Below are 57,671 nucleotides of genomic sequence, written 5' to 3' on the forward strand. Positions count from 1 at the left end.
GGGGGGGGGGGGTTAGTTGGTTGGATGTGTCCTCAGAGTGTTTTATACCTGCATCTCCGGTTTGTTCTAACAACCATGAAGGAAGTGACGGAGGTGGAGGAGGAAGGGCGTTAGGCGGCTCCATAAGATCTCCTAAATAATTTTAATTTATGATTCTAGAAAGTGTTTTTGAAACTAATTTACCGGCGATGACCCCTAATTATTGAGTGAGTTACTTGAGGCTATCGCATTAGCTGTTAGGCTCAAAAAGTAATAATAAGTTTTTAAAACCCAAGAGATTTTAGATTAGATCTTCCTAATAAGTCAAACACTATGAACGAGTTGTGCTAGAGGGTAATATAGAAAAGGAGATTAAAAAAGATAGTTGTGAATTGGGAATAAAAAGAACATGGGGCAGACAGGATTCGAACCTGTGACCAACGGGTTATGAGTCCGTGGCTCTAACCGCTGAGCTACTGCCCCGTGATTAAGAGAACGGATAGTAGCATATAACCTTCTGACAAGCAAGCGATATCCATCATCTATTCTGAAGATTTTAGATAACGTACGGAGATTTGCTTCATACGCATATATAGAGATTCCCCACCATTTATCCTTCCGATGGATAGATATTGGCTGAGTTGGTCAAAAAATACAGGTCTACACGTTAATACGGTGACGGGCGTTTCCCCAGAATATACTTCAGCAAATAGTGCGGCAATCCCTGAAGAGATCAGAGCTTCTGTATAGGTAAAAAAGAATAAGCGACCTTCTTGATATATCTCATAGAGATATAAGTCGCTCTGACAGCCTAAGACAAGGTTTTCTCTTGTAATTTTACTTTTATCGAAAACTTTAGATTGAGAGCCAATGTCTAAAAGGGAGTTGTATAACGCATCTTTATGAAATTTTTCAGGAAATAGTATCTCTGAAATGCGATGCTGTTTCTTCAAACATCCAGAATGGTGTAATGGGCATACAGAGGGTTCCAAAATTATTCCTCAACAACACGATTAGGCTCTTGTCTCAAGTAGATTAGAGTTTGCGATAGGGTAAGAATTCTTTGATTTGCTGAGGCAATAACAAGATCGGGATCACTGAAATGTAGGCGGTCCTGATACTGTGTTTTAGGTACGTCGAATACATAAGGCAAAGGCGCATTCATCTCCAATTGCAATGTATGTAACGCACTTGTCATTTGAGGATTATTCTGTTGCGCTGCAATTGCAGAAATCTGCTTTTGCATGATCATCTGATTTTTAATTAATTGGTATTGATTAATTGCTTTTTGAATATTTGCCACTTTTTTATCAAAAGCTTCTTGATCCGCAACATAATTATCATCATCACCTAAACGCAGCCCATAGCAGGTTAGAATACTAATTTGGTTCCCTATGCAGGCACCAATGGTAATTCCAACAGCTTCTGGAATGGCATAAATCAGAGCAGAAATAGAGGCAATAATTGTAGCTAAAAGAATTTGACGTGTTCCATTTGGGTCAAGTTGTTGCAACCCATAATTCATCAAATTCCAAAGACTATTCGTATTCTTATACTTATTTTTTCTATCTAAAACATTGGCAGTGAAAATACCAAAAATCACTCCAATACCTAGCCCAATACCTAGCCATATGGTTAAAGTTACTGCCATAGTATGGTGACAAGCTAATATTAGAGCCCAGGCAAGGATATATAATAGAATATATTTCCAATTATCCCTTAAGAAAGAACTAATTTTTTCTCCTACAGAACGTACGTGGTCTAAACATGTTTTTGGAGAAGGGCGATAGGGTAAAATGTTTAAAGAAGAGAGAGGCGGGATGGAAGAGGATATAGTAATTCCATTAATCTTGCTGTCAGGTAGCTGAGGATTCTCTATAGGGATATCCGTTTCGCTATCGGATTCACTATGATTTTGCACGCTTACCACACTCTCCAAGCTACTAGGAGAAGGAGCTCTAAAAGTAACAGAAGATGTCATTCTATATTTATTAAAGATAATTAAGTCGCTACATAGTAAAGTAAATTGATTTTAGTTGTAAATATTGTAATAAATTTTTCCACATGATCTGAAGAGTTCAATAATTTTTTTATAATATTTCGACTATCCGTGAAAGGCGTTTGACTTTTTCTTCACACTGAATATAATTCTGCTGCATTTATGGATGGAGCGGAATGGGATAAGCTCTATTCTTTAAAAAGACCAAATCTGCCCGTCTGGCCAGTCTTTAATGTTAAGATGTCTGTGGCCGAGAGGATTTTGTTTAAGGATAATTAATACATGGCAAAAAAAGAAGACACTATCGTGCTTGAGGGTAGGGTGCAAGAACTCCTTCCCGGGATGCATTTCAAAATATTATTAGAGAATGGCATGCCGGTCACAGCTCATTTATGTGGTAAAATGCGTATGAGTAACATCCGTTTGCTTGTTGGAGATCGCGTTACCGTTGAAATGTCAGCTTACGATCTAACAAAAGCTAGAGTTGTATACAGGCATCGTTAACTGTTTTCTATTGATGTTTTAAAATAAGTGACATAGACTAGGCAATTCTCTGAGCCATTATGAAACAGTGAATATAGGCCCAGATAGCTCAGTGGTAGAGCACTTGCATGGTAAGCAAGCGGTCGTAGGTTCAATTCCTATTCTGGGCAGAAGCAATGGTTGGAGTAAAACTAATTTAATGAGGATTCTGAAATGTCAAAAGAAACTTTTCAACGTAATAAACCCCATATCAATATAGGGACCATTGGACACGTTGACCACGGTAAAACTACGCTAACAGCTGCGATTACACGTGCGCTGTCAGCAGAGGGGTTGGCTAATTTTTGCGATTACAGTTCTATTGACAATACTCCTGAAGAAAAAGCTAGAGGAATTACTATCAACGCATCTCACGTTGAATATGAAACTCCTAACCGTCACTATGCTCACGTAGACTGTCCAGGTCACGCTGACTACGTTAAAAACATGATTACAGGTGCTGCCCAGATGGACGGTGCAATTCTCGTTGTTTCAGCTACTGACGGTGCGATGCCTCAGACAAAAGAACACATTCTTTTGGCAAGACAGGTTGGTGTTCCTTACATCGTTGTTTTCCTTAATAAGATCGATATGATTTCTCAAGAAGATGCCGAGCTTGTAGATTTAGTTGAAATGGAATTAGCTGAACTTTTAGAAGAAAAAGGCTACAAAGGTTGCCCAATCATCCGTGGTTCTGCTTTGAAGGCTTTGGAAGGCGATGCGAGCTATGTCGAAAAAATTCGTGAATTAATGCAGGCAGTGGATGATAACATCCCTACACCGGAGCGTGAAATTGATAAACCTTTCTTAATGCCTATTGAAGACGTATTTTCTATTTCTGGTCGTGGTACTGTGGTAACAGGACGTATCGAGCGTGGAATTGTTAAAGTTGGTGATAAAGTACAGATCGTTGGTTTAAGAGATACTAGAGAGACTATTGTTACCGGTGTGGAAATGTTCAGAAAAGAACTTCCAGAAGGTCGAGCAGGAGAAAACGTTGGTCTTCTCCTCAGAGGTATCGGTAAGAATGACGTTGAACGTGGTATGGTGATTTGCCAACCTAACAGCGTAAAATCTCACACACAATTTAAAGGTGCTGTTTATATCCTACAAAAAGAAGAAGGTGGACGTCATAAACCTTTCTTCACTGGATACAGACCACAATTCTTCTTCCGTACAACAGACGTAACAGGTGTTGTAACTCTTCCAGAAGGTACAGAGATGGTCATGCCGGGTGATAACGTTGAATTTGATGTTCAATTAATTAGCCCAGTAGCTCTAGAAGAAGGTATGAGATTTGCTATTCGTGAAGGTGGTCGTACAATCGGCGCTGGAACGATCTCAAAAATTATTGCCTAATATAGGTAAATTTATAAGCATGATTGAGGTTTTTGGTCTCAATCATGCTTTTTTGGGTGTGTAGCTTAGCTGGTAGAGCAGTGGCCTCCAAAGCCGCCGGTCGGGGGTTCGACTCCCTTCGCACCCGTATAGACTTAATTTTTGATCTAGAAATTCGCTTATGAAACAACGCAATCACCAAGAGACACTCTCTAAAAAAATCTCTAAGGCTAAAAAGCAAGCAGGAGCTGGCTTTCTAGACGAAATTAAAAAAATTGAATGGGTCAGTAAGCGTGATCTGAAAAGATACGTGAAAATCGTGATAGCAAGTATTTTTGGTTTAGGCTTTTCTATATATTGTGTTGATCTGGTGTTTCGTAAGCTACTTACGTTGCTAAGTAGTATAACAGGCTTTTTGTTTGGTTAGTTGCATGTTTAAGTGGTATGTCGTTCAAGTTTTTACGGCTCAAGAAAAAAAAGTTAAAAAAGCTTTAGAAGATTTTAAAGAATCATCTGGAATGGCGGATTTTATACAAGAGATCGTCTTGCCTATAGAAAACGTTATGGAAGTAAAAAAAGGTGAACATAAAGTAGTCGAGAAATTCATCTGGCCGGGATACCTGTTAATTAAAATGCATTTGACGGATGAATCTTGGTTATATGTAAAAAATAATCCTGGCGTTGTTGAATTTTTAGGTGGAGGAGTTCCTCTAGCTTTATCCGAAGATGAAGTAAGAAACATTTTAAAGGATCTCGAAGAGAAGAAAGCAGGTGTTGTACAAAAACATAAATTTGATGTTGGCTCCAGAGTCAAAATTAATGATGGTGTTTTTGTGAACTTCATCGGTGTTGTTTCTGAAGTTTTTCATGATAAGGGGCGCTTGAGCGTCATGGTATCCATCTTTGGAAGAGAAACTCGTGTTGATGATTTAGAGTTTTGGCAAGTGGAAGAGGTTGCTCTGGAACAAGAAAGTGAATAAGAGTAAGAAAATCTGTGTATTCTTATTCTCTATCTTCTTATAATTTTAGTTTTTCGTTTCTTCCTCTTTATTCATAGAGGGGCGTCAAGATAGAGTAAGGTTTAGTATGTCGAATAAAAAGGTAATTAAGTTAATTAAACTGCAAATTCCTGGTGGTAAAGCCAATCCAGCTCCTCCAATAGGACCTGCTTTAGGTGCTGCTGGTGTCAATATTATGGGATTTTGCAAAGAGTTTAATGCTGCAACGCAAGATCGTCCTGGAGACCTGTTGCCTGTAGTAATTACTGTTTATTCAGATAAAACTTTTACATTCATAACCAAACAACCTCCCGTATCTTCTTTGATCAAAAAGGCATTGAATCTAGAGTCTGGATCTAAAATTCCTAACAGAAATAAAGTTGGAAAATTGACTCAGGCGCAGGTGATGGCTATTGCCGAACAAAAAATGAAGGATATGGACGTCGTTCTTATTGATTCTGCGAAACGCATGGTGGAAGGAACAGCCCGAAGTATGGGTATAGACGTCGAGTAAATTGTAATAGGGCTGCATAATTATGACAAAACATGGAAAACGTATACGAGGCATCTTAAAAAGCTATGATTTTTCAAAGTCATATTCTTTGCAAGAAGCTATAGACATTTTAAAACAATGCCCCACAGTGCGCTTTGATCAAACTGTCGACGTATCTATCAAACTGGGCATAGATCCAAAGAAAAGTGATCAACAAATTCGTGGATCAGTTTCTCTGCCTAATGGCACAGGAAAAACTTTAAAAATTCTTGTATTTGCTGCTGGAGAAAAAGCTAAGGAGGCATTAGATGCCGGAGCTGATTTCGTGGGTAGCGATGATCTTGTTGAAAGAATCAAAGGTGGTTGGGTCGATTTTGATGTCGCTGTTGCCACTCCAGATATGATGCGTGAAGTTGGAAAATTAGGTAAGGTTTTAGGACCTAGAAATCTTATGCCTACACCTAAAGCCGGCACAGTAACAATGGATGTTACTAAAGCTATTGCTGAATTGCGCAAGGGAAAAATTGAATTTAAAGCAGATCGCGCCGGAGTATGTAATGCTGGCGTAGGTAAGCTATCATTTGATGGGAATCTTCTTAAAGAAAATATCGAAGCTTTATGCTCTGCTTTAATCAAAGCTAAGCCGCCGGCAGCTAAGGGGCAATATCTAGTATCATTCACCGTTTCTTCAACTATGGGGCCCGGTATTTCTATAGATACTAGAGAGTTAATGGCGTCTTAATTCAAGAGGGAAAATGAAAGAAGAAAAGAAATTACTCCTTCAAGAGGTAGAAGAGAAAATCTCCGCATCCCAAGGTTTTATTTTATTAAGATATCTTGGATTTACGGCAGCATATTCTAGAGAGTTTCGCAATTCACTCTCCGGAGTTTCTGCAGAATTTGAAGTATTGAAAAAAAGAATTTTTTTCAAAGCCATGGAAAGTGCTGGTTTTGATATAGATTCTTCGGATACCGGAGGACATCTAGGCGTAGTATTTGCTTATGATGATGCTGTCTCTGCAGCAAAACAAGTATTAGATTTTAATAAACAACATAACGATTCACTAGTTTTTCTCGCCGGACGAATTGATAGCGCTAACTTGTCGGGTAAGGAAGTAGAGGCTGTTGCCAAATTACCTTCAATAAAAGAATTGAGACAACAAATTGTAGGGCTGTTAGCTGCTCCTATGTCTCAGGTTGTTGGAATTATGGGATCGGCCCTTTCTGGTGTTATCTCCTGTATCGACCAGAAAACACAAAAAAACTAAGAAGAATGTTAAAACTCTCAAATTAAGTAAGGGTGACAAAAGTGACGACACAAAGTTTGGAAACTTTAGTAGAGACATTAAGCAGCTTAACAGTATTAGAACTAGCCGCTTTAAAAAAATTGTTAGAAGATAAATGGGATGTCACTGCTGCTGCTCCTATGATGGCTGTTGCTGCTGGCGCTGCTGTTGGAGGTGGTGATGCCGCTCCTGCTGAGTCAACAGAATTTGCTGTGACTTTAGAAGATGTTCCTGCGGATAAAAAAATCGGCGTTTTAAAAGTTGTTCGAGAAGTTACTGGATTAGCTTTAAAAGAAGCTAAAGAAATGACAGAAGGCTTACCTAAAACTGTTAAAGAAAAAACTTCTAAGTCTGATGCTGAGGATACTGTTAAAAAATTACAAGAAGCTGGAGCAAAAGCTTCCTTTAAAGGCTTGTAATCTATAGGAAAGAAAAATCCTTATAGATTTTTCTTTTCTTTTTTTATCATGTATACAATCGTAATACTCCCTTAACAGGCATACGTAGGCTTGTTTAAGGGAAGTCTTTTGGCATCACAATAGTCTTAGGAGAGCTCGCATGTTCAAATGCCCGGAGCGGGTTAGCGTCAAAAAAAAGGAAGATATCTTAGATCTTCCAAATCTTATTGAAATTCAAATTAAGTCATACAAGCAATTTCTTCAGATTGGGAAGCTTGCGGAAGAGCGCGATAATGTCGGCTTGGAAGAAGTTTTCAGAGAGATTTTTCCAATTAAATCTTATAACGAAGCTACTATCTTAGAGTATTTATCTTATAACTTAGGTGTGCCGAAATACTCACCCGATGAGTGTATTCGTAGAGGAATCACCTATAGCGTAACTCTAAAAGTTCGTTTTCGTTTGACCGATGAAACAGGAATCAAAGAAGAAGAAGTCTATATGGGAACCATACCCATTATGACAGACAAAGGTACCTTCATTATCAATGGTGCTGAAAGAGTCGTTGTTTCTCAGGTGCATAGATCTCCAGGAATTAACTTTGAACAGGAAAAGCACTCTAAAGGAAATATTTTATTTTCTTTTAGAATTATTCCTTATCGAGGTAGCTGGTTAGAAGCTATTTTTGATATCAATGATTTAATTTATATCCATATTGATAGAAAGAAACGTCGTCGTAAGATTTTAGCTATGACGTTTATTCGTGCTTTGGGGTATTCATCTGATGCCGATATCATTGAAGAGTTTTTCCAAATAGAAGAGCGCTCTTTAAAGAGTGAAAAAGATTTCACTCTTTTGGTTGGTAAGATTTTAGCTGATAATGTTCTTGACGAGGCTTCTTCGTTGGTTTACGGAAAAGCTGGTGAAAAACTTAGTACAGCAATGTTAAAACGCATGCTGGACGCTGATATTTCAACTTTAAAAATAGCTGTAGAGGCAGATGAGAATCACCCTATCATCAAAATGTTGGCGAAAGATCCAACAGACTCTTATGAAGCTGCTTTAAAAGACTTTTATCGAAGATTGCGTCCAGGCGAGCCTGCAACATTAGCAAACGCTAGATCTACAATTATGCGTCTATTCTTCGATTCTAAGCGCTATAACTTAGGTAGAGTCGGTCGTTACAAGTTGAATAGAAAACTTGGATTCCCAATGGACGATGAGTCTCTATCACAGGTTACCCTGAGAAAAGAAGATGTTATCGGTGCTTTAAAGTATCTTATCCGTTTAAAAATGGGAGATGAAAAAGCTTCGATTGATGATATTGACCATTTAGCAAATCGTCGCGTACGTTCTGTAGGGGAATTAATTCAAAACCAATGCCGCTCGGGCTTGGCTAGAATGGAAAAAATTGTTCGTGAGAGAATGAATCTATTTGATTTCTCTTCCGATACATTAATTCCTGGAAAAATTATCTCGGCAAAAGGTCTCGCAAGTGTTTTAAAAGACTTTTTCGGTCGTTCTCAACTTTCTCAATTTATGGATCAAACTAATCCTGTGGCGGAATTAACGCACAAGCGGCGTTTATCAGCTTTGGGCCCTGGAGGTTTGAATAGGGAAAGAGCCGGATTTGAAGTTCGTGACGTACATGCGAGTCACTATGGACGTATTTGTCCAATTGAGACTCCAGAAGGACCAAATATTGGTTTAATTACCTCGCTTTCTTCTTTTGCGAAAATCAATGAATTTGGATTTATTGAGACTCCTTACCGTATTGTTAGAGATGGTATCGTTACCGATGAAATCGAATATATGACTGCTGACGTTGAAGAAGAATGTGTGATTGCTCAGGCTTCAGCAACTTTAGATGAATATAATATGTTTGTGGATCCTGTATGTTGGGCAAGGTGTCGTGGAGAGGCTTTTGAAGCTGATACAAGTACTGTTACACATATGGACGTTTCTCCAAAACAATTGGTATCAATTGTTACAGGCTTGATTCCATTTTTAGAACATGATGACGCTAACCGTGCTCTCATGGGATCAAACATGCAACGTCAGGCTGTACCCTTGTTAAAGACAGAATCTCCTATTGTTGGAACGGGATTGGAAGCTCGTGCTGCTAAAGATTCTGGGGCCATTGTTGTCGCTGAAGAAGACGGAATTGTTGAATATGTTGACGGTTATAAGATAGTTATTTCCGCTAAACATAACCCAACATTGAAACGTACTTATGATCTTAAAAAGTTCTTAAGATCAAATTCAGGTACGTGCATTAACCAACGACCTTTATGTAGTGTTGGAGATGTAGTAGTTAAAGGTGATGTTATTGCTGACGGCCCTGCTACAGATCAAGGAGAGCTTGCTTTAGGAAAGAATATCCTAGTTGCCTTCATGCCATGGTATGGATACAACTTTGAGGATGCGATTATTATTTCTGAAAAGCTCATTAAGCAAGATGCTTATACTTCGATTTATATTGAAGAATTCGAACTGACAGCTAGAGATACAAAATTAGGAAAAGAAGAGATTACTCGTGATATTCCTAATGTCTCTGAGGAAGTTTTAGCAAACTTAGGTGAAGACGGAATCATTCGGATTGGTGCTGAAGTAAAACCTGGCGATATTCTTGTCGGTAAAATCACGCCAAAATCAGAAACAGAACTCGCTCCAGAAGAGCGTCTTCTACGCGCTATTTTTGGTGAGAAGGCTGCTGATGTTAAAGATGCTTCCTTGACGGTGCCTCCTGGAACAGAAGGAGTCGTCATGGATGTTAAGGTCTTTAGTAGAAAAGACAGACTTTCTAAGAGTGATGACGAACTTGTGGAAGAAGCTGTTCATTTAAAAGACTTGCAGAAGGGTTATAAGAATCAAATTTCAGTGTTGAAGGTTGAATATCGTGAGAAACTCGGAGCATTATTGCTTAATGAGAAAGCTCCAGCTTCGATTATTCACCGACGTACAGCGGATATCTTGGTTCAAGAAGGTACAGTATTTGATCAAGAGACTATAGAACTTCTTGAACAAGAGACTTTAGTCGATCTTCTTATGCCTCCCTGTGAAATGTACGATGTCTTAAAAGGTCTGCTTTCTGATTATGAGACTTCTTTACAACGTCTGGAAGTCAATTATAAAACAGAAGTTGAGCATATCCGTGAAGGAGATGCTGATCTTGATCACGGTGTCATTCGTCAGGTTAAGGTTTATGTAGCTTCAAAAAGAAAACTCCAAGTTGGAGATAAAATGGCTGGACGTCACGGAAACAAAGGGGTTGTTTCTAAGATTGTTCCTGAAGCTGATATGCCATATTTAGCTAATGGCGAAACTGTACAGATGATCTTAAATCCTCTTGGGGTGCCTTCGAGGATGAACTTGGGCCAGGTGTTAGAAACACATCTTGGTTATGCTGCAAAAACTGCTGGCATTCATGTAAAAACTCCAGTGTTTGAAGGATTCCCAGAATCTCGTATCTGGGACATGATGATCGAGCAAGGATTACCTGCAGACGGTAAGTCTTACCTATACGATGGAAAGACGGGAGAGAGATTCGATAATACTGTAGTTATTGGCTACATTTATATGTTGAAACTCAGCCACTTGATTGCAGATAAAATTCACGCTAGATCTATTGGACCTTACTCTCTAGTAACTCAGCAGCCTCTTGGAGGTAAAGCTCAGATGGGAGGTCAAAGATTTGGGGAGATGGAAGTGTGGGCTTTAGAAGCTTATGGGGTAGCTCATATGCTCCAAGAGATTCTCACAGTAAAATCTGACGACGTTTCTGGACGAACAAGGATTTACGAATCTATTGTTAAAGGAGAAAATCTTCTTAAATCAGGTACACCTGAGTCGTTTAACGTTTTAATTAAAGAAATGCAAGGTTTAGGACTTGATGTCCGTCCTATGGTAGTAGATGCTTAACAAATCACTTATTGGAGAAAAACAATAATGTTCGGAGAAGGTTCTCGAGACAATGTCACTCTATCTAAAGAGGGGCTATTTGATAAATTAGAAATTGGAATTGCCTCAGATATTACTATTCGCGATAAGTGGTCTTGTGGGGAAATTAAGAAGCCTGAAACAATCAATTACCGTACGTTTAAACCTGAAAAAGGTGGGCTATTTTGCGAAAAGATTTTCGGTCCTACAAAGGATTGGGAATGTTGTTGTGGTAAATATAAGAAAATAAAACACAAAGGGATTGTTTGCGATCGCTGTGGGGTAGAGGTAACTCTTTCTAAAGTACGTCGCGAACGTATGGCTCATATAGAGCTAGCAGTACCTATTGTGCATATATGGTTTTTCAAGACTACACCTTCAAGAATAGGTAACGTCTTAGGAATGACCGCATCTGATCTTGAAAGGATTATTTATTACGAAGAATATGTAGTCATCGATCCAGGTAAGACAGATTTAAATAAGAAACAGCTTTTAAATGATGCTCAATATCGAGAAGTCATTGAGAAGTGGGGTAAAGATGCTTTCGTAGCTAAAATGGGTGGAGAAGCTATCTATGATTTATTAAAATCAGAAGATCTTCAAAGCTTGTTAAAAGAGCTTAAGGATCGTTTACGAAAAACAAAATCTCAGCAAGCTAGAATGAAACTTGCTAAACGATTAAAGATTATTGAAGGTTTTGTTTCCTCTTCCAATCATCCTGAATGGATGGTTTTAAAAAGCGTTCCCGTTGTTCCACCTGATCTTCGTCCGTTGGTTCCATTGGATGGTGGAAGATTTGCTACTTCTGATTTAAACGATTTGTATCGTCGTGTAATCAATCGTAACAATCGTCTGAAGGCTATTTTAAGATTGAAAACTCCAGAAGTGATTGTTCGTAATGAAAAACGTATGCTACAGGAAGCTGTGGATGCCTTATTTGATAATGGTCGTCACGGTCATCCTGTAATGGGTGCGGGAAATCGTCCTTTAAAATCTCTTTCTGAAATGTTGAAAGGGAAAAACGGACGTTTCCGACAAAACCTCTTAGGTAAGAGGGTCGACTATTCCGGACGTTCTGTTATTATCGTTGGTCCTGAATTGAAATTTAATCAATGTGGTCTGCCTAAAGAAATGGCTCTTGAATTGTTCGAGCCGTTTATTATTAAAAGACTCAAAGATCAAGGTAGTGTCTATACCATTCGTTCTGCTAAGAAGATGATTCAACGTGGAGCTCCTGAGGTTTGGGACGTTTTAGAAGAAATCATTAAAGGCCATCCTGTTCTACTTAACCGAGCGCCCACGCTTCACCGTTTAGGGATACAGGCTTTCGAACCTGTATTGATTGAAGGTAAAGCGATTCGTGTCCATCCGTTAGTATGTGCAGCTTTCAACGCTGACTTTGACGGAGACCAAATGGCTGTTCACGTGCCACTATCTATCGAAGCACAGCTAGAAGCTAAGGTTTTGATGATGGCTCCTGATAACATCTTCTTGCCATCTTCAGGAAAACCTGTTGCAACACCTTCTAAAGACATGACATTGGGTATTTATTATCTAATGGCTGATCCTACATATTTCCCAGAAGATCATGGTGGAAAAATCAAGATCTTTAGAGATGTTACTGAAGTATTGCGAGCATTATATACAGGTGGATTCCTCGATGAACGTATAGGTAATCGTTGTGATGAAACCGGACGCGGCATCCATATTCATGAAAAAATCAAGGTGCGTATCGATGGTCAGATCATTGAGACCACTCCTGGAAGGGTTCTATTTAATAGAATTGTCCCTAAGGAATTAGGATTCCAAAATTACAGTATGCCAAGTAAGCGTATCAGTGAATTGATTTTGCAATGTTATAAGAGAGTCGGTCTTGAAGCTACTGTACGTTTTTTAGATGACCTTAAAGATTTAGGCTTTATCCAAGCGACAAAAGCTGCGATTTCTATGGGATTGAAAGACGTTAGAATTCCTGAAATTAAGACAGAAATTCTTAAAGAAGCTTACGATAAAGTTGCGGTTGTTAAGAAGCAATATGACGATGGTATTATTACCGACGGAGAGCGCCATTCCAAAACTATTAGTATTTGGACAGAAGTTTCCGAGTTGTTGTCAGATGCTCTTTATGTTGAGATTAGCAAACAAGCGAAGAGTAAGCACAATCCTTTGTTCTTGATGATTGATTCCGGAGCTCGAGGTAATAAGTCTCAGTTAAAACAGTTAGGCGCTTTGCGTGGTTTGATGGCGAAGCCAAATGGAGCCATTATTGAATCTCCAATTACTTCAAACTTCCGTGAAGGATTAACAGTTCTTGAGTACTCAATTTCTTCTCACGGTGCTAGAAAAGGTTTAGCCGATACCGCCTTAAAAACAGCGGATTCTGGATATTTAACTCGAAGACTTGTTGACGTAGCCCAAGATGTAATTATTACAGAGAAAGATTGCGGGACATTGAATCATATTGAGATTTCTGCGATTCGCCAAGGTTCTGAAGAACTTTTACCTTTAAAAGATCGTATTTACGGTCGTACGGTTTCTGAAGATATCTACCAACCAGGGGACAAGAGCAAGCTTCTTGCTAAGAATGGAGACGTTGTTACATCTGCCCAGGCAGAACTTATTGATGATGCTGGAATTGAAAGTATCAAAATTCGTTCTACACTTACTTGTGAAAGTCGTCGAGGTGTTTGCGCTAAGTGTTACGGGTTAAATCTTGCCAATGGTCGCCTTATTGGTTTAGGGGAAGCAGTAGGTATTATCGCTGCCCAATCCATCGGAGAACCTGGAACACAGTTAACAATGAGAACATTCCACCTTGGGGGTATTGCTGCGACATCCTCCACTCCGGAAATTGTTACCGATTGTGATGGTATTTTGGTGTACATGGATCTTCGTGTCGTTGTGGGCCAAGATGGAAATAACCTTGTGTTGAATAAGAAGGGAGCCATTCACGTTGTCCGTGATGAGGGACGTAATCTAGAAGAATACAAGAAGCTTTTAAGTACTAAGTCTATAGAAAGTCTAGAGACTTATCCTGTAGAGCTTGGTGTGAAAATTTTAGTTGGCGATGGTGAGAAAGTATCTTCAGGTCAAAGAATTGCTGAAGTTGAACTGCACAATATTCCAATTATCTGTGATAAGCCTGGTTTTGTAAAATATGAAGACTTAGTAGAAGGTATTTCTACAGAGAAAGTCGTCAATAAAAACACAGGGTTAGTCGAGCTTATTGTTAAACAGCATCGTGGTGAATTACATCCTCAAATTGCTATTTACTCTGATGCCGGTTTAACAGAATTGGTTGGAACCTATGCGATTCCTTCTGGAGCTATTATTTCAGTGGAAGAAAACCAAAAAGTTGATCCAGGTATGTTGTTAGCGAGATTGCCTCGTGGAGCTATTAAGACTAAGGATATTACTGGTGGTTTACCACGGGTTGCTGAGTTGGTTGAAGCTAGAAAACCTGAAGATGCAGCAGATATTGCTAAGATTGATGGTGTTGTAGACTTTAAAGGAATTCAGAAAAATAAACGTATTCTTGTTGTTCGTGATGAAATCACAGGAATGGAAGAAGAACACCTCATCCCATTGACCAAACACTTGATTGTTCAGCGTGGAGATAACGTGATGAAAGGGCAGCAACTTACAGATGGTTTAGTTGTTCCTCATGAAATCTTAGAAATCTGTGGTGTTCGTGAATTACAGAAATATTTGGTGAACGAAGTTCAAGAAGTTTATCGTCTACAAGGTGTGGACATCAATGATAAGCATATTGAAATTATTGTGCGTCAGATGTTGCAGAAAGTTCGCATTACTGATCCAGGTGATACAACTTTACTCTTTGGTGAAGAAGTTAATAAGAAAGAGTTTTACGAAGAAAATAGACGTACGGAAGAAGATGGTGGTAAACCGGCTCAAGCTGTTCCTGTATTGTTAGGAATTACCAAAGCTTCGTTGGGTACAGAATCCTTTATTTCTGCAGCATCCTTCCAAGATACGACTCGGGTATTAACTGATGCGGCTTGTAGTAGTAAAACTGACTACCTCTTAGGATTTAAAGAAAATGTCATTATGGGACATATGATTCCTGGAGGTACAGGGTTTGATACGCATAAGCGGATTAAGCAATACTTAGAAAAAGAACAAGAGGATCTTGTTTTTGACTTTGTAAGCGAATCTGAATGCGCTTGTTAGCTAGGCTTTAGGCTTTAACGATCGGAATAGGAGGTTAAGTTTTGATCCATAACCTCCTTGATAGTAATGTTTTTTTTTGGTAGCCTCACCGAAAGACGAATAGTGATAACAGGGTGCTTATGTCTAGCCAATTCGAGCAACTAAAACTCTTGAGTGTTCTTGTTTGTGATACTGGTGATCCAGAGTTAGTTAAATCTTCAGGATCTCAAGACGCAACGACGAATCCATCTCTTATTCTCAAAGTTGCGCAAGAGCCGAAGTATCAAGAATTGCTAACCGAAGCAATTGCTTGGGGAATTCGACAAAACGGCGATGATATTCAAACTTTAACTTTTGTTTTAGACAAGATACAGGTCAATTTTGGTTTAGAAATTCTTAACTGTATTCCGGGTAGAGTTTCTTTGGAAATTGATGCGCGTCTTTCGTTTAATGCAGAAGCAATGATTCAAAGAGCCATTTTCTTAAGTGAGTTATTTGCTGCTGCCGGTGGCGATAAGAAACGTCTTCTAGTTAAAATTCCTGGCACTTGGGAAGGAATTCAAGCTGTAGAAGTTCTAGAAAAACAGGGTATTGCCTGTAATGTGACTCTTGTTTTTAATTTGATTCAGGCTATTGCTGCTGCAAAAGCAAAAGCAACATTAATTTCACCGTTCGTTGGTCGTATTTATGATTGGTGGATAGCTGCTTATGGAGATGAAGGGTATTCTATAGAGGCTGATCCAGGTGTGGCTTCTGTATCGAATATCTATACATATTATAAGAAGTTTGATATCCCTACACAAATCATGGCCGCTTCTTTCCGTTCTAAGGAACAGGTATTAGCTCTAGCAGGATGTGATTTGCTAACAGTTTCTCCAAAACTGTTAGATGAATTGAAAAAGGATCAATCACCGGTTACAAAAAAATTAGATGTTGCAGCTGCTAAGAAACTAGATGTTCAACCTGTTGAATTAACAGAAAGTGTATTTCGTTTCTTAATGAATGAAGACGCTATGGCTACTGAGAAACTTGCTGAGGGTATTCGTATATTTTCTGGTGATACTCAAATTCTTGAAGCAGCGGTTACAGAATTTATTAAGCAAATAGCTGCCCAAGATGCGTAAGAAAAACTGTCTTTGAGTTGAAGTAAATACTTTAAAGGCAAATTAAAGAAGATAAGATGAACCATAACTCGTTACTTGTTTTTTCCTGTCCGTGCTGCTGCGAAGGAGAAGTTTCTTTTTCTGTATTTAGCTTGGAGGAAGTCCTAGCTTGTAGTTGTTGTTCTTCTACATATACCTTCGACCCGTCAATGCGGAACTCTATTCGTCAATTCGCTGCACTATGTTTGAGGATTCATGAAGCCTCTTCTATATTAGGAAATGCCGCAGTTTCTGTATCTGTTCAAGATAGCGCTGTAGAGATCCCTTTCCAATTGCTCTTTTCAAGATTCCCTGTAGTTTTCAATTTAACTATTGAGGGAAAAAAGATAGCAATTCGCTTTATTTTCGATGCTCTTAAAAGAGAAGTCTTACATAAAGAGAACGCATCTTTGGTTTAAAGATTCCGAATATTATTCTATTTCTGCTTGAAGAGCTTTCAAGGCTTCTTCGAGGATTGCATCTCCAGAAGCTGCCTCTTTTGCTGAAAGCTTGAATGAAGAGACAGTTTTTAAGAAAATCAACGATACATTGGGATAATCATCCAAAGTGGCCGTGCTTGTAAAAATGTAGGCTTTATGGTTGATAACCGCAACGCCTTGTAGGCAAAAAACCTTACCCCAAGAAGAATTTTTTTCTGTTTTAATGATAGTAAATTCTCCGTTAGCAGATTGAATATGAGTGAATACAGAAGATTCTAATGTCATTTCATTAGCTTTATGATACGCAAGGATCTCTTCAATATATTCAGGTTGCTTTTTAGATGTAATTTCTTGAGAAATATTAATCGTAGGGGTTAGCGAGCCTACGCCTTGTCCAATAAATACTACATCTAGTTTTTCGGGGAGTTGTGTTTTATCATTTATGCATTGCCAGTTATTCGGAATGCGAATTGAATACTCATCGCCAGAATAAGAAACCCATGAAACTAAGTGTTTTGATTTTTCCGTCTGCGGTATTTTTCTATTTTTAGTCGCTCTTTTTGCAACATAGCGTGAAGCAATTTCATTAGGAACAATGGCTTGTGATCTTTTCAATGCTCTTCGTTGAGAAACGCTTGAGGGACGTCTGTGAGACTGTTTTGCGCTGTTTTGTGGTGTTCTTTGTGTTTCAGGATTTGCGCTTGCTATGAGCGGCAAACTAGTAAACAGAAAAGAAATAAGAGCATGAAGTTTCATGGAAATCTTTTATTTAATTTTATTTAAATGATCTAATGCTATAATCTGTTGGATTAGTTGAATTATAATCGAAATTTTTTTTAAGATAAACTCTGTTTTCTCATGGTAGCAATGATATGGCAGATCTCGGTGCAGAAGACAAATTAAAGCAAATCTGCGATGCTCTACGAATAGAAACTTTAAAGCCTGCTGAAGATGAAGCAGACGCCATTGTGCGTAATGCAAAGGAACAGGCGAAAAGGATAATTGACGAAGCTCAGGAACGGGCTGCTCAGATTATTGCTTCAGCTCAACAAGAAGCTGACAATAAGCTAAAACAGGGAGAGTCTGCTTTAGCTCAAGCAGGAAAACGTTCCTTAGAAAGTTTAAAACAAGCTGTAGAAAACAAAGTCTTTAAAGAATCCTTAGCGGAATGGCTAGACAATGCTTTAGCTGATCCTGAGGTGTCTGCTAAACTTGTTGCAGCGTTGATACAAGCTATAGAAGACCAAGGCATTTCCGGGGATCTTACGGCCTATATCGGTAAACACGTGGCAACAAGAGCTGTTAATGAACTCCTAGGAAAATCCGTATTAGCAAAACTCAAAGGTAAGGGAGTGGCTGTCGGTAAGTTTATCGGTGGTGTTCAATTAAAAGTTGAAGATAAGAACTGGGTTTTAGATCTTAGTTCAGATACCTTGCTTGATCTTTTAATGCGTTATTTGCAAAAAGATTTTCGTGAAATGATATTTCAGGGCTCCTAGGTTTTTTTCTCAAATACGGAGTCCTAACCAAATTTAGAGTTATTGCTATGACTCAATACTACTTTTTATCGTCATTTTTTCTTCCTCAGCTCCCTGAGTCTCAGCCGGTCTATTCTTTTGATATTCTTGATGATTTACTTCATCTAAATTTATCTGATCAAGATCTAGGGTATTACGTTATCTTAAAACGCTTTTTTGATTTTGAAAATTTTGCATTTTTCTGGTCTGGGAAGCCCCTGCCACATTCTTATGGTATCGTAACACAAGACAATGTTGAGAGTATGGTTAATCTTCAACAATGGTCAGATGATTGCGAGTTTGAGGATTTTTTTAAGGATTTTCTATTACAATATAAGACTCCTAAAGAGCGTGTGGACAACTTTTCCTCATTGGTTAGGGAATTTCTATCATATTATCAACATAGCTCTTCTGAGTTCCTTCGCACGTACTTTGCTTTCAAGCAAAATCTACGTATTATTTTGGCAGGTTTTCGCTCTCGAGTCATGAAACTAGATGTTTCCTATGTATTAAGAGATGAAGACAGCTCTGATCCTGTAGTGCTTCAAGTCTTGATGCAAAAAGATGCTCCTAATTACGAGCTTCCAGGAGAATTTTCAGATTTGAGCGATGTATTACAAGATTACGGACGTTTACCTCATACATTGAATCGTACACTATCTCTTTACGAATTTCATAAAATTGAGGAGATGTATCGTGATAAATATTTTGATGCAAATGCAGTTTTAGCAAGGGTTGCAGCATATTTATTTGCCATTCGCAATAGTATGGTAAATTTAGAGAAAGGCAGAAACATTATTAATTCTATGGAAAAGGCAATCACATGGTAGCAACTTCAGGACAAACAACTCAGGGATATGTTGTAGAGGCCTACGGCAATTTATTGCGTGTGCGTTTTGAGGGACACGTGCGTCAAGGAGAAGTTGCTTACGTTAGTGTTAACGATACGTGGTTAAAAGCTGAAGTTATTGAGGTTGTAGGTCAAGAGGTTAAAATTCAGGTTTTTGAAGATACTCAAGACGTTTGCCGAGGAGCTTTAGTAACTTTCTCAGGGCACTTGTTGGAAGCAGAATTAGGTCCGGGATTATTACAAGGAATCTTTGATGGATTGCAAAACCGTCTGCAGGTATTGGCAGAAAGTAGCTTCTTTTTGAAAAGAGGGGAGTATGTTAATGCCCTTTGTAAGCATACATTGTGGGAATATACGCCAAAAGCTGTTGTAGGGGATGTTCTTCTTCGTGGAGACGCTTTAGGTTTTGTGAAAGAAGGATACTTTAACCATAAAATTATGGTGCCGTTTTCTTGTTTTAAAGAGGTAACCATCACTTGGGTGATTTCAGAAGGTAGCTATAGCGTTGATACAGTAGTTGCTAAAGCCCGAGATGCCGATGGGAAAGAATACAGCTTTACTATGGTTCAGAGATGGCCAATTAAGCAGGCATTTATCCAAGGAGATAAGGTGCCCTGTCATGAGATTATGGACGTAGGTGTACGTATTTTAGATACGCAAATTCCTGTATTGAAGGGCGGAACATTTTGTACCCCCGGTCCATTTGGTGCGGGGAAAACAGTTTTGCAACACCATTTATCTAAATATGCTGCTGTAGATATTGTGATTCTTTGTGCGTGTGGAGAGCGTGCTGGTGAAGTTGTGGAAGTATTACAAGAATTTCCTCACCTTACCGATCCTCATACCGGAGAATCTTTAATGCATAGGACGTGTATTATTTGTAATACCTCTTCCATGCCTGTAGCAGCTAGAGAATCTTCAATCTATCTGGGAATTACTATTGCAGAATACTATAGACAGATGGGTCTACACGTGCTTTTACTTGCTGATTCGACGTCGCGATGGGCTCAAGCATTAAGAGAAATCTCAGGAAGATTGGAAGAAATTCCAGGAGAAGAAGCTTTCCCAGCTTATCTAGCGTCAAGAATAGCCGCTTTTTATGAGCGTGGTGGTGCTGTACGCATGAAAGATGGTTCGGAAGGTTCTTTGACAATATGTGGCGCTGTGTCTCCTGCAGGAGGGAATTTTGAAGAGCCTGTAACACAAGCTACTTTATCTGTAGTAGGAGCTTTTTGCGGTCTTTCAAAAGCTCGTGCCGATGCTCGACGTTATCCTTCTATTGATCCGATGATCTCATGGTCAAAATACTTAGATCAAGTTGGAGATATATTAGAGAATAAGATTCAAGGCTGGGGAGAAGCAGTCAAAAAAGCAAATTACTTTCTTCGCGAAGGATCCGAGATTGGCAAGCGTATGGAAGTCGTTGGAGAAGAAGGTATCCCCATGGATGATATGGAGATCTACCTGAAGGCAGAATTATATGATTTTTGTTACCTCCAACAGAATGCTTTTGATGCTGTAGATTGTTATTGTCCCTTTGATCGGCAAATTGAGTTATTTTCATTAATGAGTCGTATTTTTGACGCGAAATTTAGCTTTGATTGTCCCGATAATGCGAGGAGTTTTTTCCTCGAACTGCAGAGTAAAATCAAAACCTTAAATGGACAGAAGTTTCTTTCAGAAGAGTACAAGGAAGGGATGGAAGTAGTTCTTAGGTTATTAGAGACGAAGATGGTACAAACAGCGTAAGGTTATGCAGACAATATATACAAAAATTACCGACATCAAAGGAAACTTAATAACCGTAGAAGCTGAGGGAGCACGTTTAGGCGAGTTAGCGGAAATCGAAAGAGTAGATGGAAGATCTTCATATGCTTCCGTTTTGCGCTTTGATGCTAAGAAAGTGACTTTACAAGTTTTTGGTGGTACTTCCGGATTGTCGACAGGAGATAGAGTAATATTTTTAGGTCGTTCTATGGAGGTTACTTATGGGGAATCTCTAATAGGTAGACGCTTAAACGGTGTAGGTAAGCCGATTGATGGTGAGGGAGAATGTTTTGGTGATCCGATTGAAATCTCAACACCTACATTTAATCCTGTTTGTCGTGTTGTGCCTAGGGATATGGTGAAAACCAATATTCCTATGATTGACGTCTTCAATTGTTTGGTTAAATCACAAAAAATTCCTATTTTTTCCTCCTCTGGAGAGAATCACAACGCTTTATTGATGCGTATCGCTGCACAAACAGATGCTGATATTGTAATTATCGGTGGTATGGGATTAACGTTCGTTGATTACAGCTTTTTTGTTGATGAGTCTAAGAGATTAGGATTCGCAGATAAATGTGTGATGTTTATTCATAAAGCTGTAGACGCGCCTGTAGAGTGTGTTTTAATTCCTGATATGGCTTTAGCATGTGCTGAGAAATTTGCTGTGGATCATAACAAGAATGTATTGGTCTTACTTACAGATATGACGGCATTCGCAGATGCTTTAAAAGAAATTGCCATTACTATGGATCAAATTCCCGCAAACCGTGGATATCCAGGATCTTTATATTCAGATCTTGCATTGCGTTATGAGAAAGCTGTGGATATAGCAAACGGTGGGTCTATTACTTTAATTAGTGTGACTACAATGCCTGGGGATGACATTACCCATCCTGTTCCGGATAACACTGGATTTATCACAGAAGGACAGTTTTATCTGAAAAATAATCGTATTGATCCATTTGGTTCATTATCTCGTTTGAAACAATTGGTTATTGGTAAGGTAACTAGAGAAGATCATGGGGATCTTGCAAACTCCTTAATACGGCTATATGCCGATTCTAGAAAAGCTGCTGAAAGAATGTCTATGGGCTTTAAGTTGTCAAATTGGGATAAAAAGCTACTGGCATTTGCTGAGCTTTTCGAAACACGATTAATGAGTTTAGAAGTAAATATTCCTTTAGAAGAAGCTTTAGATATTGGTTGGAAAATTCTTGCTCAAAGTTTCCATTCCGAAGAAGTGGGAATAAAGGAACAATTGATCAACAAGTATTGGCCGAAGTCATGTCTTCACAGATAAAGCTAACAAAGAATGCCTATCGTTTAGAGAAGGTAAAACTCTCACGTTTGGAAACATATTTACCGACGTTAAAATTAAAAAAAGCGCTCTTACAAGTAGAAGTTGCCAATGCTGTTCGAGAGGCTAGTGAGAGTATACAAGCATATGAAGAAGCTAGGGAAAGTATTTATGCTTTCGCAGAGCTTTATAGTGTTCCTCTTTATGTTGATGCGATTACAAATAGCTTTAAGATAGAGAAAGTTGAGAAGGACTATGAAAATATTACAGGAGTAGAAGTCCCTGTAGTGAGAAATATTGTCCTATCGGAATCTTCTTATTCTGTTTTAGATACTCCTATTTGGATCGATACACTTGTAGCCTATTCTAGAGAGTTTGTAATTAATAAAGTGCGTTCTGAAGTTGCTACAGAAAAGCAAAGAATTCTAGAGGAAGAATTAAGAAATGTATCCATTCGTGTGAATCTCTTTGAAAAGAAGCTGATTCCAGAGACCACACGGATGATTAAAAAGATTGCGATTTTCTTAAGTGATCGCAGCATTACAGATGTTGGCCAAGTAAAAATGGCTAAGAAAAAGATACAGCAGCGTAAGGAGGAATCCGAATGCGCGTAAATGTTGATAAGTATCTCTTTGTTGGAAGAAATCGATCAGAATTTTTTACTGCTTGTAGAGAACTTGGAATAGTTGAGTTCATCTCTGATAAGAGATTTATTACTTCTGAAAAATTGCGTCGTTTTTCTGAATGTTTAAAAATTTTAAACTGCCTGAAAAGAGAATATTCTTCAGCTGACTTATCCTTGTCAAAATCTGAGGATCTAACTGTTGAACAGATACTAGAGGAAGTGTTTTCTCTTCATCAAGAAATTCTCTCTTTGACAGAAGCTACGAAAGCTTTAAGGAAAGAGATTCTTAGAGTTAAACCTTTAGGGGCATTTTCTTCTGATGATATTATCGAATTTACAAGGAAAACCGGATTAACAATCAGATTTTTCTATCGAAAACATGTAGATGGTCAAGATATAGAAGTAGAGCAGCCCAATGTCTTCTACTTATCTACAGCATATAATTTCGATTACTATGCTGTGATTGGTGTAGTTAGCTTATCAAAAGATCAATTCACAGAGATCGATGCCCCGCACTCTGTTAACGAATTGCAATCTAAAGAATCTGTTCTTTTAAGAGATATCCATCTTAAGAAATCTAGAATTTGTGAACTTTATGCTTATCGTCAAGATGTCCTTGAAGGGCTATGTGATTATGATAATGAACAGCGATTAAGACATGCTGAAGATAGTGTGGAAGAGCTCTTTGATGGTAAGATTTTTTCTATTTCAGGATGGGTAATCTCTGATCATATTCAAGAATTAGAGAAACTATGTGACCAGTTTGATATTTGCTTACATAAAGTAGCTCCGGATCCAGATGAGATTGTTCCTACATATTTAGAAAATAGTGGTCTCGGACGTATCGGAGAAGATTTGGTGAACATTTATGATACACCAGCATCTTCAGATAAAGATCCTTCATTATGGGTGTTTATCTCATTTTTCTTCTTCTTTTCTATGATCGTCAATGATGGTGGTTATGGACTTGTTTTCCTAGCAACTTCGCTTTTCATAACGTTTAAAGCGCGTCGTGCTCTTAAGGGTTCTAAGTCATTGGCACGTTTCTTGAAGATGTTCTCTATTTTAGGATTGGGATGTATTTTCTGGGGATTTGCTACAACATCATTTTTTGGGATTTCTATAAGTCCTTCGAATCCTTTGCGAGAATATTCTCTGACCCATATGTTGGCTTTGAAAAAAGCTGAGTACTATCTCGATAAGCATCCTAAGGGATATAAAGAGTTAGTCAATGAACATCCTTTATTGAAAGACAAACAAAGTCCGGAAGAGTTTCTTCTTGCTACGGAAAAATCTAGTGGAGAGACGGAAGCTCGTGCTGTTGTCTATGATAAGTTTACGGATAATATCCTAATGGAATTAGCGTTATTTGTTGGAGTGATTCACATGGCTCTAGGAATGTTACGTTATATCCGTCAGCGTTATTCGGGATTAGGATGGATTATTTTTATGTGCGGCGCCTATTTGTATCTGCCTTTGTATTTGCAATCCGTATCTTTGATTCATTACCTATTTCATGTTCCTTATGATCTTGGAGGAGTAATTGGTTATTACGGAGTATTTGTAGGTATAGGTCTCGCAGTTGCTGGTGCTATTTTACAACGTGGAGTTAGCGGTGTTGATGAGATTACTGCGATTATTCAGGTATTCTCAGATGTTCTGTCTTATTTGCGTATCTACGCATTAGGATTGGCAGGAGCCATGGTAGGAACAACAATTGTGCAGATTAGCAACCGTTTCCCTCCTGCTATAGCTTTCGTTATTATTTTATTCGGTCATTCGGTGAATATACTTCTTTCTATTATGGGGGGAGTGATTCATGGACTTAGATTAAACTTTATTGAATGGTATCACTACAGTTTTGATGGGGGAGGGAAACTCCTACATCCTTTAAAGAAAGTAGTATGCCATAAGGTTGTGGATTCCGAGGGATAGATTTAGGTAATAATTCTACGGTTTGATAGAATCCGTGATCTTTAGAAAAATTAAATTATAAACAAGATAACTAAAGAACTCATTCTTCGAGGTTTTCTTGAGATATTATTATGAGATATAGAGGTACATAATGATTGATTTGTCGGTTGTTGGTCCTGTTTTCGCCATGGGCTTAGCCATGATAGGCAGCGCCATTGGTTGTGGTATGGCAGGGGTGGCTTCACACGCTGTGATGTCCCGAATTGATGAGGGACATGGAAAGATTATAGGTTTATCAGCGATGCCATCATCACAATCTATTTACGGATTGATTTTCATGCTTTTACTCAGAGATGGGATTAAAGATGGTAAAGTTGGTGCTATAGGCGCTATTGCTATGGGGCTTTCTGTTGGTATAGCGTTATTAATATCTGCTGTAATGCAGGGGAAGTGTTGTGTAAGTGCTATTCAAGCGTATGCGCGTTCTTCAGCTATTTATGGTAAATCTTTTGCATCTATTGGGATAGTTGAATCGTTTGCACTCTTTGCTTTTGTTTTTGCGTTATTATTATTCTAAAATCTTATTGATCATAGTCCTATTTCCTCTGGTATCGGTACTATGTTTATCAGCGTGTTCGCAACCTTCATTATCTTCATTTACAGAGTTTGTAGATAATGATTATACGGCTGCGGCACATCTGGGTATAGAGCAAGCTTGTGTTCATGAGATATTTGGTCAGCAGGTTGTTGTTACTTGGAGTTTGCCTTATCGAATGAAAAATATGCTTCCCGCAACTTTACATCTTTGGGTGTACTATGGCGATGGGAAGATAGAAAAATTGACATATGAAGTGCGTCAACTTTCTGGTTATCGTATTTATTGTCTGAAAGGCAATGATTATGAAGAGCGCCAGGGTATTGTTTCTTATAAGGTTTCTTTATCTAGCGGAGACAGAGAAATAGTCAGTAGACGCCATCATCTTTGGATGGAAGTTATTTCTGTAGATGCTTCTTAGAGCTAGGTTTTTGCCATTACGACATCTAAAAATACTATAGAGATTTGGATATAGAATTATGGAAGAGGATGAATTTCCCAAGGCTTATGATCCTAAAGGATTAGAGGAAAAGCTTTATGCTTTTTGGGAAGAGTCGGGTATGTTCACGGCTCAATCAGCAAGTGATAAACCCCCTTATGCTATTATTATGCCCCCACCGAATGTTACGGGCATTTTGCACATGGGACACGCGCTTGTGAATACTCTTCAAGACGTTCTTATTCGTTATAAGCGTATGTCGGGATTCGAGGTATGTTGGGTTCCTGGTACAGATCATGCGGGCATTGCTACACAAACAGTCGTAGAAAGACATTTATATTCTTCCTTAGGTAAACGTCGTATAGATTTTTCTCGAGAGGAATTCCTAAAACATGTTTGGGAATGGAAAGAAAAGAGTGAGGGAGTAATTCTTTCTCAATTACGTCAGCTGGGATGTTCTTGTGATTGGTCTCGGTTACGTTTCACTATGGAACCGTTAGCAAATCGTGCTGTAAAAAAAGCTTTCAAGGTGCTCTTTGATAAAGGGCATATTTATAGAGGATACTATCTTGTTAACTGGGATCCTGTTTTACAAACAGCACTTGCTGATGATGAAGTAGAGTATGAGGAGAAAGACGGTTGGCTTTACTATATTCGTTATAAAGTAGTTGATAGTTCTGAAGAAATTATCGTAGCAACCACACGTCCAGAAACATTACTTGGGGATACTGCTATTGCTATTTCCCCTGATGACCAGCGTTATAGTCATTTATTAGGAGCTAAGGTTCACCTACCTTTTGTAGATCGTGAGATCCCTATAATTGGAGATATATCTGTAGATCCTTTATTTGGTACTGGAGCTGTAAAAATCACTCCTGCCCATGATCGAGATGATTATCGCACGGGAATCAATCACAATTTACCTATGGTAAATATTTTGACTCCTACTGGAGAGATAAATGAGAATGGGGGAATATTTGTAGGATTAAGTAAAGAAAAAGCTCGTGAAGATATTATCACAGCATTGGACGCCATGGGGCTATTTGTTAAAAAAGAGCCTTATAAACTGAGAGTCGGAGTGTCTTATCGTTCTGGAGCGGTTATCGAACCATATTTATCGAAACAATGGTTTGTTTCTGTAGATAGTTTTCGAGATTCTTTACGTGAGTTTGTTGCCAGTGATTCTATAAAGATTTTCCCTCCAGAATTTACACGCAATTACCTCTCTTGGGTGAATAATCTTCGTGATTGGTGTATTAGTCGGCAGTTGTGGTGGGGACATCGTATTCCTGTATGGTATCATAAGAACGATGAAGATCGTATACTCTGTTACGATGGTGAAGGGATCCCTGAAGAGGTTGCTCAAGATCCTGATTCTTGGTATCAAGATCCTGATGTATTAGATACTTGGTTTTCTTCTGGATTGTGGCCACTAACATGTTTAGGTTGGCCTGATGTAGAATCTGGAGATTTGGAGAAGTTTTATCCTACAGCGGTTCTCATTACTGGCCATGATATTCTGTTTTTCTGGGTGACACGTATGGTGTTGCTTTGCAGTGCTATGGTTGAAGAGAAGCCTTTCGATGATGTTTTCTTACACGGATTAATTTTTGGTAAGTCTTACAAGCGTTATAACGATCTTGGGGAATGGACATATATTTCTGGGGAAGAAAAACATGCTTATGACATGGGGAAATCTCTTCCTAAAGATGTTGTGGCAAAGTGGGAGAAGCTTTCTAAATCTAAAGGCAATGTTATTGATCCTTTAGAGATGATTGCTAAGTACGGAGCTGATGCTGTTCGTATGACATTATGTTCATGTGCGAATCGTGGTGAGCAAATAGATCTTGACTATCGTCTGTTTGAGGAATACAAAAATTTTGCGAATAAGATTTGGAATGGCGCGAGATTTATCTTTGGTCATATTTCTAATTTAACGAGTAAAGATCTTGCTAATGGTATAGATAAGACTCTTTTAGGATTAGAAGATTATTATATTCTTGATGGATTCAATCAGTTGTTGAAACAGTTAGATTCTGCATATCAAAGTTATGCTTTCGATAAGATAACAACAATGGCGTATGAATTTTTCAGGAATGATTTTTGTTCTACATATATAGAAATTATCAAGCCTATACTTTATGGAAAGCAAGGTAGAGAGGAAGATCGGCTTACAAAGCAAAAGCTATTAGCAGTTTTGCTAGTGAACATTTTAGGTGTTTTGCATCCTATAACTCCTTTTGTTACAGAAACACTATTTCTGAAGCTAAAGGAAAAGTTAGGCGAGGTTAATGAGCAATGCACAGATGCTATCACAGCGCATGCTTTAGATATGTTGCGAGCAGAGTCTTATGTAGTAGCTCCTTATCCTCAAGCGATAGATATTGCTATTCCTAAGGATCTTCATGAATCTTTCGCTCTTGCAGAAAGACTAGTTTATACTATTAGGAATATTCGTGGGGAGATGCAGCTAGACCCTAGAGCTTCTTTAGAAGTGTTTGTTATTTGCCCTGAGGGAATTTCCATAGAGGCTTATGTGCCGATGATGTCTGCTCTTGGTGGGATAGCTTCTCTTGAGTATCTATTAGAAGAGCCCAAGGATCGTGTCTATAGTTTAGGAGTTGTTGAGGGTATTCGTCTTGGGGTGTTTGTTCCTATAGAACAAATTATCAAAGAGAAAAATCGACTAGAAAAAGAGAAAACACGTTTAGAAAATGCTATCGAAAGTGTCTTACGCTTATTGGATAGTGAGAGTTTCCGAGCAAAGGCTAATCCGGATCTTGTGCGTTCTAAAGAAGAAGCTTTAAAAAATAATCGTATGGAATTACAAAGTATTCTTGATAAGCTAGCGTCGTTTTCTTAGAACTAGAGGACAAAGCACTTTTGCAGCGTTACGATATTATCAGAATGATCGGTAAAGGGGGTATGGGAGAGGTTTATTTAGCCTATGATCCCGTTTGCTCTCGTAAGGTTGCTCTTAAGAGGATCCGTGAGGATCTTTCTGATAATGAGTTGTTAAAAAAACGTTTCCTCAGAGAAGCTAAGATTGCTGCTGATCTTGTCCATCCGGGGGTTGTCCCCGTTTTTACGATTTGTAGTGATAGTGATCCTGTTTATTACACAATGCCTTACATAGAGGGATACACTCTTAAGAGTTTGCTAAAGAGTGTATGGCAATGCGATTCCCTTCCTAAGGATCTTGCTGAACAAACATCAGTAGGAACTTTTCTCTCAATTTTTCATAAGATTTGTTCTACTGTAGAGTATGTACATTCTCGAGGCATCCTTCATCGAGATCTTAAGCCTGATAATATTTTGCTTGGGCTTTTTAGTGAGGTAGTTATTTTAGATTGGGGAGCTGCATTATCTAAAGAAATGGAGGAAGACTTCCTTTTGGATATCGATATCCCCATTGAGGGATCGTTGTTTTCCAATATGACTATCCCTGGTAAGATCGTAGGGACTCCTGATTATATGGCTCCTGAACGTTTGCGAGGTACTCCAGCTTCAGAAAGTACAGATATTTATGCTCTAGGAGTAATTCTCTATCAAATGCTGACATTATCTTTTCCTTATCGCAAGAAAAAGGGAGAGAAGATCAGCCTTCGTCATCAAATTAATTTTCCTGAAGAAATCGCTCCCCATCGAGAGATTCCTCCTTTTCTTTCTCAAGTAGTCATGAGAGCTTTAGCAGCAGATCCTAAAGTGCGATATCGTTCTGTAAGTGCTTTGAAAGCAGATATAGAACAGCATTTACAAGGAAGTCCCGAATGGACTCCTAAGATTGTTTTGCATACTCAAGATGCAGAGTGTTGGAAGTTTCATGAACCTATTTTATTATCTAAGTATTTTCCAATGCTGAAGGTATCGCCAGCTTTATGGTATGGCCTAGCAATTTCCAAAATAGAAAGTTTTTCTGAAGTCCGTCTGGAGTATACATTATTACGGAAGGGATTAGAAGAAGGCTTCGGTATTTTACTTCCTCCTTCTGAAGATGTGGATCACGGCGATTTTTACCATGGTTATGGTTTTTGGCTACACATTAAGGAAAATGTATTATCTGTATCTTTGGTGAAAAATGGCTTAGAGATACAAAAAACCTCCCGACATATAGATGGAAATAAGGACAAGTTTTTCATAGCTTTTGAAAAGCAGAATCACCGTTTATCATTAATTATCGATAATATCGTGTGTATGATTCATATGGATTACCTTCCTGCGCGGGGAGGACGTATTGGAGTGATCATTCAAGATGTTGCTGATGTTTGTGGAAATATTGTTGTTTTAGAAAGTAGTGGATCTTTACAAGTCAGTTGTTTAGCAGTTCCCGATGCCTTTCTTAATGAAAAGTTATACGATCGTGCAATTACATTTTATCGTAGGATTGTTGAGTCTTTCCCAGGACGTAAGGAAGGGTATGAAGCACAATTTCGTATAGGAATTGCTTTATTGGAAAAAGCTTCTGAAAGCAACGATACTGAAGGATTCACTCAAGCTCTTGAAGAGTTTTCCACTTTACATAATAGTGTTGCAGCTCCTTTAGAATATCTTGGGAAAGCCCTAGTATATCAAAGATTAGGGGAGTATAACGAAGAGATTAAAAGTTTATTATTAGCTTTAAAGCGCTATTGTCAACGTCCAGAAATCTCTCGTGTTCGCGATCATGTTGTCTATCGGTTACATGAAGTTTTATATAGCAATCATCGCATCTCTTTAGTCTTTATGCTTCTTGCTCTTCATGTCGCTCCCGAATCTATAAATTCTTCTGAGGAAGAGCACTTCCTTCAGAATCTACATGGGAAAATTCAAGATACTCTATTTTGCAATCTAGACATTTCTCCTATAGATTTCCGTTCTTCTAAAATGGAATTGCTATTGAGCTATTGGTCAGGATTTACATCATTTCTTCCCGGGTTATTTCAAAGATCTTGGGATTTAAAAGATTATCGTGCCCTTGCAGATATTTTTTATACGGCTGCAGATTCAGGGAATAGAGAGTTTATTGAAATATACTCAGAAGTTTTACGTGAGAATATTCAGGAAACGACGTTCACTGGAGAAATCGTGGAAATTCTCCCTGATCAGCTTTTATATTTCCTTTCAGGATTACAGCTTATCTCTCTTCACGAGTCTACAGAAAAGGTTTTTGACCATATTGAGAATTTAGATCCTGTTTTGATTCTGTATTTATTTGATTTGTTTGCTAAAGACGCTTTGATTTGTGGTAGAGGTGAAGAGATTCTCAAGGCTATTGCCTTGGTAGAAAAGTATATTTCTCCTCAGCAGCGATATGAGTATCTCTTGCCCTATGAGGTGCTTGCTTATTTGTGGATGAAAGACGGAGATAAAGTTTATGATCTCTTATCTAATTATGACGAATCTTTATGGATAGACGATAATAGCCATGCTTTCGTTCTTTATGGTTATTGGTTGGCACTTGCTGAGGATAGTTCCTTAGCTTATCTACATCTTTCAGGATGTCGAGAAGATTCTGTATATCCACGAGCTTTAATTGGAGTATTTTGTAGCCCATTAGGTATTTGTGAAGAGCAGCTGAGTTATCAAGAACGTCGGCAGCTCCTTTTACAGAAATTTATCTTTTTCCATTGTTTAGGAAATAGTGAAGAACGTGATAATTGTCGTATTGCTTACGATCTTCTCTCTATAGAGCGTCCTTTATAATTCACGTATGTATGTTTTTAATACCGACTTTTTACAAGTCGCTATATCTTTAGGTCGTCCGGAAAAGAGCACCTTGCCTCCGTATTTTCCAGATCCTGGTCCAAGTTCTATAATATAATCGGCATGTTTTAATAAATTTATGTCGTGGTCAACATAGATAATAGAATGTCCTTGGGATATTAGCGTGCGAAATAGCTTTTGCAGTTGGCATTTCTTATTTATATCTAAGGAAGTAGCTATTTCATCTAGAAGAAATAGCGTAGGTTCTTTAGGAGGTAAGTGGAGGAACCGAGCAATTTTTACAGAGATTTTCTCACTTAGTGATAGCGAAGAGAGATTTTGTCCTAACGGAAGATAGCCAAGCCCGGAATGTAGAAGAGCTTGTAAAGGTGCTTGGATTTTTTGAAGAAAAGGAAAGATAGTTATAACCTCTTCAATAGGGGTTTGTAAGAGCTTCCCGAAGTGTTTCCCTTCATAAACAACTTCTTGAGATAGAGGTTGAATGCGATATCCTGAACATGTAGGACATGAGCGTTTTTCTAAAGCATAAAAAGCTCTATCTATTAGGTGATATCCTAAACCTAGGCAATCTGAACATTGTCCCTGTTTTGTATTTGTACTAAGCATACTTGCTGTAATATTCAAGGCTTTTGCTTGTGTGAGCGAGGCATAAAAGTTTCTTAGGGACGGAGCAATATCAAAATAGGTGCTGATATCTGATCGTTGTGAAGAAACTAGAGGATGAGAATCTAAGAATACTACATTTAAGAAATGCTCATTCCCAGTAGCTATAAGTTTTTGTGCTTGTTTATAAAAACCTTCCGTTAGTAATGAGGTTTTCCCAGATCCTGATACCCCAGCGATCGCAACGAGACTATGCAGAGGCGCTTGTACATGAAGATTAGAAATATTGTGAATCGAGAGATGTACGTCTAAATTTTCTTTAAAGAGAACTTCTTTATGATCAGAATCTTCTATAGATGAAGGTGGTTGGATTGTTAGATACCCTCCTTGAGGTCCTGATCCTGGCCCCAAATCTATGGTATGATCCGCGTAAAGTTTTAATAGATTATTACGGTCTGTAGCAATAACAGTGTTATTGTTAGTGACGAGTTCTTTGAGCAATTTGATTAATGTTGGAATGTCTTGAGGATGTAGGCCTGATAGGGGATCTTCAAGAAGATAAACGATATCTGTAAGATTTGTAGAGATTTTCTTTGCAAGATGTAGGCGGTAATGCTCGCCATCACTTAGAGTATCCTGTTGTTGCCCTAAAGTAATGTAGCTCAATCCTACCTTATCAATGAAAGTTAAGCGGTTTTGTAAGTCTTGAATGATAGGTTGTGCTTGATCATCATGAATAGTCATTAAAAGATCTTTGAGGAAGCTGGTGTCTTCCAGATAGATATCTATGAGAGAAGTTTTCCCTATACGCACCTGCTGCGCATAGGTATGGATTCCCCATCCTGAGCATGCTGAGCATGTGTCGGATACGATTAAAGGATGTAAAAGAGGACATGAGGGAACAAGATTAAATTGTTCCATGAGAATTCTTTCTAGTCCTCCATGTTTTTGAGTGCCCTGAAATAATTTTTCCTGGGTAGGGGTATCAAGATCTTTAATTTGCGTAGATGAGGAAATCTTCAATTCTTTAATAAGATCAACCACACGTTTGGGAGAGTTATCAGGGAAAAATAACCTAAAGAGCTCTGTGGGGGAGTAGTTAAGAATTTTATCTTTATGTTTCGTTAAAGAGAGTTTTAAGATATTTCCTGACCCACAACATTGCTGACATTGTCCTTCAACATGTTCTCGGGATAAGAGTTTGCGTGTGATATTTGGATAACTGTTTCCTAAGGAATCCTGCCAACCTAGAGTGTAGGATAGAGAGTATTTTATTTTCCCACGATCGTGAATATGTAATCGTATTGTTGGCGATAATGAGAAAGCTAAAGTTAGTGACGATAACAAAGAGGATTCATGATTCCTGGAAATTTTCGTATGTTGGATAACGATTGCCGGATTTTCTAAAATTTCTGGAAGACGTTCTTCAAGATCATAAATTTCATTATTAGCAAATAGCTTTAAATACCCCTCTTTTTTCTTCATTTCCAAGGCAATACCTAGGTCTTCTTCAGGAGATATGGGTGCCGTTATTGTTGCGTAAGAATTTTCATACTTTTGGAAAAGTCTATCTACAATTGTTTGAGGAGTGATTTTTTCAAGGAGCTCACCCGTTAATGGGCAATGAGGCTTTCCTAGAAGAGCAAAGAGTTTCTCAAGACCATTGGTAATGTCCAAAGATGACGCTAATGAATGTCTTGAGTTTTTTCGTATTCCCGTTTTTTTTATTGCAACAACTGGCGATAACCCTCGAACGCTTTCTACTTGTGGTAGAGGGGTTTTCTTAATAAGAGCTTGACGAACGTAATAAGGAAATAACTCGGCATAAGCAATATTTCCTGCAGCATAAAGAATATCAAAGACCAAAGAATGTTTCCCCGAGGCTGAAGGCCCTGAAATTGCTGTCAGAGCATTGCGAGTAAGAGTCATATCAATGTGTTTGAGATTATGATGGTAGGCGTCTTGAATAGAAATATCTTTGAGAAGATGTCTATTTTGAGATTTTTCAGTTAGTTTGGGAAGAGCCTTGGTCTTTTTAAAATATGGTTCCAGAGCTTTTGCTGTAGGTGTATTCAGGGAAATCAGTTCTTCAGGGGTGCATGAGGCTAAAAGATACCCACCGAGATTTCCTCCTTCAGGACCAAGTTCAATAACATAATCAGCAATCTTCACAATATGCATATTGTGTTCTATGATTACTACAGTATGTCCTTGTTGAGTAAGAGACTGGAGAACATGGATAAGAGCATGAATGTCGTGAGTATGCAATCCTGTTGTCGGCTCATCAAGAATATAAAGTGTGGATTTTTTAGAAGGAGCGAGTAGCTCATAGGTAAGTTTTAATCTTTGGATTTCTCCTCCTGATAGGCTTGATAAGGATCTCCCTAAAGGGAGATGATCAAGACCTAAAGAGCATAATGCATGAATTTTTTCATGAATATGAGGAGTAGACATGAAAAATTTCTCAGCTTCATATGCTGTCATTTCTAAGATGTCAGCGATATTCTTTCCTTGATAGTTTACTTCTAAGATTTGAGATTGAAATCGTTTTCCGTGACAGAGTGGACAGGGAACCTGGGTATGATCATCAAGGATTATAGAGCCTAGACCTTGACATTCTGTGCAAGCTCCTAAAGAAAGATTAAAACTAAAATGGCCTTTTGTTAATCCCAAGCGTTTACTTTTAGGTTGTTGGGAAAATAACTCCCGAAGCTCATCAAAAGCTTTAATATACGTTAGTGGAATAGAACGTTGCGAACGACCTGGAAGATCACGAGTAATATGTACAACACGTTCTATGACACCCCCTTCTATATGTAAGTGGGAGTCTATATCTCCTTGAATAAAGCGTTCTATAGCGGGAACTAATGTATCATTAATTAAAGAAGATTTCCCTGATCCTGAAACTCCCGTCACTGCGGTTATTCTCTCTAGAGGTAGAGAAATAGTGACGTTTTTTAAATTATTTGTCGTGGCATCAGAAAGTGTAAGCGTCGCCTTTGCTTTAGGGAGTCTTTGGGGAATGTCTATAGTGAGTTCATGACGCAGATAGTTTGCTGTTAATGAATCTCCAGTTTTTAAAAAATCTTTAGGTGATCCATTAAATAATACTTCACCTCCGAAGATCCCTGCTCGTGGTCCGATATCGATAATACGATCAGCAAAAGATATCATCTGCTCATCATGCTCAACAAGAAGAATGGTATTTCCCTGATCGCGTAATTTTTGAATTACTTGAATCAGTTTATGAGTGTCGCGAGGATGTAGGCCTATCGATGGTTCATCAAGAATATAGGTGATTCCTGATAGCTCAGCTCCTAAATGCTTAGCCAAAGCAGTGCGTTCTTGCTCTCCTCCTGATAATGTTGCTAATGTTCTTTCTGGAGTGAGGTAGGAAAGTCCTAGGTTAATCAATGTGGAAAGACGGTTGTTTAGACCATCTAGTACTTCGCGAACAGAATTTGATGTAGTCGTTATAGAAGATGTGAAAGAAAAAAACTCATCAAGGGGCATTTTCTGAAATTCTAGGAAAGTCTTTCCTTGCCATAGGGCTGCAGAGGCATATTCTCCGATTCCAGTTCCTTGACATGTAGGACAGGGTGTTGCTGTTGTCCCTTCGGGAATATATTTTGAGGGTTTTGCTCCATAACGGACTTTCTCTCCAATATCATTAAGGACGCCTCTCCAAAGTTTATGAGATAAAGATTTTTTTCCTAATGTAGGATCAAAAAGACGTACAGGAAGAATAAGATGTTTTTGACCATAGAGGAAAGCGTTCTGGATAGAGTCAGGAAGATCTTTCCATGGAGTGTCTAAACTAAAATCCAAAGTGTCTGCGAGAGATTGATAAAGAGCATGATAGAAATAAGTAGAACAATTTCCTGCTAACTTACAGCAATTTTCCCGAATAGATAAGTCATTTTGAATGAGAGAAGGATCTTTAATAGTGATATAGATTCCTGATCCCTGGCACTTAGTACAACGGTCTTCAAGATTATGAGGAGAAAATAACTGTGGTGTTAATGGTGTATATGTCTGTTGGGTTTCAGGAATATGTATCTGAGTCGAAAAGGTTTCTTCATATGTCTCGGTATGTACAGAACAATGCCCTTGCCCTAGATCAAGAGCAGAAAATAAACTGACTTTCATCCTTGCATTGTTACTTTCATTTTTAATGAAAGAATCAATAACAATAGCTATAGGGGTATCTTCAGTAAGAGGAGAAGAAAGAAAGGGATAAATAGAAGAAATGACATTATTTATACGGATTTTTGTATATCCCTGTCGCACACATTCTTGAATAGATTTTATGCTTCTATCTATCAGAGGAGTGAGAATTGTTATCTGTGTTCCATCAGGGATAGCGGCAAGTGTAGCAAGAATCTTTTCCTTACTTTGTAAATGCAGGATTTGTTTTGTGCGAGGATCCCTAGCCTCTCCATCCAGGGAGAATAATAAAGCCAGATGTTGGGAAAGTTCTGTGGTGCTCCCAACAGTCGCGTGCACATGATAGGCGAAATGATTTTGTTTAACGGCAATAGTCGGAGATAACCCCTGGATTTTTTCCACGGTAGGATCAGGTAGAGAAGATAAGGTTGTAGCAAAGAATGAGGGCAAAGTAGCTATATACCGTTTTCTTCCTGCCGCATAAATGGTATCAAAGGCTAATGAAGATTTCCCAGATCCTGATACCCCGGTAAGTAAGACAATCTCTCCGGGGAGAAATTCTATGGAGATGTTTTTCAGATTTCTAACTGTAATACCAGAAATACGAACAGGCAGGCTGGGCATAGATCTCACAATAATTTAGGAAATAAGGAGAGATGTTCTACACGAATAATTATAACTACGTAGGAAACTAGTTTGATTCACTTTTAACTTTATAGAAAGAAAAAAAAGCAAACTACTCATTTCCGAGGATTAAGCAATAAGTATAAGCTATGTTTTCCATAAAATAGTATAATGTTAGGTATTTCAACATACAAATTAAGATCGAATCATGTATCTTATCATGTGTAGCGAAGTATGTCAGATATGGCGAAGTCTTTTAAATTATTTTTGTATTAAGAGATCAATGTTAGCTATAGGGTAAATAAGTTTTTGATTGGTTTGAGAAATTAGGGAAGTATGATCGCAAGAACGAAAATCATTTGTACTATAGGTCCAGCAACAAACACTCCAGAAATGCTTGAAAAGCTTTTAGATGCGGGTATGAATGTTGCCAGATTGAATTTTAGTCATGGTACTCATGAAAGTCATGGAGAGACAATTCGTCTTCTTAAGGAATTGCGGGAGAAGAAAGGTGCTCCGTTAGCGATTATGTTAGATACCAAAGGTCCAGAAATTCGTTTAGGGCAGATTTCTACACCAATCAAGGTCTCTCGAGGTCAGAAAATTACCTTAACAGGAAAAGAGGTTGAAGGATCTGCCGAAGGTGGAATTACTCTACATCCTCAATGTGTTTTTCCTTATGTGCGTGAAGGCGCTGATGTCTTGATAGATGATGGGTATATTCAAGCTGTTGTGACGTCTGTTAGTGATGATCATTTAGAATTAGAATTTATCAATTCTGGAGAATTGAAATCGCATAAATCTTTGAGTATAAGAGAAATTGATTTAGCCCTTCCTTTTATGACGGATAAGGATATCAATGATCTTAAATTTGGGGTTGCCCAAGGTGTTGATGTTATTGCGGCTTCTTTTGTTCGTTATGCTGAGGATATCGAAAGCATGCGCAAGTGCTTAGGAGATGCTGGACGTCCAGATATGCCAATTATTGCTAAGATAGAAAATCGTTTAGGAGTAGAGAATTTCTCGCAAATTGCTAAAGTTTCGGACGGGATTATGATTGCTCGTGGAGATTTAGGAATCGAGCTTTCTGTTGTTGAAGTCCCTAGTCTACAGAAGTTCATGGCGAAAGTATCTCGTGAAACGGGACGTTTTTGCATTACTGCTACGCAAATGTTAGAATCTATGATTCGCAATGTTTTACCTACACGTGCTGAAGTTTCTGATATTGCCAATGCTATTTATGATGGCACTTCTGCAGTAATGTTATCAGGAGAAACAGCTTCAGGAAGTTATCCTGTGGCAGCTGTAAAAATTATGCGTTCTGTAATTCAAGAGACAGAAAAAAATCTCAATTATATTTCCTTCTTAGAGCTTAATGATAGTGAATGCGCAGTTAAAGTATCTCCTTATCTTCAATCTATAGGTTTATCAGGAATTCAAATTGCTGAGAAGGCCGATGCTAAGGCTATTATCGTTTATACAGAATCGGGAGGATCTCCGATTTTCCTTTCTAAATATCGTCCACGTTTCCCGATTATTGCTGTCACTCCAAATCTATCTGTGTATTATAGACTTGCTTTAGAGTGGGGAGTGTATCCTATGCTTACACAAGAGTCCGATCGTACAGTATGGAGACATCAGGCCTGTGTATATGGAATCGAACAAGGAATTTTATCAAATTATGATAAGATTTTAGTTTTGAGTCGTGGTGCTCAGATGAAGGATACCAATAACCTTACATTGACAACGGTAAATGATATCATCACAGCATCAGCTAAATAAGTTGATGCTCTAATTTTATGCAGTAGTCACGAAACGATTTCTTGCTTTAAAACATCCGGCAGAAAGTGAAGCTGTAACAAGTGCTATTACTAGTAGGATCGGTGTGAGAATATACTTGCTGATTCCCCATAGAGTATCAGGAACGTGAATAGTGCCTGCACATATTAATGAGAAAACGACAATCGCTGCTATTGCTAATATTGCAAATGCTAATGCTGAAATTAATGCAAGAATACGCTTGTTTTTCTGAGAGTCTTGACAAAAGCACACACAGTTAAGAGTACATTCAAATGTAGATCCTAAACATCCTGTTAAGCACATAAAATTCTTCTAATTTAAAAATTATAAAGAGCATTTTCTCTTAAATTAAGAAAAAAATCAAAAAAATTCTTTTCTGTTCTATTCAGATTTTTTTGAGAATTTACTTAATGCTGTAATTAAAGATGCTTGAGGATGGGATAATTTTTTCTCTAGTGCTTTTCTTGTGAACAGAACTGAAGAGCCTGTTGTTTTGAAATGTTTATGTAATGCTGTTGGAAGTCCCGCGAGATCAAAAACAGCAGGGAAACTATTAGGCAAAGCCTGTAGAGCTTCAGGAGATGAGAATTCTTTTATGGTGTATTGGTGAGGATAATCTGCACATATCTTTTCATTGGATGGATTTTCTAAAGCTAAGGTTAATCGAGCTCCTGAATAAAGATCAGCGAGATCAGTAAGAAATATCTTATAGTTTTTAAGTTCTGCATAATTAGCAATAACGAGAATATCGCTATAAGCATGTTTCTTTTTCAGATTGCTGAAGAGCTTTCGTTTCCATCTTTTATGCATCCACATCCATTGTTCCGGTTCATGGGCGATACCTTTTTCTAAGAATCCCATGAGATTGTTCATAAGTGAAGAGGTTGCTTCTTTAATGGGTAAAGACTTATCGGCGTAAAATTTCTTACTAGGAACAATTTTGTATCCATTTTTGTTGCGAAATACCGATACGGCCATTACGGGTTTTCCTGTTTTATAGGCAAGTAGTGCTGGAGATGTTGTTGTAAAAGCCTCATTTCCAAATAACGGATAGGCGTACGAGGATATGAGTAATGCTTGATCTCCGACTATACCAATAACATGCCCCTGTTGTAGGGCTTGAAGTGCAGAATGTATCCCTTGTTTTGGGGAAACAATTTTCCCTTTAAAAGTCTCTCTTAGAGAAAAAATTTTTTTATTTAATCGAGTATTTTTTATCGGTTTTGCAAAGGCTAGACCAGGATAATCTCGGGTAATATAAAGAAAAGGAAGTTCCCAATTTGCCTGATGACCACAAAATAAAATAATTCCCTCGTTTTCACTTAATTTAGAAAATGTATCTTCTAATTCTTTTTGTGTAAGGACTTCGTTACTAGAGAACCCCTCAGGATGAGTTTCTGCGGTTGCTATGGAAATCAAACTATCTAGATTTCCGATCAGCCCTTCTACTGCTAAGAGTTCTAAAACAGTGATCATGACATGTTGTATAGAATGCTTAGCAATGCGTTTTCTTTCTTTAAAAGTCTTATTAGGAAAAGCAAGAGCCAAATTTGTAAGTGCTGTTTTCCTGTAATCAGAGATTGTATAGAAGATGATAGTTCCTAAAGCTCTCCCAAAACGACAAAGGAGAGAATGGGGAATATATTTAAAAATCCCGATAAACGTTATTCCTAAATAATAAACAAAGAAATCTATAACAGTTTGTTTTGCGCGACGTATGTTCTTTAACATAATTTAGGATCCCTAATCTATACATTATAATAGGAGATTGGGAACAAATGGGTACTATTTTTCTTTGTTTGTGATAGATTGCACTCTTTCGTAGTTGAATGAGTTATTATCATCGACACTGTAGTAGCTTCGATAATTCTTCCGACTGTTTTTATAATTTTTATATTATTAATCACACACACTTCTATTTGTGAATATCTAATACATAGATCTAATGCTCTACCATTCTTTTTTATGTAGCTTGGAGGTTTCTGTAGGTTTTGAACGAATAATCACTTTGTTGTGAGAAATCTCTGCAGAAAGATTTAGGGGAGATCCATCTTTCCCAAATAGAGAAAGTTTCCTTAAATATTCACGAAATCGATGACGTATTCCAGTTTCATCAATTAAAGCGAAGTCATGGAGAATTCCATGTTCTTGAGCCATGATAGCTTGAACAAAGGTATCTTCAAGAGTCTTTTCATCTATAAATTCTACAGCCCAATTTACAGAATTATTCCCGTGTGGCGGAGCCATGACAATAGCTAAAGCGATATTATTTTTAACAACATCTAAGAAAAGCTTACTGACATCTTTCGCATATAGAGGAATATCTATTTGGTAGATACCTTGATTAAGAATAATAGGATGGGAAGGTTCTAAAGTATAAGCCTGAGGATTGAAGGTGTTACTATATTTTACAGGGAAGAAAAGTAAAACAGGAAGATTGAGATTTAAAGGAATAAATTCCTGTTTTAAAAAGAGTAAGCGTAAGAAATCTGCTTGAGGGTCGTTTAGATTTTCATAGGTATTCGTGTTGCCAAAAGGTATAAGAATTTTTTTCCATTCTTCAGGAATAGGGAAGATAATCTCATCGTGATTCCCTTGAGCTATACGATTTCTTTCTAACTCCTCGAAAGACACCTTATTCAAATTAAAGGTAAGCTCTAATCCCTGTTCCTTAAGGGCATTTACATATTCTTTAGGACCACTAACTTTTTGGATAAGATATTTAGGCCAAACATCTAAATATTCGTAGCCTTTAGGAGGACTTCCCACAGGAGTTGTGATTGTTACTGTGATGTCTTCAGTAACATATTGCGTCAAACGAATAAAAATATCATCAGCGGAAACGCTTTGAATATCTCTACGGATATTTGTTTCACCGTCAAGACTAACAAGATTGTACTTATCAATAGCAGCTATCCAACTTTCCGTATGTCCTGTAGCACTAATAACGACTTCTAGATTTGTAGGACGAAGATCGTGGACAGTATTTTTATTCCCTGTGATGGTTAACGAAACTTTTTTATCTAATAGGCCATTGCTTTGTAATCCTAAGACTGTTTGATCAGTATCAAGATCGATAATGCGTACGGGAACATTATTCAAGGTGCGGGTAATAGTTACCGTCTGTCCGACGAGGACCCAAATGATGATGGCAAACCCTAGAGATACTACTTTTCTCAGCCAATTGCGCATGAAAAAACGAGAAAGAAAATCGATCATTTTTTCCAAATCCATGAGCTAAAGGGTTTGCGTTTTTGTTCTTTCAGAGTGAGGATACTTCTCAATACTGCTTTGAATCTGTCCATCTTCACCCCGCGAGTCAAAATCCCATCGCGAGATAACGATACATAGCCATTTTCTTCAGATACAATGATGATCAATGCATCAGTACGTTGGCTTGCTCCTAAAGCTGCACGGTGACGTGTTCCCATGGAACGTGATAATTGTGTAGTATCATGAGCTAAGGGGAGAACAACTCGGGCATAGGCTATGGTTTCTGCTCTAAGAACTACGGCCCCATCGTGAAGGGGAGAAGAAGGTTCAAAAATTGTTTCCAAAAGTTCTTCTGAAAAATCTGCATTAATTTTTACTGAAGAGAAGCTTAAAAATTCATCAAAGGAATCTTTATTTTCAAGAACGACAAGAGCTCCAACCTGTCTCTCTGACATCTGATAGATGCATGAGGTAAGGTGTTCAATAAATTGGTCCTGTAAATCAATAACAAACTTTCTTCCATGAAATCGCACACGCGATAGGGCTAGCCGTATCTCTGGTTGGAAAATAATGAAAACAACGATAGCAGCTACATTAACGACGTGTAACATCAGTCGTCGGATTATAGGAAAGTGTAGCTTATCTGCTAAGACAAATAGAAACAGGAAGGCAAGCAAGCCGAAGACAACGTCCATGGCTCGAGTTCCCCAAAAGAACTTCAGAAGATAATTTAATACTACCCAAATCAGAATAATTTCTAACAAGGGCGTTGTATAGTAAGTAATATCTATGGGCATAGCTTTACTAGTTTCCTAGAATAGAATACTCGAAGAGATTCTCACCTTAAAGGCAAGCGACTGCTTTCTAAAAGAAGGTAATATAATACTGTAGCATATAGAGAAAAAGGTTAACAGCAAAGTATTTTATAGTTGCAATAGTTTGTTATATACTTCACATTACAGCTTTTTTATTTGTTCTCGGATTTCTGGCGGACACATGGACACGGTGATTTTATCTAGAATACAGTTTGGTTTATTTATTGCGTTTCACTACTTGTTTGTTCCTTTGAGTATGGGCCTCAGTATGATGCTTGTTTTAATGGAGGGCTTATATCTAGTTACGAAGAAGAATATTTATAAACAGATGACTTGGTTTTGGATTGGTGTTTTTGCTTTAACATTTGTTGTTGGCGTTGTCACTGGAATCATGCAAATTTTTTCTTTTGGATCAAATTGGTCAAGATTTTCTGAATATACTGGAAATGTCTTTGGGACACTTTTGGGAAGTGAAGGTGTTTTTGCCTTTTTCTTAGAATCAGGATTTTTAGGTGTTTTATTATTTGGACGTCATAAAGTTTCTAAGAAAATGCACTTCTTCTCTACTTGTATGGTAGCTTTAGGAGCACATATGAGCGCTTTCTGGATTGTGTGTGCGAATTCTTGGATGCAAACGCCTTCAGGTTATGAAATGGCTATGCACAATGGACATCTTGTTCCTACAATGACTTCATTTTGGCAAGTGGTTTTCTCTCCTTCAAGTATAGATCGTTATATTCACGTTGTATTAGGGACTTGGTTATCAGGTATTTTCCTGGTAATTAGTGTTAGCGCATATTATTTGCGTAAGCAACGCCATGTAGAATTTGCCCGTCAGGGATTAAAATTAGGCGCAATTACTGGGATTATCGTACTTATTTTGCAATTATGGTCTGCAGATGTTACAGCACGTGGTGTTGCTAAAAATCAGCCTGCGAAATTAGCTGCCTTTGAAGGTCTATTTAAAACTGAAGAATATAGCCCAATTTATTTATTTGGTTATGTCGATGTGAAGAATCAAAAAGTTATAGGTCTGCCTATTCCTGGAGGTCTTTCATTCTTAGTCCATAGAAATACTAAAACTCCTGTTGCAGGTTTAGATCAAACGCCACAAGATGAGTGGCCTAATGTGCAGCTAGTTTTCCAATTTTATCACCTAATGGTTATGCTTTGGGGATTAATGGTTCTTCTCGCAATCATTACCTGGTGTGCTTATAAGAAAAGACGCTGGGCATTAAAACCCTTCATCTTATCCATACTTTCATTCTCTATTCTCTGTCCGGAAGTGTGTAATGAAGTGGGTTGGTTTGCTGCAGAAATGGGAAGACAGCCTTGGGTAGTTTATGGTTTATTAAAAACTAGCGATGCTGTTTCTCCTATAATACGTGGAGGTCAGGTTGTTCAGACTCTTATTTTATTTAGTTTAGTGTTTGTTTGTCTCTTATCTTTATTCCTCTTTCTTTTATGGAAGAAAATACAACGAGGACCCGATCAAAACGATCTTAATGAGGTGGAAGTATGATCATGGATTTTTCTTTAGCTTCACTATTGCCGATAGCTTGGTATGTTATATTAGTAGTTGCAGTGTTTGCCTACTCTTTAGGAGATGGTTTTGATTTAGGTTTAAGTGCAATTTACTTCATGTCTCGCGCTGATGAGGAACGGCGTACGTTACTTAATTCTATAGGGCCTGTTTGGGATGGTAATGAAGTGTGGCTCATTATTATTTTTGGGGGACTTTTTGCAGGATTTCCACCGGCCTATGGCGCATTATTATCGATTTTTTATATGCCAATATGGACATTAGTTTTGCTCTATATCTTCCGAGGATGTTCTTTAGAATTTCGTAGTAAAGCAGAATCCACAAAGTGGAAAGCATTCTGGGATATTGTTTTTTGTATATCAGGAATCGCTATTAGCTTTTTCTTAGGGGTTTTAGTGGGAAATATGATTTTAGGATTGCCTATAGCGCCTACAACCCCATATTCTTCTTTATCTTGGGTGCTATTTTTCCGTCCTTACACATTACTCTGCGGTGCTCTTGTTGTTAGTGCTTTCGCAATTCATGGAGCTACTTTTGTTTTAATGAAGACTACTGGAGAGTTGCAACAGCGGATCATTAAGCGTTTCTCTTATGTTTTATCCGCATTTTTAGTTGTTTATCTTCTCTTGATCGGTGCTACTCTTGCTGTGATACCGCAGACAAAGGGATACTCTTTTCAGGTAGGAAGTTTTAATGGAGTTCCTACATACCCTATATTGATATTGTTGCTCGCTATGACTTTAGGAAGTTGTCTAGCAACTAAGACTTGCATATCTAGGAAACGCTACGGCTGTGCCTTTCTCTATTCTTCGTTGAATTTACTTCTATTAATACTATCGACGGTAACTTTAGTTTTTCCAAATATTCTATTTTCTACTGTAGATCCTGAGCATAGCTATACTATTTACAATACAGCAGCAAGTACAAAAACATTACAGAGTCTTTTGGTCATCGTACTTGTAGGTTTGCCGTTCATTATAGCCTATGGAGTGTATATCTATCGTGTTTTCAGAGGTAAAACCGATTTCCCTTCTGTGTATTAGAGAGTTTTAGGGATGACTTGTTTTTACTCATTACAAAAACTCTAAAATTTTTATAACATGCTTCCTATTTTTTGTTTTTAGGTTGCATTTATGTGGAAGTACTGGGTTTTCTTATTTATATTTTCTCCGCTGAGTTTATGTTTCGGAGAGTATAAGCCTTATGAGGAACTGTGGCTATCTTCTGAAAATAGTATTTCTGGTTCCTCTACAATTGTCGAAACTTCTGGAAAACTTCTTGTTGTTTGGCAAGAGAGCAACAAACTCGTAGGAAGGTATTGCGATCAGGGATTATGGTCGGAATCTAGAGAGATTTTCCCTCAGGAATCTGGGAGTTTTTCTAACCCCGTATTGGTGAGAATTAGCTCTCAGGAAATATGGTTGTTCTATAGAAAACAACTTTTTGGAGAGAGCGTGAGTCGTCCTTATCTAGCTTTCTCTTTCAATGCGGGGAAAAATTGGTCCGAACATAGACTCTTACCTCCTGGGTTAGAGGGGACAACAAGAAATCCTCCTTATGTGGATAGAATAAGAAATCAAATATATATTCCCTCGTACAGTATCTATGGGATGCTAACAGATCAGGAGCTTGTAGGAGCTTCTTGGGTAGAAATTTATAATTTCTGTTCTCAATCTTGGGAAGGGCGTTTTGGCCCTATTTTAGGAAAGACAAGAAATCAAGTTCCTATAGAACCTGCTATTGTATCTTTAACATCAAACAAACTGGCGCTTTTTTGTAGAAATGCTTCTGTAGAAGAAAATTATATCTGCATGTCAACATCAACAAATCGTGGAACTTCTTGGTCAAAATTAAAGAACCTTCCTTGGCGAAGTTATAATAGTAGTATTGCTGTTCAATCGGGGAGAAGTGGGAGATTATTTCTTTTTGCTAATAGTGCCCCTAATGGAGAGGGACTAACATGCTTTCCTTCATATAACGAAGGATTAACTTGGAATCATCCTAAGCTTATTGATGCGGATTACAGCGTAGATCCTTGTGCATATTTAGATAAACAAGGGTATATGCATATTGTCTATACTGGTAAGGATATTTCGGGTAATCAGCGTATTAAATACTATAGAGTTGAAGAAGAAGCTCTACTTTTAAATTATCCTGCATATTGGATCACTGACAGTTTAAAGGAGAGCGTAAGAGAGTAGTTTAAGAAATAACTTCTTTAATATTGATTACGTAATAAGCTGGAAAAGCAAAATGATTATTTGGACGAGGTAAACATTCCACAGAAACTCTCTTTCCTAACCATTTCTCTAGGTCTATTTTTGTTGCATAGACAAAGGCTATAGTATTTTCCTTATCTTTAAGTAAGTAATCACCAGGATTGTTTTTTACAACATGGGGATAAACTTCCAGTTCTCCAACAAAAGTTTGTTTCTTCTTTTTTTCTTCTTCATAGAAAGCATCTTGAGTAAGCTTTTTAGCATTTTCTTGTGGCTGCATGCTTGCCCAAATTTTAAATAAGGAACATTCAAGACTTTCTCTTCCTTGAGTTTTTGGAGAGGTCTTAATTACTGTTTGCTTGCGGATATGACGAGATAATAAAGATCCGGTAGTTGCAGGCTTTTCCGTACTGTAAAAAGTATCAGAAGAACTGGATGCTTGTTGTTTCCCGATTGCCTTATCTTGACTTGCTAGAGATTTTGAAAGATAGGTATCTTGGATCTCCTCTAAAGCTTTTTGTATTAATGGCTGCAAACCGGGGACATCATTGAATTCTTCAGATTGTACAAGATTGATTTTTTTATAAATTGCTTCTAAGTCAACGGAATCTAGAGTTTTTTTCAACTCATCTTGAGCGAATTTCACAGCAGAATCTAGTAAGTCTAAAGCGATTTTCTTTTGACCTTCTCTATGTTTATAAAGATCTATAGAACCTTTTTGAGAAACAAAATTTTTAGCAACATAGAAAGCGCACTGACTAGGTAGGGCAATCTCTAACCACTTTCCTTGTGGCTGACTCGACGTTGCTTGAATTTCTGTGCCTCGAGATAAACGTACAAGTACGGGAGCGGATGTTGAGGGTTCTAAGCGTACATTTACTTGCTCACCTTCAATCACATTATCTAAAACAAATGTACGGAATACGTAACCTTTGAGTCCTTCAGGAGCAGCAACGATATAATAGTCTTTGCTCTCGCCAATAACGGCAATATAGTCGCCTTTAGAAAGTTCTTTGATAATGGAGCTGTCTACATGTGGAGCTAAACGCAAGCGTACACGGTTTCCTTTAATCTCTCCTGTAAATGGAGAAAAGGAAGACTTGTCCATTTGCGCAACAGGTGTTTTTGATACGGAAGGAGCAGCATGTAAACTTGCTGAACTTATTCCTGACCCGATGGTAAACAAAAGCATAGAAATCGATAGCGTTCGCATGCTTTACTCCTACAATGTGTTCACATTAGAAATCGATACAAGGATGTGACCTAGTCCTCTAGGGGAAGCGACCCCTAGAAAAAAGAATTATATCGACTGCAGTGAAAAAGTCAATTATCTTACCAATCGAGTAAACTTGACTAAGTCTTAAGTATAGAGAACTGCTTTTACATGTTCACAATTTAACTTGCCGCAAGTACATCCGATAGGTGTCCCTAGATATACACTAAACTGCTCACTTGGGTTTAACGGATCGGTAACAAGATACAATTTATTTCCACTTGGACTAATGTCCCACGTGCGGAAAGATAAATCTTCTTCGCACACAGTGGCGTCTTCTTCTTCACTAATTACTCTGCCGATTTGACAATGCATGCAGTTGCAATGAGGTTCTGCTTTGGGTAGAAGATTGGGATTATTCCCTGCCAGAGTGCGAATTACCATAACCATTTTTTCTAAAATATCTGCAGGTGCATCGGGATGGTCTTTATGTTCCGGGGTGTGTTGTAGAATCATTTCCATGGGGCTGGTTCCAGAAAATAGCGGAGACATCAGACTTTTTTGTGAGAACATTTGTACGTCTGTATCTTTAGATAATTGCTGAAGTACATTCATTAACATACCTAGCTTATCATCTTCACGACCAGATTCATCTCGAATTATTTGAGAAGCTTCTAAATGGAGAAGGTGCTCTTGGAAAGCAATATCAATAATTGACTGATCTAAATTAGGGATAGAGATGATCTTCCCGTCAATTAAATGTAGCTTGAGGGTAGCCTGCCCTTTAACTTCTCCTTCTTGCGATTCAATAAAGGCTATTTGATTCCATCGTGCAGAAATATAGGGAGGAATGCAAATCAATTGGTCATTAATTTTCACTTTCATGGCGACCTCCAGTGGTAAACTCTACTGTCATTGCTTAACGTCATTGTAGAGGAGCGCTGTTTTTTTGACAATCGAATTAGCAGTTGATGTTGTCGATTGCTAAATTCAACCTAACTTCTTGAAGATGTTAAGCAGTTTTTCTTTTTAGAAGAATAAGAATAGAGTTTTTTTTACTTAGAATTATATAAAAGGGTCAAGAAGTTTCTAATAAAATTTTGTCAATATAAGCGCAGATTTTCTCAGTATTTGTTTTAAGTATTTTCGTCATTTTATTAGGAAGGATATTTGCAGATATAAAATGTCTTTTGGGGTTGGAGCCCTGTTTCATTAGGAGTTAGCTGAATGAAGAAAACAATGGTCATTGATACGAGTGTGTTTATTTATGATCCAGAGGCCCTATCATCTTTTGAGGACACACGAATTATCATTCCTTTTACTGTAATTGAGGAGTTGGAATCATTTGCTAAAGATCGTGATGAATCAGCAAAAAATGCTTCGCGAGCTTTGAGTAATATCCGTTTATTACTTGAACGTTTTGGTAGTCATGCTGATGGTATATCTCTTCCTAATGGAGGTGAATTACGTATAGAAGTATCTTCTGTTGCTAACCTAGCTAATGATGAAAAACGCCGAAAACTTCTTACGCTCGAGTTGCTTCAAGTGATAGCACAACGAGAGCCTATGATTTTTGTAACAAAGAGTCTAGGACGTAGAGTCCGTGCTGAAGCCTTAGGGATAGAAGCTCGGGATTATGAAAATAAAAGATTCTCTTTTAGATCTTTATATCGTGGTTATCGTGAACTAAGTGTGTCTGCATCTGATGTGGAAAGCTTTTATACAAATGGATATTTAGATATTCGTTTAGACATAGCTCCATCACCTAATGAATATTTTTTTATTTCAGGAGGAGAGAATTATTTTGCTCTCGGCCGTTATCACGCAGGTGAAGGAAGAATCGTTTCTTTAAAATCTCTTCCAGATAAAATTTGGGGAATAAAACCTTTAAATACCGAACAAAAGTGTGCTTTAGATCTTCTTTTGCGCGATGATATAAAATTAGTTACGCTCATGGGACAAGCAGGATCAGGGAAAACTATTTTAGCTTTAGCAGCAGCTATGCATCAGGTATTTGATAAGGGGAATTATAATAAGTTATTAGTGAGTCGTCCTATCATTCCGATGGGGAAAGATATTGGATTTCTTCCTGGGGTTAAGGAAGAAAAGCTTTTACATTGGATGCAGCCTATCTACGATAATATGGAATTCCTTTTTAATATTAATGGTATGGGAGATTTTTCAGAGGTCTTACAATCTTTGATGGAAGCTAAAAAATTAGAGATGGAAGCTCTGACATATATTCGTGGAAGGTCTTTGCCAAAAGTGTTTATGATCATTGATGAAGCACAGAACCTTACTCCTCATGAGATTAAAACGATTATTTCTCGTGCAGGGAAAGGAACAAAAATTGTTCTAACAGGCGATCCTACACAAATCGATAGTCCATACTTTGATGAAAATTCCAATGGGCTTACCTATTTAGTAGGTAAGTTTCATCATTTGCCTCTTTATGGCCATATGTTTATGACGCGTACGGAACGTTCTGAACTTGCAGCCGCCGCAGCAACTATTTTATAGTTTAGCGATTTAGCCTAGGAAATCTCGGAGTTCTTCTTCAGCAGATTTTTGAGGGGGCAGGGGTTGTTTCTTAGGATCAATATCGGCAGACGTCGGTGCGACATAACCACAGACTTTTTTAAAGTAATTGGTTATCACTCGAATAACTTTGAGAACTACTTGGCAAATAGCTAGAAGACCTTTGATTCCGAAAATTTCTAACCAGGCATCCTCGCGGATCGTAGGCAACGCTTCATTAATTTCGAGACAAGGGGAAATGGTACATATTTTACTATAACCTCCTGTTGGAAGAAGCAAAGCAGTTTCAATATTGGAAATCCCTAATAGAGCACGTAACCCTGTAAAAGTACTAAAAATTGGTAAATAGCTCAGGAAGGATTCACAGCATGAACGGTGCAACGGATTCTGAACAACATGTTGCTTATTTTTTTCAAAATAATGATCCAATTGACCAGTTGACGTGTGCTGGTGATTTACTATTAAAACTGTGTTTTGTGTAATTCTCATGCTTTGCTCAAGCTTGCTATTGTGGGATTTAGAGAGAAACTATAATGCAAAAATAGGTTTTCGAATAGATACTGATTGAAATCTTCGTACATTTCAAGAAATTATTTACTAATTTGATGAAGAGTGGCTTAAGTATCGAAGTGTTGCTTGAGAAAAATTAAAAATATGGAGGTGGAGAGACTCGAACTCTCGTCCTTAGTAAACTCCCTGCTAACCTCTACATGCTTAGTCCCTAGTAGTATTACATTGAATTTCCTCAGCTAAGAACATCTATGGAAACCAACGACTCTCAATAATCTCGAATAGACCCTCTTGAGAATTAGAGAAGGTAAATTCCAACCAGATAGATGACGGTACTTCACAAACCTCTGGTGGAGTTTATGAGCACCGGGTTATCTAGAGGTTATCTAAATAACAACTTTTGCTAATTAAGCAGCTAATCTTTCCTGGGTGAGGTCAGAGAAACTGATAATTTCGCATTCAGCCTTAGGTTCGGCATTTATTGTTTTGTCGGCTTTTTAGGAGGCCAGCCAACGCCCTCCGCATGCAATTAACACTTCATTTCCAAGTCGAAACCTATACACCCCCAGAGCATATTTTAAATTTTTCTTCGCTTTTGTGCAACTCAAGTATCCCTCTATTTTAAATGTTGTCAAGAGAAGGAGAATTTTTCTTAAATTACGAGGGTAAGGTGGACGAAAACCAGAGAAATCTTTATTTTGGGAGTGATTTTACATCTACACGCACTTAACGGCTAAAGCATGAATACGGAAGGCGAAGGGAGCAAGGAAAGTCTTGCTAACAGAGAAGAGAAGATATTGGATTTTTGGAAAACAAACCATATTTTTCAAAAATCGTTAAAAAACAGAGAGGGCAAAACTCTGTATTCTTTTTATGACGGCCCACCGTTTGCTACGGGTCTACCTCATTATGGTCACCTTCTCGCGGGGACAATCAAGGATGTTGTCGGACGTTTCGCTACTATGGACGGATATTATGTTCCTAGACGTTTTGGATGGGATTGTCACGGTGTTCCTGTAGAATATGAGGTAGAAAAATCTCTAGATCTTACCACTCCAGGAGCTATTGAGGACTTTGGGATTGCTAAGTTTAATGAGGAATGTCGAAAGATTGTTTTCCGTTATGTCGATGAGTGGGAACACTACGTGAATCGTTTGGGACGTTGGGTAGACTTTTCTGCTACGTGGAAGACAATGGATGCTTCATTTATGGAAAGTGTCTGGTGGGTATTCCGTTCTCTCTATGATCAGGACCTAGTTTATGAAGGTGTGAAGGTGGTTCCTTTCTCCACGAAATTAGGCACACCTTTATCCAACTTTGAAGCAGGTCAAAATTATAAAGAAGTAGACGATCCTTCCGTAGTTATTAAGTTTGCTTTGCAAGAAGATCCCGCGTCTTTACTAGTATGGACCACAACACCATGGACATTAGTATCCAATATGGCTGCTGCTGTGGGTCCTGAAATTACTTATGTACGTGTTGCGGATAAGGTTTCCAGAGAGGAATGGATCCTAGGTCAGGGATGCTTATCCCGGTGGTTTTCAGACCCAGATTCATATGAAATTTTAGAAAGTTTTCCGGGTACAGCTTTAATAGGGAAAAGCTATGAACCACCCTTTAGCTTTTTTGAACATAAACGTGCAGAAGGAGCTTACAGAATTCTTTCTGGTTCATTTGTAGAGGAAAGCGAAGGTACCGGGGTTGTACACATGGCTCCTGCATTTGGTGAAGCGGACTTCTTTGTATGTAAAGAACACCACGTACCTATAGTGTGTCCTGTGGATAATCACGGCTGCTTTACGGAAGAGATTCCCGAATATCAAGGCCAATATATTAAGAGCTGCGATAAAGGAATTATCAAATCTTTAAAAAATCTAGGAAAGATTTTTTATCATGGGACTGTAATGCACCGTTATCCTTTCTGTTGGAGAACAGACACCCCGTTAATTTACAAAACAGTGAACTCTTGGTTTGTTTCTGTTGAGAAGATCAAGGACAAGATGTTGCGAGCTAACCAGAAAATACACTGGGTTCCAGAGCATATCAAAGAAGGGCGTTTTGGTAAGTGGTTAGAGGGTGCTAGAGATTGGGCAATTAGTAGGAATCGTTATTGGGGAACTCCTATTCCTATTTGGAAAAGTAAAGATGGAGAAGTCTTAGTTATAGGCTCTGTAAAAGAACTTGAAGAGCTTACTGGAGAGAAGATTTCTGATTTACATTGTCATTTTATTGATCAATTAAAAGTTGAAAAAGACGGGAAGACTTTTCAGAGAGTTCCCTATGTATTTGATTGTTGGTTTGATTCAGGCGCTATGCCTTATGCACAAAATCACTATCCTTTTGAAAATCAGAAGGAAACAGAAGCTGGATTTCCTGCAGATTTTATAGCAGAAGGTTTAGATCAGACACGAGGATGGTTCTATACCCTTACGGTGATTTCTTCAGCCTTATTTGATCAGCCAGCGTTTAAAAATGCGATAGTTAACGGTATTGTTTTAGCCGAAGATGGCAATAAGATGTCTAAAAGGCTAAATAACTATCCTAGTCCTATGGGGATTATGAATACCTACGGAGCTGATGCTCTAAGATTGTATTTGTTAGACAGTGTGGTTGTTAAAGCTGAGGATTTACGGTTTTCTGATAAGGGTGTTGAATCTATCCTTAAACAAATTCTCCTGCCCTTAACAAATGTGTTATCTTTTTTCAAAACTTATACAGATCTGTATGGTTTCGATGCTAATAGTTACGATAAGGAAGAGATAACTTATAGCGAGATTGATAGATGGATTCTTTCCAATCTCTATACTGTTGTTGGCAAGGTTCGTGAGAGTATGAGCTCTTATAATTTAAATACTGCTGTCAATCCTTTCGTTACTTTTATTGATGATTTAACAAATTGGTATATTCGTCGTTGCCGTAGACGTTTCTGGGAATCTGAGGACACTCCAGATAGAAGAGCAGCTTTTGCTACACTTTATGAAGTGCTTACTGTTTTCTGTAGAGTAATCGCTCCTTTTATCCCATTTATATCTGAAGATATTTACCAACAGATCAAAACAGAGCATTCTCAAGAGTCTGTACATCTTTGTGATTTTCCTCACATAGATCTTGCTAAAGTATTTCCAGATTTGGAACAACGCATGAGCGACGCTCGAGAGATTGTAGGTCTAGGGCACTCTCTACGTAAGGAGCATAAGTTAAAAGTACGTCAACCTTTAGCGAATTTTTATATAGTAGGTCCTAAAGATCGTTTAGATGAGTTGACTTCTTTTGAGCAACTCATTGCAGAAGAACTCAATGTAAAAAATATCGTATTTTATAAAGAGACACCAAGCTTTGTAAAAACGACTGTGAAACCCAACTTTCGCTCTTTAGGCAAGAGGGTGGGTGAGAAGATAAAAGATGTGCAAAGAGCGCTGAGTAATCTTTCTCAAGAGCAGATACAGCAGTTGCTAAAACAACAATTTCTTCTTCTGAACTTAGGTTCGGAAGAGATTACTTTGGGTATAGATGATGTATTAATTTCTTGGGAGACAGAGTCTGGATATGTTGCTCGAAGTTCTTCGTTATTTACTGTGGTTCTTGATTGCCAGTTAACTGAGGATTTGGTTGTTGAGGCGATTTCTAGGGAATTAGTGAATAAAATTAATACGATGCGTCGTAATCATAAGTTGCATGTTTCTGATCGTATTCTTTTGCAAATAAATACTTCAGAAGATGTCAAAAAGGCATTTCTCCATTACGAAGATTATATTTGCGAAGAGACATTGACTATTCAATTTGAGTTTAAAGATGCTGTTGAGGGTGAAGAATGGGATATCAATGGACATCCTACATTTATCTCTCTTACAGTAGCTTCCGGAGTAAAATAACACTCTAAGATTTCTTCAAAGAAGATTCTCTATAAAACTGAGAGTCTTCTTTATTTCTTCTTATCATTTTTTGGAAATAGGCGGCGATGTCTTTGGTAATACATATGTCCAAAGATATAAACGAAGAACCCTAAAGCTAAACTGTTGACTAAATACCCAGGTAACGTGGTTGGAGCAGGAACGTTTTTTAAATGTCCGAAATGTCCTAAAGGCCAGAAAATCCATAAGGGTGATCCTAAAAGATTCTCCATAGGAACAAAGCCAAATTCACGACTATCAGCGCTCATAGGATAATTATCTCCTAAAACTAAAACATGACCCTCAGGAATTTGTATTCCAAAATTATGAATGAATTTTGAGAACTGTTCTAGATCTTGTGGAGGAGGACCTCTATCGATAAAACCTATGTAAGGACGATCTTCTGAAGATGCTTCTTGTTTTGCTTTTTCAGACTCTACGAACTTTTGCAAGGCGGGATCATTTTTAATGAAGATAGGAGAATCCATAACATAGAGATTTCCTTGATTATAAAATGCATAGCGACTTGGTAAAGGATTATACTTAGGATTTTTTGGAATAAAGAATGAGCTAAAATTAATACCACAGTTAAATAGGTCAATTACCTGATTGTCATTTAGTTGCATTAATGCATGAGTTGGTTTTAGCTTATAACGCATGCCTCCAAAACCTATTTTATAAGCTTCTCCTTTAGAATATTCGTAACAACCGTTATCTACTCCCGGGAAAGGTAGAGCAAAAAGTTTTGCCGTATCTTCTGATCCTCTTGTAAATGGTTGATACTTGTAAGCAACACCATCAGAAATAACAAACCGTGATGTATTAAGATTATTCCTAATAAGATGAATATGCTCTTGCCTTAAGGGAAGAAGCGTTTTCATAGGTTGTATGGTAGGAATTATTTGATTGTTATAGTGCTGAAGATGAGGCGTAGGGTAAGAAACGTTCGGAGTATGACAAATTTCCAAATAAGTTTGAGCTATTGGATTTGGAATAGTATGACATAGACTGGCCTGTTTATGAGTAAGAATACGTACCATAGCATAGTTGCCCATGCCAAACAGGTCGGAATAACTAACCGGAGATGTATGAGGAGTTTTTAATGCATTGGGAATATCATTATTCCAAGAACTATTGTGAAAAAATTTGCCGTAAGGGCCTTCTTGAGGTAATGAAATCTTACCGCAAGGTTGATTCATCTGTTTAAATAATGCTGTAGTTTTTTCATTATTTATAATTTCTACAGAGCCGTCGAAAGATATGTAAGGGACGTGGTAGAGATTCTCAAGACCAAAATCATTGGGGAAATGAATAATTTTTCCGTCTTTATCAAGACCGTAAATTTTTCCTCCGTAAAAATAAAGAGTATCCCCGGGCTTCCCCATGCAACGTTTAATATAACGTTTTTTCCCAGGAATGAATCCGAAGTACTTCGTATCGGAATTTGGAATAGGAAGATCACCAACAGTGAAGACTACAAGGCCACCGCGAGTAATGGCTTCGGAACAAAATCCCCAAGGTTTTTTCTTAAAGGGGAAGTGTAGTCCGAAAGTTGTTTTAGAAACAATCATCCGATCTTGTTCTAAAATCGTTGGACGCATAGACCCAGTAGGGACTTCGTAAAGTTCAAACCAAAATTGACGAATAAGAAAAGCAACTAAAGCGGCAAAGAGAATAGCTTTAGTAAGCTCCCAAGATTTCTTTGCAAAAGAAGCAGGGTAGCGTTTATTGAATTTCTGAGCCTGCTCTGCGAGTTGACTGGCTGTTTCTTGATCTTGTTGAAAGATGGCTTCTTCGAGCTGCTCTAGTAATGTTTGTAATTCTTTTTGAGAGTCGGGATGTTGAGCAAGTTTTTTACTTTTAAGTAACTTATAAGTCGAATGAAGTATTTGACGACTTTTATTTAAGGAATACCGATGTCTCATGAAGATGCCTAGTGAAACCCTTAATTTCTTTCTGAGTTTGAATGTCCTCATATTAAATGAGGATTCGAAAAGGGTATTTCCCTAATCGAAATTGTGGCTATGTTTAGCGCACCTAAAATAGACAGAAGTTTTGCTACATATTTATCTAATTGTAACATTAAAATTAAAATATGAGCATCTAACAAAAGCCTTGAGCGCTATTTTACTGTATTAGATTTTTCAATCAAAAATATTTTCTAGATAAGTTTAAAAATTTCGTATTTTTTAAGACTTAATCTATAAAATGTCTAGAAACTGTTTTGAAAGAGGTTTGCTTGTCCTATTTATTCTTTAATCTCGGGAAGAGTATAAGAATAAGGAGACGAGGCTTCGTGACCTACATCAATAGCTCTTAAAACAACTGTGCCTTTTGGAGTTTCTATACTAGTCCATAAAGGGAAAACAGAGATTTCGCAAGCTGTGAAATACATGAGTACGTTTTTCCCCGATAAAACGGATGAATCTTTAGGCCAATTCGCGCACCAAGCTTGAGCAGGTGTTTTAAGAGAATAACTTCCCTCTACAGTAATTCTAGGCGACCATGGATCGCGGTTTTTACCCTGTCTTTTTATTAAATGATCTGGCGCTTCATTTAAAGAAAGCTGTAGGAGTGTGGAGAAGACAGGAAGATCTTCTGATTGCAAGCGACGTAGTTGCTGAGTTTTTGGATTCAAACAAAAGATATGCATATCTTTTGTTGATAGAGATATTAAAAAAACTCGTCTAGGAGAATGTAAATCGTTAATTAAGTTTTTCCACGGTGTGTTTTGTATCAAGACTCGATCTTGTTGAGATAGATGTGGAAATTCAGTCATTTCTATCCACGCTGTGTCGGAAGATACAGATTTTACGAATAAAAAAAACTTTTGAACGCCTTTGCTGAAAACAGCGTAGTCACCAGCTCGTGCACGGAAAATATTTTGTTTTACAGAGATAGGAGATTCAGCAAATCCAGAGCATGGATAGAAGAAAATTACTAAAATAAAAAGTCTTTGAAACAGAGGTGATAAGCGTATTTTTTCTTGCTTTTTCATAAGGTATTTCTGTACACTTTTCCTTTAGTATTTCATGATGTTGTTTCCCACATACCATAAGATGGTGATTTTGGAGTTGTCAATATGAAAAAGAACACTCATCCCGAATATAATAAAGTTTTATTT

Annotated in this window: 42 protein-coding genes, 3 tRNA genes and 1 other RNA gene (1 of these 46 running past the window's edge); 31 read left to right on the forward strand and 15 right to left on the reverse strand. The window is 37.9% G+C overall.

The window, feature by feature from the left end:
• Nucleotides 1-389 precede the first annotated feature (389 nt).
• The 3 genes from O6937_RS04945 to O6937_RS04955 all read right to left on the reverse strand — a co-directional run bounded on the left by O6937_RS04945 (nucleotide 390) and on the right by O6937_RS04955 (nucleotide 1,960).
• Nucleotides 390-462, reverse strand: a tRNA-Ile gene (locus tag O6937_RS04945).
• 59 nt (nucleotides 463-521) lie between these two features.
• A complete protein-coding gene (locus tag O6937_RS04950) occupies nucleotides 522-971 on the reverse strand; it encodes a SufE family protein (protein WP_332390540.1) in 450 nt (149 codons plus the stop codon).
• A 2-nt stretch (nucleotides 972-973) separates the two neighbouring features.
• Nucleotides 974-1,960: a hypothetical protein gene (locus O6937_RS04955; protein WP_332390541.1), complete on the reverse strand. Its 987-nt coding sequence runs from the start codon at nucleotides 1,958-1,960 to the stop codon at nucleotides 974-976.
• A gap of 300 nt (nucleotides 1,961-2,260) precedes the next feature.
• Here O6937_RS04955 and infA point away from each other — a divergent pair, with 300 nt between their 5' ends.
• The 14 genes from infA (at nucleotide 2,261) to O6937_RS05025 (ending at nucleotide 16,681) form a co-directional block, all read left to right on the forward strand.
• Nucleotides 2,261-2,482, forward strand: coding sequence for a translation initiation factor IF-1 (gene infA / locus O6937_RS04960; RefSeq protein WP_006343365.1), 222 nt, complete (start codon nucleotides 2,261-2,263; stop codon nucleotides 2,480-2,482).
• A 77-nt stretch (nucleotides 2,483-2,559) separates the two neighbouring features.
• Nucleotides 2,560-2,631: transfer RNA gene (locus O6937_RS04965), tRNA-Thr, on the forward strand.
• 43 nt (nucleotides 2,632-2,674) lie between these two features.
• Nucleotides 2,675-3,859, forward strand: coding sequence for an elongation factor Tu (gene tuf / locus O6937_RS04970; protein ID WP_332390542.1), 1,185 nt, complete (start codon nucleotides 2,675-2,677; stop codon nucleotides 3,857-3,859).
• A 54-nt stretch (nucleotides 3,860-3,913) separates the two neighbouring features.
• Nucleotides 3,914-3,986: transfer RNA gene (locus tag O6937_RS04975), tRNA-Trp, on the forward strand.
• A gap of 33 nt (nucleotides 3,987-4,019) precedes the next feature.
• Nucleotides 4,020-4,265 carry a preprotein translocase subunit SecE gene (gene secE / locus O6937_RS04980; protein WP_117274460.1) on the forward strand — a complete coding sequence of 82 codons (246 nt, stop codon included), beginning with the start codon at nucleotides 4,020-4,022 and terminating at the stop codon, nucleotides 4,263-4,265.
• A 4-nt stretch (nucleotides 4,266-4,269) separates the two neighbouring features.
• Complete coding sequence (gene nusG / locus O6937_RS04985) at nucleotides 4,270-4,818, forward strand: transcription termination/antitermination protein NusG (RefSeq protein ID WP_332390543.1); 549 nt, start codon at nucleotides 4,270-4,272, stop codon at nucleotides 4,816-4,818.
• Between the two features lie 106 nt (nucleotides 4,819-4,924).
• Nucleotides 4,925-5,350: a 50S ribosomal protein L11 gene (gene rplK, locus O6937_RS04990; protein WP_332390544.1), complete on the forward strand. Its 426-nt coding sequence runs from the start codon at nucleotides 4,925-4,927 to the stop codon at nucleotides 5,348-5,350.
• 22 nt (nucleotides 5,351-5,372) lie between these two features.
• Nucleotides 5,373-6,071: a 50S ribosomal protein L1 gene (rplA, locus tag O6937_RS04995; protein WP_213241250.1), complete on the forward strand. Its 699-nt coding sequence runs from the start codon at nucleotides 5,373-5,375 to the stop codon at nucleotides 6,069-6,071.
• A gap of 13 nt (nucleotides 6,072-6,084) precedes the next feature.
• Nucleotides 6,085-6,597 carry a 50S ribosomal protein L10 gene (rplJ, locus tag O6937_RS05000; RefSeq protein ID WP_332390545.1) on the forward strand — a complete coding sequence of 171 codons (513 nt, stop codon included), beginning with the start codon at nucleotides 6,085-6,087 and terminating at the stop codon, nucleotides 6,595-6,597.
• Between the two features lie 41 nt (nucleotides 6,598-6,638).
• The gene (rplL, locus tag O6937_RS05005) at nucleotides 6,639-7,034 is read left to right on the forward strand and encodes a 50S ribosomal protein L7/L12 (RefSeq protein WP_332390546.1); all 396 of its coding nucleotides are present in this window, start codon (nucleotides 6,639-6,641) and stop codon (nucleotides 7,032-7,034) included.
• 139 nt (nucleotides 7,035-7,173) lie between these two features.
• The gene (rpoB, locus tag O6937_RS05010) at nucleotides 7,174-10,932 is read left to right on the forward strand and encodes a DNA-directed RNA polymerase subunit beta (RefSeq protein WP_332390547.1); all 3,759 of its coding nucleotides are present in this window, start codon (nucleotides 7,174-7,176) and stop codon (nucleotides 10,930-10,932) included.
• 27 nt (nucleotides 10,933-10,959) lie between these two features.
• Nucleotides 10,960-15,141, forward strand: coding sequence for a DNA-directed RNA polymerase subunit beta' (gene rpoC, locus O6937_RS05015; protein WP_332390548.1), 4,182 nt, complete (start codon nucleotides 10,960-10,962; stop codon nucleotides 15,139-15,141).
• 119 nt (nucleotides 15,142-15,260) lie between these two features.
• Nucleotides 15,261-16,244 (forward strand): transaldolase, encoded by a 984-nt coding sequence (gene tal, locus O6937_RS05020; protein WP_332390549.1) that lies wholly within the window; start codon nucleotides 15,261-15,263, stop codon nucleotides 16,242-16,244.
• A gap of 56 nt (nucleotides 16,245-16,300) precedes the next feature.
• Complete coding sequence (locus O6937_RS05025) at nucleotides 16,301-16,681, forward strand: ferredoxin (RefSeq protein ID WP_332390550.1); 381 nt, start codon at nucleotides 16,301-16,303, stop codon at nucleotides 16,679-16,681.
• A gap of 12 nt (nucleotides 16,682-16,693) precedes the next feature.
• Here O6937_RS05025 and O6937_RS05030 read toward each other — a convergent pair whose 3' ends face one another.
• Entirely contained in the window at nucleotides 16,694-17,458 is a 765-nt protein-coding gene (locus O6937_RS05030) for a hypothetical protein (protein ID WP_332390551.1), read from the reverse strand.
• A gap of 116 nt (nucleotides 17,459-17,574) precedes the next feature.
• Between O6937_RS05030 and O6937_RS05035 the strand changes: the two genes are divergently transcribed.
• The 10 genes from O6937_RS05035 to pknD all read left to right on the forward strand — a co-directional run bounded on the left by O6937_RS05035 (nucleotide 17,575) and on the right by pknD (nucleotide 31,391).
• Nucleotides 17,575-18,201 carry a V-type ATP synthase subunit E gene (locus O6937_RS05035; RefSeq protein ID WP_332390552.1) on the forward strand — a complete coding sequence of 209 codons (627 nt, stop codon included), beginning with the start codon at nucleotides 17,575-17,577 and terminating at the stop codon, nucleotides 18,199-18,201.
• A 47-nt stretch (nucleotides 18,202-18,248) separates the two neighbouring features.
• The gene (locus O6937_RS05040) at nucleotides 18,249-19,049 is read left to right on the forward strand and encodes a DUF2764 family protein (RefSeq protein ID WP_332390553.1); all 801 of its coding nucleotides are present in this window, start codon (nucleotides 18,249-18,251) and stop codon (nucleotides 19,047-19,049) included.
• Entirely contained in the window at nucleotides 19,043-20,818 is a 1,776-nt protein-coding gene (locus O6937_RS05045; RefSeq protein ID WP_332390554.1) for a V-type ATP synthase subunit A, read from the forward strand. The genes O6937_RS05040 and O6937_RS05045 overlap by 7 nt, the downstream gene beginning before the upstream one ends.
• Nucleotides 20,819-20,822: 4 nt before the next feature.
• Entirely contained in the window at nucleotides 20,823-22,139 is a 1,317-nt protein-coding gene (locus tag O6937_RS05050) for a V-type ATP synthase subunit B (protein WP_332390555.1), read from the forward strand.
• Nucleotides 22,124-22,750: a V-type ATP synthase subunit D gene (locus O6937_RS05055; RefSeq protein ID WP_332390556.1), complete on the forward strand. Its 627-nt coding sequence runs from the start codon at nucleotides 22,124-22,126 to the stop codon at nucleotides 22,748-22,750. The genes O6937_RS05050 and O6937_RS05055 overlap by 16 nt, the downstream gene beginning before the upstream one ends.
• Nucleotides 22,741-24,696, forward strand: a complete 1,956-nt coding sequence (locus O6937_RS05060) for a V-type ATP synthase subunit I (RefSeq protein WP_332390557.1) — start codon at nucleotides 22,741-22,743, stop codon at nucleotides 24,694-24,696. The genes O6937_RS05055 and O6937_RS05060 overlap by 10 nt, the downstream gene beginning before the upstream one ends.
• Nucleotides 24,697-24,826: 130 nt before the next feature.
• Nucleotides 24,827-25,252, forward strand: a complete 426-nt coding sequence (locus tag O6937_RS05065; RefSeq protein ID WP_213241220.1) for an ATP synthase subunit C — start codon at nucleotides 24,827-24,829, stop codon at nucleotides 25,250-25,252.
• Nucleotides 25,212-25,691 carry a hypothetical protein gene (locus O6937_RS05070; RefSeq protein WP_332390558.1) on the forward strand — a complete coding sequence of 160 codons (480 nt, stop codon included), beginning with the start codon at nucleotides 25,212-25,214 and terminating at the stop codon, nucleotides 25,689-25,691. Before O6937_RS05065 ends, O6937_RS05070 begins: the two co-directional genes overlap by 41 nt.
• A 58-nt stretch (nucleotides 25,692-25,749) precedes the next feature.
• On the forward strand, nucleotides 25,750-28,572 hold the full coding sequence (locus O6937_RS05075) for a valine--tRNA ligase (RefSeq protein ID WP_332390559.1): 2,823 nt from the start codon (nucleotides 25,750-25,752) through the stop codon (nucleotides 28,570-28,572).
• A gap of 20 nt (nucleotides 28,573-28,592) precedes the next feature.
• The gene (gene pknD / locus O6937_RS05080) at nucleotides 28,593-31,391 is read left to right on the forward strand and encodes a serine/threonine-protein kinase PknD (RefSeq protein WP_332390560.1); all 2,799 of its coding nucleotides are present in this window, start codon (nucleotides 28,593-28,595) and stop codon (nucleotides 31,389-31,391) included.
• Here the strand turns inward: pknD and uvrA are convergent.
• The gene (gene uvrA, locus O6937_RS05085; RefSeq protein ID WP_332390561.1) at nucleotides 31,386-36,806 is read right to left on the reverse strand and encodes an excinuclease ABC subunit UvrA; all 5,421 of its coding nucleotides are present in this window, start codon (nucleotides 36,804-36,806) and stop codon (nucleotides 31,386-31,388) included. The two genes, pknD and uvrA, sit on opposite strands and share 6 nt — an antisense overlap.
• Before the next feature lie 336 nt (nucleotides 36,807-37,142).
• Here uvrA and pyk point away from each other — a divergent pair, with 336 nt between their 5' ends.
• On the forward strand, nucleotides 37,143-38,588 hold the full coding sequence (gene pyk, locus O6937_RS05090) for a pyruvate kinase (protein ID WP_332390562.1): 1,446 nt from the start codon (nucleotides 37,143-37,145) through the stop codon (nucleotides 38,586-38,588).
• A 15-nt stretch (nucleotides 38,589-38,603) separates the two neighbouring features.
• Here pyk and O6937_RS05095 read toward each other — a convergent pair whose 3' ends face one another.
• The 4 genes from O6937_RS05095 to cdaA all read right to left on the reverse strand — a co-directional run bounded on the left by O6937_RS05095 (nucleotide 38,604) and on the right by cdaA (nucleotide 42,616).
• Nucleotides 38,604-38,909, reverse strand: coding sequence for a hypothetical protein (locus tag O6937_RS05095; RefSeq protein WP_332390563.1), 306 nt, complete (start codon nucleotides 38,907-38,909; stop codon nucleotides 38,604-38,606).
• A 78-nt stretch (nucleotides 38,910-38,987) separates the two neighbouring features.
• Nucleotides 38,988-40,337 carry an LpxL/LpxP family acyltransferase gene (locus O6937_RS05100; protein ID WP_332390564.1) on the reverse strand — a complete coding sequence of 450 codons (1,350 nt, stop codon included), beginning with the start codon at nucleotides 40,335-40,337 and terminating at the stop codon, nucleotides 38,988-38,990.
• 219 nt (nucleotides 40,338-40,556) lie between these two features.
• Nucleotides 40,557-41,840 (reverse strand): CdaR family protein, encoded by a 1,284-nt coding sequence (locus tag O6937_RS05105; protein ID WP_332390565.1) that lies wholly within the window; start codon nucleotides 41,838-41,840, stop codon nucleotides 40,557-40,559.
• Nucleotides 41,822-42,616 (reverse strand): diadenylate cyclase CdaA, encoded by a 795-nt coding sequence (gene cdaA, locus O6937_RS05110; protein ID WP_213241201.1) that lies wholly within the window; start codon nucleotides 42,614-42,616, stop codon nucleotides 41,822-41,824. Before cdaA ends, O6937_RS05105 begins: the two co-directional genes overlap by 19 nt.
• A gap of 199 nt (nucleotides 42,617-42,815) precedes the next feature.
• Between cdaA and O6937_RS05115 the strand changes: the two genes are divergently transcribed.
• The 3 genes from O6937_RS05115 (at nucleotide 42,816) to O6937_RS05125 (ending at nucleotide 46,378) form a co-directional block, all read left to right on the forward strand.
• Nucleotides 42,816-44,156 (forward strand): cytochrome ubiquinol oxidase subunit I, encoded by a 1,341-nt coding sequence (locus O6937_RS05115; RefSeq protein WP_332390566.1) that lies wholly within the window; start codon nucleotides 42,816-42,818, stop codon nucleotides 44,154-44,156.
• 2 nt (nucleotides 44,157-44,158) lie between these two features.
• Entirely contained in the window at nucleotides 44,159-45,220 is a 1,062-nt protein-coding gene (cydB, locus tag O6937_RS05120; RefSeq protein WP_332390594.1) for a cytochrome d ubiquinol oxidase subunit II, read from the forward strand.
• A 90-nt stretch (nucleotides 45,221-45,310) separates the two neighbouring features.
• The gene (locus O6937_RS05125; RefSeq protein ID WP_332390567.1) at nucleotides 45,311-46,378 is read left to right on the forward strand and encodes an exo-alpha-sialidase; all 1,068 of its coding nucleotides are present in this window, start codon (nucleotides 45,311-45,313) and stop codon (nucleotides 46,376-46,378) included.
• A 1-nt stretch (nucleotide 46,379) separates the two neighbouring features.
• On the opposite strand, the gene O6937_RS05130 is transcribed toward O6937_RS05125, so the two are convergent.
• A complete protein-coding gene (locus O6937_RS05130) occupies nucleotides 46,380-47,609 on the reverse strand; it encodes an SH3 domain-containing protein (RefSeq protein WP_332390568.1) in 1,230 nt (409 codons plus the stop codon).
• Nucleotides 47,610-47,756: 147 nt separating this feature from the next.
• Entirely contained in the window at nucleotides 47,757-48,494 is a 738-nt protein-coding gene (locus O6937_RS05135; protein ID WP_332390569.1) for a hypothetical protein, read from the reverse strand.
• 342 nt (nucleotides 48,495-48,836) lie between these two features.
• Between O6937_RS05135 and O6937_RS05140 the strand changes: the two genes are divergently transcribed.
• Nucleotides 48,837-50,129: a PhoH family protein gene (locus O6937_RS05140; RefSeq protein WP_332390570.1), complete on the forward strand. Its 1,293-nt coding sequence runs from the start codon at nucleotides 48,837-48,839 to the stop codon at nucleotides 50,127-50,129.
• Nucleotides 50,130-50,138: 9 nt separating this feature from the next.
• Here O6937_RS05140 and O6937_RS05145 read toward each other — a convergent pair whose 3' ends face one another.
• Entirely contained in the window at nucleotides 50,139-50,636 is a 498-nt protein-coding gene (locus O6937_RS05145) for a hypothetical protein (RefSeq protein ID WP_332390571.1), read from the reverse strand.
• Nucleotides 50,637-50,799: 163 nt separating this feature from the next.
• Nucleotides 50,800-51,224: a transfer-messenger RNA gene (gene ssrA, locus O6937_RS05150) on the reverse strand.
• Between the two features lie 173 nt (nucleotides 51,225-51,397).
• Here ssrA and ileS point away from each other — a divergent pair.
• Nucleotides 51,398-54,529 (forward strand): isoleucine--tRNA ligase, encoded by a 3,132-nt coding sequence (gene ileS, locus O6937_RS05155; protein WP_332390572.1) that lies wholly within the window; start codon nucleotides 51,398-51,400, stop codon nucleotides 54,527-54,529.
• 50 nt (nucleotides 54,530-54,579) lie between these two features.
• Here ileS and lepB read toward each other — a convergent pair whose 3' ends face one another.
• Together lepB and O6937_RS05165 are read right to left on the reverse strand one after the other, a co-directional pair.
• Nucleotides 54,580-56,472, reverse strand: a complete 1,893-nt coding sequence (gene lepB, locus O6937_RS05160; RefSeq protein WP_332390573.1) for a signal peptidase I — start codon at nucleotides 56,470-56,472, stop codon at nucleotides 54,580-54,582.
• A 323-nt stretch (nucleotides 56,473-56,795) separates the two neighbouring features.
• Nucleotides 56,796-57,545 carry a hypothetical protein gene (locus O6937_RS05165; RefSeq protein ID WP_332390574.1) on the reverse strand — a complete coding sequence of 250 codons (750 nt, stop codon included), beginning with the start codon at nucleotides 57,543-57,545 and terminating at the stop codon, nucleotides 56,796-56,798.
• Between the two features lie 84 nt (nucleotides 57,546-57,629).
• Between O6937_RS05165 and O6937_RS05170 the strand changes: the two genes are divergently transcribed.
• Nucleotides 57,630-57,671 carry the 5' portion of a type B 50S ribosomal protein L31 gene (locus O6937_RS05170; protein WP_332390575.1) on the forward strand. It continues 285 nt past the right edge of the window, so the window shows 42 of its 327 coding nt (coding positions 1-42); its start codon is at nucleotides 57,630-57,632; its stop codon lies off the right edge, out of view.

Source organism: Chlamydia sp. 04-14, from assembly GCF_036632095.1.
Lineage (GTDB): Bacteria > Chlamydiota > Chlamydiia > Chlamydiales > Chlamydiaceae > Chlamydia.

Bases quoted from the DNA above. Each gene is read 5' to 3' on its own strand.
- O6937_RS04955 (WP_332390541.1), bottom strand. From the start codon at position 1,960: ATGACATCTTCTGTTACTTTTAGAGCTCCTTCTCCTAGTAGCTTGGAG.
- infA (WP_006343365.1), top strand. From the start codon at position 2,261: ATGGCAAAAAAAGAAGACACTATCGTGCTTGAGGGTAGGGTGCAAGAA.
- tuf (WP_332390542.1), top strand. From the start codon at position 2,675: ATGTCAAAAGAAACTTTTCAACGTAATAAACCCCATATCAATATAGGG.
- secE (WP_117274460.1), top strand. From the start codon at position 4,020: ATGAAACAACGCAATCACCAAGAGACACTCTCTAAAAAAATCTCTAAG.
- nusG (WP_332390543.1), top strand. From the start codon at position 4,270: ATGTTTAAGTGGTATGTCGTTCAAGTTTTTACGGCTCAAGAAAAAAAA.
- rplK (WP_332390544.1), top strand. From the start codon at position 4,925: ATGTCGAATAAAAAGGTAATTAAGTTAATTAAACTGCAAATTCCTGGT.
- rplA (WP_213241250.1), top strand. From the start codon at position 5,373: ATGACAAAACATGGAAAACGTATACGAGGCATCTTAAAAAGCTATGAT.
- rplJ (WP_332390545.1), top strand. From the start codon at position 6,085: ATGAAAGAAGAAAAGAAATTACTCCTTCAAGAGGTAGAAGAGAAAATC.
- rpoB (WP_332390547.1), top strand. From the start codon at position 7,174: ATGTTCAAATGCCCGGAGCGGGTTAGCGTCAAAAAAAAGGAAGATATC.
- rpoC (WP_332390548.1), top strand. From the start codon at position 10,960: ATGTTCGGAGAAGGTTCTCGAGACAATGTCACTCTATCTAAAGAGGGG.
- tal (WP_332390549.1), top strand. From the start codon at position 15,261: ATGTCTAGCCAATTCGAGCAACTAAAACTCTTGAGTGTTCTTGTTTGT.
- O6937_RS05025 (WP_332390550.1), top strand. From the start codon at position 16,301: ATGAACCATAACTCGTTACTTGTTTTTTCCTGTCCGTGCTGCTGCGAA.
- O6937_RS05030 (WP_332390551.1), bottom strand. From the start codon at position 17,458: ATGAAACTTCATGCTCTTATTTCTTTTCTGTTTACTAGTTTGCCGCTC.
- O6937_RS05035 (WP_332390552.1), top strand. From the start codon at position 17,575: ATGGCAGATCTCGGTGCAGAAGACAAATTAAAGCAAATCTGCGATGCT.
- O6937_RS05040 (WP_332390553.1), top strand. From the start codon at position 18,249: ATGACTCAATACTACTTTTTATCGTCATTTTTTCTTCCTCAGCTCCCT.
- O6937_RS05045 (WP_332390554.1), top strand. From the start codon at position 19,043: ATGGTAGCAACTTCAGGACAAACAACTCAGGGATATGTTGTAGAGGCC.
- O6937_RS05050 (WP_332390555.1), top strand. From the start codon at position 20,823: ATGCAGACAATATATACAAAAATTACCGACATCAAAGGAAACTTAATA.
- O6937_RS05055 (WP_332390556.1), top strand. From the start codon at position 22,124: ATGTCTTCACAGATAAAGCTAACAAAGAATGCCTATCGTTTAGAGAAG.
- O6937_RS05060 (WP_332390557.1), top strand. From the start codon at position 22,741: ATGCGCGTAAATGTTGATAAGTATCTCTTTGTTGGAAGAAATCGATCA.
- O6937_RS05065 (WP_213241220.1), top strand. From the start codon at position 24,827: ATGATTGATTTGTCGGTTGTTGGTCCTGTTTTCGCCATGGGCTTAGCC.
- O6937_RS05075 (WP_332390559.1), top strand. From the start codon at position 25,750: ATGGAAGAGGATGAATTTCCCAAGGCTTATGATCCTAAAGGATTAGAG.
- uvrA (WP_332390561.1), bottom strand. From the start codon at position 36,806: ATGCCCAGCCTGCCTGTTCGTATTTCTGGTATTACAGTTAGAAATCTG.
- pyk (WP_332390562.1), top strand. From the start codon at position 37,143: ATGATCGCAAGAACGAAAATCATTTGTACTATAGGTCCAGCAACAAAC.
- O6937_RS05095 (WP_332390563.1), bottom strand. From the start codon at position 38,909: ATGTGCTTAACAGGATGTTTAGGATCTACATTTGAATGTACTCTTAAC.
- O6937_RS05100 (WP_332390564.1), bottom strand. From the start codon at position 40,337: ATGTTAAAGAACATACGTCGCGCAAAACAAACTGTTATAGATTTCTTT.
- O6937_RS05105 (WP_332390565.1), bottom strand. From the start codon at position 41,840: ATGGATTTGGAAAAAATGATCGATTTTCTTTCTCGTTTTTTCATGCGC.
- cdaA (WP_213241201.1), bottom strand. From the start codon at position 42,616: ATGCCCATAGATATTACTTACTATACAACGCCCTTGTTAGAAATTATT.
- O6937_RS05115 (WP_332390566.1), top strand. From the start codon at position 42,816: ATGGACACGGTGATTTTATCTAGAATACAGTTTGGTTTATTTATTGCG.
- cydB (WP_332390594.1), top strand. From the start codon at position 44,159: ATGGATTTTTCTTTAGCTTCACTATTGCCGATAGCTTGGTATGTTATA.
- O6937_RS05125 (WP_332390567.1), top strand. From the start codon at position 45,311: ATGTGGAAGTACTGGGTTTTCTTATTTATATTTTCTCCGCTGAGTTTA.
- O6937_RS05130 (WP_332390568.1), bottom strand. From the start codon at position 47,609: ATGCGAACGCTATCGATTTCTATGCTTTTGTTTACCATCGGGTCAGGA.
- O6937_RS05135 (WP_332390569.1), bottom strand. From the start codon at position 48,494: ATGAAAGTGAAAATTAATGACCAATTGATTTGCATTCCTCCCTATATT.
- O6937_RS05140 (WP_332390570.1), top strand. From the start codon at position 48,837: ATGAAGAAAACAATGGTCATTGATACGAGTGTGTTTATTTATGATCCA.
- O6937_RS05145 (WP_332390571.1), bottom strand. From the start codon at position 50,636: ATGAGAATTACACAAAACACAGTTTTAATAGTAAATCACCAGCACACG.
- ileS (WP_332390572.1), top strand. From the start codon at position 51,398: ATGAATACGGAAGGCGAAGGGAGCAAGGAAAGTCTTGCTAACAGAGAA.
- lepB (WP_332390573.1), bottom strand. From the start codon at position 56,472: ATGAGACATCGGTATTCCTTAAATAAAAGTCGTCAAATACTTCATTCG.
- O6937_RS05165 (WP_332390574.1), bottom strand. From the start codon at position 57,545: ATGAAAAAGCAAGAAAAAATACGCTTATCACCTCTGTTTCAAAGACTT.